Source organism: Thermococcus waiotapuensis (assembly GCF_055384795.1).
Genome location: NZ_AP042429.1, coordinates 1,533,929 through 1,588,870, shown reverse-complemented (window position 1 = coordinate 1,588,870; position 54,942 = coordinate 1,533,929). Strand labels below are relative to the sequence as shown.

Annotated in this window: 57 protein-coding genes, 2 tRNA genes, 1 other RNA gene and 2 pseudogenes (2 of these 62 only partly in view); 30 read left to right on the top strand and 32 right to left on the bottom strand. The window is 49.0% G+C overall.

The window, feature by feature from the left end; genetic code table 11:
- From ACZ47M_RS08760 to wecB, 3 genes are all read left to right on the top strand, one after another.
- Window positions 1-328, top strand: partial view of a metal-dependent hydrolase gene (locus ACZ47M_RS08760; RefSeq protein WP_315341779.1) — the final stretch only. It extends 350 nt beyond the left edge of the window; only the last 328 of its 678 coding nucleotides appear in the window; its start codon lies beyond the left edge, outside the window; the stop codon is at window positions 326-328.
- Window positions 329-497: 169 nt separating this feature from the next.
- On the top strand, window positions 498-677 hold the full coding sequence (locus ACZ47M_RS08755; protein WP_315342264.1) for an antitoxin family protein: 180 nt from the start codon (window positions 498-500) through the stop codon (window positions 675-677).
- 556 nt (window positions 678-1,233) lie between these two features.
- Complete coding sequence (gene wecB / locus ACZ47M_RS08750) at window positions 1,234-2,367, top strand: non-hydrolyzing UDP-N-acetylglucosamine 2-epimerase (protein ID WP_315341782.1); 1,134 nt, start codon at window positions 1,234-1,236, stop codon at window positions 2,365-2,367.
- A 5-nt stretch (window positions 2,368-2,372) separates the two neighbouring features.
- Here the strand turns inward: wecB and ACZ47M_RS08745 are convergent, their stop codons facing one another.
- Together ACZ47M_RS08745 and ACZ47M_RS08740 are read right to left on the bottom strand one after the other, a co-directional pair.
- The gene (locus tag ACZ47M_RS08745; RefSeq protein ID WP_315341784.1) at window positions 2,373-3,128 is read right to left on the bottom strand and encodes a hypothetical protein; all 756 of its coding nucleotides are present in this window, start codon (window positions 3,126-3,128) and stop codon (window positions 2,373-2,375) included.
- 169 nt (window positions 3,129-3,297) lie between these two features.
- On the bottom strand, window positions 3,298-3,579 hold the full coding sequence (locus ACZ47M_RS08740) for an AbrB/MazE/SpoVT family DNA-binding domain-containing protein (RefSeq protein WP_315341786.1): 282 nt from the start codon (window positions 3,577-3,579) through the stop codon (window positions 3,298-3,300).
- A 111-nt stretch (window positions 3,580-3,690) separates the two neighbouring features.
- Between ACZ47M_RS08740 and ACZ47M_RS08735 the strand changes: the two genes are divergently transcribed.
- The 5 genes and pseudogenes from ACZ47M_RS08735 to ACZ47M_RS08715 all read left to right on the top strand — a co-directional run bounded on the left by ACZ47M_RS08735 (window position 3,691) and on the right by ACZ47M_RS08715 (window position 6,224).
- Entirely contained in the window at window positions 3,691-4,008 is a 318-nt protein-coding gene (locus tag ACZ47M_RS08735) for a hypothetical protein (protein WP_315341789.1), read from the top strand.
- Between the two features lie 56 nt (window positions 4,009-4,064).
- A pseudogene (locus ACZ47M_RS08730) lies at window positions 4,065-4,184 on the top strand (sugar phosphate nucleotidyltransferase); the annotation flags it as partial.
- A 92-nt stretch (window positions 4,185-4,276) separates the two neighbouring features.
- Window positions 4,277-4,822 carry a PIN domain-containing protein gene (locus ACZ47M_RS08725; protein ID WP_315341792.1) on the top strand — a complete coding sequence of 182 codons (546 nt, stop codon included), beginning with the start codon at window positions 4,277-4,279 and terminating at the stop codon, window positions 4,820-4,822.
- Between the two features lie 183 nt (window positions 4,823-5,005).
- Window positions 5,006-5,620: a lipopolysaccharide biosynthesis protein gene (locus tag ACZ47M_RS08720; RefSeq protein ID WP_315341795.1), complete on the top strand. Its 615-nt coding sequence runs from the start codon at window positions 5,006-5,008 to the stop codon at window positions 5,618-5,620.
- An 82-nt stretch (window positions 5,621-5,702) separates the two neighbouring features.
- Window positions 5,703-6,224: a lipopolysaccharide biosynthesis protein gene (locus ACZ47M_RS08715; RefSeq protein ID WP_315341797.1), complete on the top strand. Its 522-nt coding sequence runs from the start codon at window positions 5,703-5,705 to the stop codon at window positions 6,222-6,224.
- Here ACZ47M_RS08715 and ACZ47M_RS08710 read toward each other — a convergent pair.
- From ACZ47M_RS08710 to ACZ47M_RS08650, 13 genes are all read right to left on the bottom strand, one after another.
- A complete protein-coding gene (locus tag ACZ47M_RS08710) occupies window positions 6,198-7,295 on the bottom strand; it encodes a glycosyltransferase family 4 protein (protein ID WP_315341799.1) in 1,098 nt (365 codons plus the stop codon). The genes ACZ47M_RS08715 and ACZ47M_RS08710 overlap by 27 nt on opposite strands.
- Window positions 7,292-8,404 carry a glycosyltransferase family 4 protein gene (locus ACZ47M_RS08705; protein ID WP_315341802.1) on the bottom strand — a complete coding sequence of 371 codons (1,113 nt, stop codon included), beginning with the start codon at window positions 8,402-8,404 and terminating at the stop codon, window positions 7,292-7,294. The genes ACZ47M_RS08710 and ACZ47M_RS08705 overlap by 4 nt, the downstream gene beginning before the upstream one ends.
- Window positions 8,401-10,206 (bottom strand): hypothetical protein, encoded by a 1,806-nt coding sequence (locus ACZ47M_RS08700; RefSeq protein WP_315341805.1) that lies wholly within the window; start codon window positions 10,204-10,206, stop codon window positions 8,401-8,403. Before ACZ47M_RS08700 ends, ACZ47M_RS08705 begins: the two co-directional genes overlap by 4 nt.
- Complete coding sequence (locus tag ACZ47M_RS08695; RefSeq protein WP_315341807.1) at window positions 10,110-11,306, bottom strand: glycosyltransferase family 4 protein; 1,197 nt, start codon at window positions 11,304-11,306, stop codon at window positions 10,110-10,112. The genes ACZ47M_RS08700 and ACZ47M_RS08695 overlap by 97 nt, the downstream gene beginning before the upstream one ends.
- A gap of 14 nt (window positions 11,307-11,320) precedes the next feature.
- Window positions 11,321-12,364, bottom strand: a complete 1,044-nt coding sequence (locus ACZ47M_RS08690; RefSeq protein ID WP_315341810.1) for a DUF354 domain-containing protein — start codon at window positions 12,362-12,364, stop codon at window positions 11,321-11,323.
- Complete coding sequence (locus tag ACZ47M_RS08685; RefSeq protein WP_315341815.1) at window positions 12,361-13,158, bottom strand: polysaccharide deacetylase family protein; 798 nt, start codon at window positions 13,156-13,158, stop codon at window positions 12,361-12,363. The genes ACZ47M_RS08690 and ACZ47M_RS08685 overlap by 4 nt, the downstream gene beginning before the upstream one ends.
- Complete coding sequence (locus ACZ47M_RS08680; RefSeq protein ID WP_464883397.1) at window positions 13,139-14,098, bottom strand: glycosyltransferase family 2 protein; 960 nt, start codon at window positions 14,096-14,098, stop codon at window positions 13,139-13,141. Before ACZ47M_RS08680 ends, ACZ47M_RS08685 begins: the two co-directional genes overlap by 20 nt.
- A gap of 33 nt (window positions 14,099-14,131) precedes the next feature.
- Window positions 14,132-15,475, bottom strand: coding sequence for a nucleotide sugar dehydrogenase (locus ACZ47M_RS08675; protein WP_315341820.1), 1,344 nt, complete (start codon window positions 15,473-15,475; stop codon window positions 14,132-14,134).
- Window positions 15,472-16,422 (bottom strand): UDP-N-acetylglucosamine 3-dehydrogenase, encoded by a 951-nt coding sequence (locus ACZ47M_RS08670; RefSeq protein WP_315341823.1) that lies wholly within the window; start codon window positions 16,420-16,422, stop codon window positions 15,472-15,474. The genes ACZ47M_RS08675 and ACZ47M_RS08670 overlap by 4 nt, the downstream gene beginning before the upstream one ends.
- Before the next feature lies 1 nt (window position 16,423).
- Window positions 16,424-17,530 (bottom strand): DegT/DnrJ/EryC1/StrS family aminotransferase, encoded by a 1,107-nt coding sequence (locus ACZ47M_RS08665; protein ID WP_315341826.1) that lies wholly within the window; start codon window positions 17,528-17,530, stop codon window positions 16,424-16,426.
- Between the two features lie 2 nt (window positions 17,531-17,532).
- Complete coding sequence (locus ACZ47M_RS08660; protein ID WP_315341828.1) at window positions 17,533-18,153, bottom strand: acyltransferase; 621 nt, start codon at window positions 18,151-18,153, stop codon at window positions 17,533-17,535.
- Between the two features lie 115 nt (window positions 18,154-18,268).
- The gene (locus ACZ47M_RS08655; RefSeq protein WP_315342267.1) at window positions 18,269-18,469 is read right to left on the bottom strand and encodes a glycosyltransferase; all 201 of its coding nucleotides are present in this window, start codon (window positions 18,467-18,469) and stop codon (window positions 18,269-18,271) included.
- Window positions 18,470-18,727: 258 nt separating this feature from the next.
- Window positions 18,728-19,681: an NAD-dependent epimerase/dehydratase family protein gene (locus ACZ47M_RS08650; protein ID WP_315342270.1), complete on the bottom strand. Its 954-nt coding sequence runs from the start codon at window positions 19,679-19,681 to the stop codon at window positions 18,728-18,730.
- 84 nt (window positions 19,682-19,765) lie between these two features.
- On the opposite strand from ACZ47M_RS08650, the gene ACZ47M_RS08645 reads away from it, so the two are divergent.
- The 9 genes from ACZ47M_RS08645 to cca all read left to right on the top strand — a co-directional run bounded on the left by ACZ47M_RS08645 (window position 19,766) and on the right by cca (window position 29,697).
- Complete coding sequence (locus ACZ47M_RS08645) at window positions 19,766-20,194, top strand: nucleotidyltransferase domain-containing protein (RefSeq protein WP_315341830.1); 429 nt, start codon at window positions 19,766-19,768, stop codon at window positions 20,192-20,194.
- Between the two features lie 39 nt (window positions 20,195-20,233).
- Entirely contained in the window at window positions 20,234-21,229 is a 996-nt protein-coding gene (locus tag ACZ47M_RS08640; protein WP_315341832.1) for an NDP-sugar synthase, read from the top strand.
- A 142-nt stretch (window positions 21,230-21,371) separates the two neighbouring features.
- Window positions 21,372-22,196, top strand: coding sequence for an HAD-IIA family hydrolase (locus ACZ47M_RS08635; protein WP_315342273.1), 825 nt, complete (start codon window positions 21,372-21,374; stop codon window positions 22,194-22,196).
- Entirely contained in the window at window positions 22,174-22,608 is a 435-nt protein-coding gene (locus tag ACZ47M_RS08630) for a ferritin family protein (protein ID WP_315341835.1), read from the top strand. Before ACZ47M_RS08635 ends, ACZ47M_RS08630 begins: the two co-directional genes overlap by 23 nt.
- Window positions 22,609-22,807: 199 nt before the next feature.
- Window positions 22,808-25,534, top strand: a complete 2,727-nt coding sequence (locus tag ACZ47M_RS08625) for an adenosylcobalamin-dependent ribonucleoside-diphosphate reductase (protein WP_315341838.1) — start codon at window positions 22,808-22,810, stop codon at window positions 25,532-25,534.
- 121 nt (window positions 25,535-25,655) lie between these two features.
- Window positions 25,656-26,120, top strand: a complete 465-nt coding sequence (locus tag ACZ47M_RS08620; protein WP_315341841.1) for a phosphoribosyltransferase — start codon at window positions 25,656-25,658, stop codon at window positions 26,118-26,120.
- A gap of 208 nt (window positions 26,121-26,328) precedes the next feature.
- Window positions 26,329-27,708, top strand: a complete 1,380-nt coding sequence (locus ACZ47M_RS08615; RefSeq protein ID WP_315341843.1) for a hypothetical protein — start codon at window positions 26,329-26,331, stop codon at window positions 27,706-27,708.
- A gap of 60 nt (window positions 27,709-27,768) precedes the next feature.
- Complete coding sequence (thpR, locus tag ACZ47M_RS08610; RefSeq protein ID WP_315341845.1) at window positions 27,769-28,323, top strand: RNA 2',3'-cyclic phosphodiesterase; 555 nt, start codon at window positions 27,769-27,771, stop codon at window positions 28,321-28,323.
- Between the two features lie 9 nt (window positions 28,324-28,332).
- Window positions 28,333-29,697, top strand: coding sequence for a CCA tRNA nucleotidyltransferase (cca, locus tag ACZ47M_RS08605; protein ID WP_315341848.1), 1,365 nt, complete (start codon window positions 28,333-28,335; stop codon window positions 29,695-29,697).
- On the opposite strand, the gene ACZ47M_RS08600 is transcribed toward cca, so the two are convergent.
- Entirely contained in the window at window positions 29,694-31,487 is a 1,794-nt protein-coding gene (locus ACZ47M_RS08600) for a glycoside hydrolase (RefSeq protein ID WP_315342275.1), read from the bottom strand. The two genes, cca and ACZ47M_RS08600, sit on opposite strands and share 4 nt — an antisense overlap.
- A 117-nt stretch (window positions 31,488-31,604) precedes the next feature.
- Between ACZ47M_RS08600 and ACZ47M_RS08595 the strand changes: the two genes are divergently transcribed.
- The 5 genes from ACZ47M_RS08595 to ACZ47M_RS08575 are packed head-to-tail and all read left to right on the top strand — an operon-like array spanning window position 31,605 to window position 33,908.
- On the top strand, window positions 31,605-31,913 hold the full coding sequence (locus tag ACZ47M_RS08595; protein ID WP_315341851.1) for a hypothetical protein: 309 nt from the start codon (window positions 31,605-31,607) through the stop codon (window positions 31,911-31,913).
- A gap of 30 nt (window positions 31,914-31,943) precedes the next feature.
- Complete coding sequence (locus ACZ47M_RS08590; RefSeq protein ID WP_315341853.1) at window positions 31,944-32,795, top strand: DMT family transporter; 852 nt, start codon at window positions 31,944-31,946, stop codon at window positions 32,793-32,795.
- Window positions 32,796-32,828: 33 nt separating this feature from the next.
- Complete coding sequence (locus ACZ47M_RS08585) at window positions 32,829-33,293, top strand: hypothetical protein (RefSeq protein ID WP_315341856.1); 465 nt, start codon at window positions 32,829-32,831, stop codon at window positions 33,291-33,293.
- Window positions 33,283-33,642 (top strand): hypothetical protein, encoded by a 360-nt coding sequence (locus ACZ47M_RS08580; protein ID WP_315341859.1) that lies wholly within the window; start codon window positions 33,283-33,285, stop codon window positions 33,640-33,642. Before ACZ47M_RS08585 ends, ACZ47M_RS08580 begins: the two co-directional genes overlap by 11 nt.
- Before the next feature lie 56 nt (window positions 33,643-33,698).
- Window positions 33,699-33,908, top strand: a complete 210-nt coding sequence (locus ACZ47M_RS08575; protein ID WP_315342277.1) for a C2H2-type zinc finger protein — start codon at window positions 33,699-33,701, stop codon at window positions 33,906-33,908.
- A 134-nt stretch (window positions 33,909-34,042) separates the two neighbouring features.
- Here ACZ47M_RS08575 and ACZ47M_RS08570 read toward each other — a convergent pair whose 3' ends face one another.
- Window positions 34,043-36,562 (bottom strand): CGP-CTERM sorting domain-containing protein, encoded by a 2,520-nt coding sequence (locus tag ACZ47M_RS08570; protein ID WP_464883396.1) that lies wholly within the window; start codon window positions 36,560-36,562, stop codon window positions 34,043-34,045.
- 215 nt (window positions 36,563-36,777) lie between these two features.
- Window positions 36,778-37,131, bottom strand: a complete 354-nt coding sequence (locus ACZ47M_RS08565; RefSeq protein WP_315341864.1) for a hypothetical protein — start codon at window positions 37,129-37,131, stop codon at window positions 36,778-36,780.
- 104 nt (window positions 37,132-37,235) lie between these two features.
- Here ACZ47M_RS08565 and ACZ47M_RS08560 point away from each other — a divergent pair.
- Window positions 37,236-37,313: transfer RNA gene (locus ACZ47M_RS08560), tRNA-Glu, on the top strand.
- 13 nt (window positions 37,314-37,326) lie between these two features.
- Window positions 37,327-37,404 (top strand) — tRNA-Ile (locus tag ACZ47M_RS08555).
- 317 nt (window positions 37,405-37,721) lie between these two features.
- Here the strand turns inward: ACZ47M_RS08555 and ACZ47M_RS08550 are convergent.
- Both ACZ47M_RS08550 and gcvT read right to left on the bottom strand, forming a co-directional pair.
- Window positions 37,722-38,552: a DMT family transporter gene (locus ACZ47M_RS08550; protein ID WP_315341867.1), complete on the bottom strand. Its 831-nt coding sequence runs from the start codon at window positions 38,550-38,552 to the stop codon at window positions 37,722-37,724.
- A 30-nt stretch (window positions 38,553-38,582) separates the two neighbouring features.
- Entirely contained in the window at window positions 38,583-39,779 is a 1,197-nt protein-coding gene (gcvT, locus tag ACZ47M_RS08545; protein ID WP_315342279.1) for a glycine cleavage system aminomethyltransferase GcvT, read from the bottom strand.
- A 102-nt stretch (window positions 39,780-39,881) separates the two neighbouring features.
- On the opposite strand from gcvT, the gene ACZ47M_RS08540 reads away from it, so the two are divergent.
- Window positions 39,882-40,730: a universal stress protein gene (locus tag ACZ47M_RS08540; protein WP_315341870.1), complete on the top strand. Its 849-nt coding sequence runs from the start codon at window positions 39,882-39,884 to the stop codon at window positions 40,728-40,730.
- 93 nt (window positions 40,731-40,823) lie between these two features.
- On the opposite strand, the gene ACZ47M_RS08535 is transcribed toward ACZ47M_RS08540, so the two are convergent.
- Window positions 40,824-41,411 (bottom strand): endonuclease dU, encoded by a 588-nt coding sequence (locus ACZ47M_RS08535; RefSeq protein ID WP_315341873.1) that lies wholly within the window; start codon window positions 41,409-41,411, stop codon window positions 40,824-40,826.
- Window positions 41,408-41,722 (bottom strand): divalent-cation tolerance protein CutA, encoded by a 315-nt coding sequence (gene cutA, locus ACZ47M_RS08530; RefSeq protein ID WP_315341876.1) that lies wholly within the window; start codon window positions 41,720-41,722, stop codon window positions 41,408-41,410. The genes ACZ47M_RS08535 and cutA overlap by 4 nt, the downstream gene beginning before the upstream one ends.
- 68 nt (window positions 41,723-41,790) lie before the next feature.
- Between cutA and ACZ47M_RS08525 the strand changes: the two genes are divergently transcribed.
- Complete coding sequence (locus ACZ47M_RS08525) at window positions 41,791-42,066, top strand: acylphosphatase (protein WP_010479982.1); 276 nt, start codon at window positions 41,791-41,793, stop codon at window positions 42,064-42,066.
- On the opposite strand, the gene ACZ47M_RS08520 is transcribed toward ACZ47M_RS08525, so the two are convergent.
- The gene (locus ACZ47M_RS08520) at window positions 42,056-42,646 is read right to left on the bottom strand and encodes a regulator of amino acid metabolism, contains ACT domain protein (RefSeq protein WP_315341882.1); all 591 of its coding nucleotides are present in this window, start codon (window positions 42,644-42,646) and stop codon (window positions 42,056-42,058) included. The two genes, ACZ47M_RS08525 and ACZ47M_RS08520, sit on opposite strands and share 11 nt — an antisense overlap.
- A gap of 102 nt (window positions 42,647-42,748) precedes the next feature.
- On the opposite strand from ACZ47M_RS08520, the gene priL reads away from it, so the two are divergent.
- The 3 genes from priL to ACZ47M_RS08505 are packed head-to-tail and all read left to right on the top strand — an operon-like array spanning window position 42,749 to window position 45,813.
- On the top strand, window positions 42,749-43,942 hold the full coding sequence (gene priL / locus ACZ47M_RS08515) for a DNA primase large subunit PriL (RefSeq protein WP_315341885.1): 1,194 nt from the start codon (window positions 42,749-42,751) through the stop codon (window positions 43,940-43,942).
- Window positions 43,926-44,978: a DNA primase catalytic subunit PriS gene (gene priS / locus ACZ47M_RS08510; RefSeq protein ID WP_315341887.1), complete on the top strand. Its 1,053-nt coding sequence runs from the start codon at window positions 43,926-43,928 to the stop codon at window positions 44,976-44,978. The genes priL and priS overlap by 17 nt, the downstream gene beginning before the upstream one ends.
- Complete coding sequence (locus ACZ47M_RS08505; protein WP_315341890.1) at window positions 44,962-45,813, top strand: DMT family transporter; 852 nt, start codon at window positions 44,962-44,964, stop codon at window positions 45,811-45,813. Before priS ends, ACZ47M_RS08505 begins: the two co-directional genes overlap by 17 nt.
- 94 nt (window positions 45,814-45,907) lie before the next feature.
- Here the strand turns inward: ACZ47M_RS08505 and ACZ47M_RS08500 are convergent.
- The 7 genes and pseudogenes from ACZ47M_RS08500 to ACZ47M_RS08470 all read right to left on the bottom strand — a co-directional run bounded on the left by ACZ47M_RS08500 (window position 45,908) and on the right by ACZ47M_RS08470 (window position 52,053).
- Window positions 45,908-47,058 (bottom strand): annotated as a pseudogene (locus ACZ47M_RS08500) (RNA-guided endonuclease InsQ/TnpB family protein).
- A gap of 842 nt (window positions 47,059-47,900) precedes the next feature.
- Window positions 47,901-48,287, bottom strand: a complete 387-nt coding sequence (locus ACZ47M_RS08495; protein WP_315341893.1) for a hypothetical protein — start codon at window positions 48,285-48,287, stop codon at window positions 47,901-47,903.
- A gap of 378 nt (window positions 48,288-48,665) precedes the next feature.
- A complete protein-coding gene (locus ACZ47M_RS08490; protein WP_315341896.1) occupies window positions 48,666-49,307 on the bottom strand; it encodes a hypothetical protein in 642 nt (213 codons plus the stop codon).
- 6 nt (window positions 49,308-49,313) lie between these two features.
- The gene (locus tag ACZ47M_RS08485; RefSeq protein ID WP_315341898.1) at window positions 49,314-50,897 is read right to left on the bottom strand and encodes a hypothetical protein; all 1,584 of its coding nucleotides are present in this window, start codon (window positions 50,895-50,897) and stop codon (window positions 49,314-49,316) included.
- Between the two features lie 80 nt (window positions 50,898-50,977).
- Window positions 50,978-51,297: RNase P RNA component (gene rnpB, locus ACZ47M_RS08480), an RNA gene on the bottom strand.
- A 46-nt stretch (window positions 51,298-51,343) separates the two neighbouring features.
- On the bottom strand, window positions 51,344-51,643 hold the full coding sequence (locus tag ACZ47M_RS08475; protein ID WP_315342281.1) for a hypothetical protein: 300 nt from the start codon (window positions 51,641-51,643) through the stop codon (window positions 51,344-51,346).
- Entirely contained in the window at window positions 51,643-52,053 is a 411-nt protein-coding gene (locus ACZ47M_RS08470; RefSeq protein WP_315341901.1) for a DUF61 family protein, read from the bottom strand. The genes ACZ47M_RS08475 and ACZ47M_RS08470 overlap by 1 nt, the downstream gene beginning before the upstream one ends.
- Window positions 52,054-52,271: 218 nt before the next feature.
- On the opposite strand from ACZ47M_RS08470, the gene glnA reads away from it, so the two are divergent.
- On the top strand, window positions 52,272-53,594 hold the full coding sequence (gene glnA, locus ACZ47M_RS08465) for a type I glutamate--ammonia ligase (protein WP_315341904.1): 1,323 nt from the start codon (window positions 52,272-52,274) through the stop codon (window positions 53,592-53,594).
- On the opposite strand, the gene ACZ47M_RS08460 is transcribed toward glnA, so the two are convergent.
- Window positions 53,591-54,439 (bottom strand): EamA family transporter, encoded by an 849-nt coding sequence (locus ACZ47M_RS08460; protein ID WP_315341907.1) that lies wholly within the window; start codon window positions 54,437-54,439, stop codon window positions 53,591-53,593. The two genes, glnA and ACZ47M_RS08460, sit on opposite strands and share 4 nt — an antisense overlap.
- A gap of 9 nt (window positions 54,440-54,448) precedes the next feature.
- Window positions 54,449-54,942, bottom strand: the 3' portion of a protein-coding gene (locus ACZ47M_RS08455) for an NAD+ synthase (RefSeq protein WP_315341910.1). Its footprint extends 271 nt past the window's final position; only the last 494 of its 765 coding nucleotides appear in the window; its start codon lies beyond the right edge, outside the window; its stop codon occupies window positions 54,449-54,451.

Genomic DNA, 54,942 nt, shown 5'->3' with positions numbered 1-54,942 from the left:
CAGCGTAGGCAACGCCTCCGGGTTTATCGTCAGGCTCGACGGTAGGACGATCTACCACGCGGGGGACACCTTCGTGTTCTCGGACATGGCCCTGTTCAGCGAGCTCTACGGGCCGATCGACGTGGCTTTGCTCCCGATAGGCGGGCACTTCACGATGGGGCCGAGGGAAGCTGCAAAGGCCGTTGAGCTCCTTAAGCCAAGAAAGGTCGTGCCGATGCACTACAACACCTGGCCGCCGATTGCTCAGGATCCCGAGGAGTTCAAGAGGCTGGTAGGGAATAAGGCTGAAGTGGTCATCCTCGAGCCCGGCGAGGAGATTGAGGTTTGAAGAGGTTTCTTTTTTATTTTAAACTTGAAGTAGACAACCGTTTCATACCAAAGTCCCTCTACGACAATATAAGGGCCCGAAGTCTATGAGGTCGTCCGGAGCTTCAAGAATCCATTCGTGGAGTGAAAAGGTTATATCTTTCCTTTACCACCATATTTCGGTGGATAATATGGAGGAGATTGAGGTCGTTTACAAGAACGGAGTCTTTAAGCCCGTAAAAAATGTCCGATTCAAAGAAGGGATCCGTGGAAAAATTATCATTGAGATGGGAATAGCAGATATCATCGAGAACTTCAGCAGAAAAGTCGAGAAAGATGCCCTCAAAGAGTTCCTGGAGGAGCGGCGATGATAGTGATTGATACCTCAGTGTTCATCGACGTCCTGTTTTAATACGACAAAAAAGAACTGAACTTGCCAAAAATCTCTTTCGACTTATCCAGGAGCTGAAGATTCCAATAGCTGAACCGGATATTTTTAATAGAACTCATCGGCCAACTGGTCAGAGGGATACCCAGGGATGAGGCTATGAGCCTGTATGAGCTTCTCGTCGAGAAGATAGACACAGTTGATACCTGCAGACTCAGGGAGATTTCCTTCGAAATTGCCTTTCGAACTGGCTGTCGGGCAATAGACTCTTTTTACATACCGGAGGAGTGCCCTAGTCTCAAACGACAAATTCCAGGTCGAAAGTGCCAAAAACTACGGGGTTAATGCATTCTATCTTCTTGAGGAGTTTCAGGAACTGGAGGAATTCCTCAAAGATTCAACCGAGGAGTGAGTGAGACTTATACTATCTTATCTTTGTCCGTTTTGATTTCGCACGATGCTGTGGAACCCAGCAAGCCAGAACAAAAAGAGGACAGTAAACTTTTATACTTCCCCCCAATTTCTCTGGGGGGTAAGAGATGAAGCCTGCAATCGTTTTCGGGACTAGGCCTGAGATAATAAAGCTCCCACCAGTCGTAAGGGCCTTTGAGAAAGAAGGCATCAGGCCATTGCTAATCCACACCGGCCAGCACTACGATTATGAGATGAGCAACGTATTTTTGGAGGAGCTGGAACTTCAAAGGATAGATTACCATCTCGAAGTTGGCTCGGGAAGTCAGGCAGAACAAACCGGCAAGGCGATGATAAAAATAGAGAGGGTTTTAATGGACGAAAAACCGGATGTAACAATAGTTCAGGGCGACACGAATACTGTCCTTGCGGGTGCCCTGGCCAGCGTAAAGCTCAGGATCCCGGTAGCGCACGTTGAGGCTGGCCTGAGGAGCTTTGACCGGACAATGCCCGAGGAAATAAACAGAGTTTTAACCGACCACGCAAGTGACGTTCTCTTTCCCCCTACGGAAGAAGCAAGGAGAAATCTGGAGCGGGAAGGAATAACCGAGAACGTTTACGTAACCGGGAACACGATCGTGGATGCCGTCCTTCAGAACTCAGAAATAGCCGAGCAAAAGAGCCGGATTCTGGAGGAGCTCTCCCTGAAGCCAAAGGGGTATATATTAATAACCGCCCACAGGGCAGAGAACACCGACAGCAGGGAGAATCTTGAAAAACTGATCGGGATCTTCGAGTCCCTCTCCCTGCCGGCAGTCTATCCAATGCACCCAAGAACGGAGAACAGGCTGAAAGCCTTCGGGCTCTGGGAAAGGGTGGGGCAGATAAAAGATCTAATTGTGACCAAGCCCCTCGGCTACCTTGATTTTCTCAGGCTCCAGAAGAACGCGAAGATCGTGATGACGGATTCAGGGGGTGTTCAGGAGGAGTCAATAATCCTGAACGTGCCCTGCCTGACGTTAAGGTACAACACCGAAAGACCGGAAACCATCGAAGCAGGCGGAAACGTTCTCGTGGGATTGGAGAAAGAGAGAGTGCTGGAGTACGTGAACCGTCTTATAGAGGATGAAGAGTTCTACAAGCGGATGGCAAACGCCCCGAACCCCTTCGGCGATGGGAAGGCGGGAGAAAGAATCGCCTCAATCCTGCTGGGGATGTACGATGGAGGCAAACTGGTGGTCAGGAGCTCGCGGTTCATTTAGTCCCCTTATTCTTCACCCTTAGACCAGCCAAGAGTTTTGATGTTTTTAGACATTTCTAAAATCTCACTAAACGCCCCACTCTTGAATTTCATACACGCTTCAAGTTCCCTCTTAAGATAGTCTATCATCAAATCTTTCAGCTGTATTTCCTTTTCGAGGGGAAATACCTGCATCCCCAAGTAGAACATATTCATCCAGCAACTCGCCTCCCTCTCAAAGAGCTCCCTTTTTCTGGTGAATCGCCTAAACCCGGGAGAAGAAAATTTCTCCCTCAGCTCATTCTTGTAAAAATTCCATATGCCTCTGGCTTCGTAAGTGTCTGGGGCGGTCACCATGTTAAGTTTCATAATGCCAAACCTCATCTCCTCCAAGATTTCTTTGAGGTCATCAGCAGTGAGGGATGGAGAGGAATGTTTTTCTTCATCCTCCATAAGCTGTCTCAGGTAGCTCCACCCCTGCTTGTTTATGCTGTACATGTACTTGTAACCACAGTTGTATCTCTTTCCCTTCTCGTTTTCACACGTCCTTGGAACCTTCCGACGCCTGAGGAAGCCCATCATATATAACCTACGGAGATCGTTGGATATCAGCTTTGGTCTCACCCTCTCAATGAGCTTTATCAGGATCTTGGGATCATCGATTTCTTTGAAGAAATACTCTGATAAGCCCTCTGCAACAGTTCTAGTATCGAATTCATTCTCACCGTACAATTTGGCGAGGAGCTTGAGCAACTTCCTGAAATCTAACAGAACCTCCTCCACGACCTCATCACCTAATTAGATGTTAGATTTCATCATTTAAAAACCTAGCCAAAGGGAACGCGGAAAGTCGCGTGAAAAATTCACGCGGGCGACAGCGGTTTGAAAAGCAAATCAATGACGTGGCGGAAACATTGAGACAAATTTGACTAAAAAACATCGAGACCCAGACTCACTTTTGTGGTTTGTAATGCGATAACAGGAGAACCTCTATAACGTCTCCGGGTTTTATTTCCATAACTTCTCTTAAGGGCTTGGGGATGAATATAGAGCCCTGTTCACCAACACGGGCCGTAAAAGTGCCCTCCTTTGGTCTTTTATCACTATCATACTTCAGTATCTTAACCTCGACGAAATCACCGCGCTCTATGCCGTAGAACTTTCTCGTGCCAGCAGGGATTATTATCCTGCCGATTTTGTGGACAATCATGTGAAACTTCGCCAGAACTTCCATGTCAACCCCCTAACAACCTCCTCATTTTGTTTTTAATATTCTTTTGGGTGTCCAAAAACTTTAAATATCATTTTATGTGATTTTACATCAAAAAATGATGTGGTGATTGAAATGCTGAACCTTGACGGGGCTGAGGAAATCCTCGAAAAGATGAAGCTCAGGTTCCTCATCCAGGAGAAGGCCAAGATTGCTGGGGCCGAGGTGCTGGATTCAGTAGCTATTCTAAGAGATGACCACCTCTTAGTCCTCCTGCTCTTTGATAAGAGACCGAAGAAAATCTACCCTGTTAAGTTTTGTAACTATGATGTAGAACTCTGGCTCGTTTGGAAGAGGGGGAAGAAGGTATACGTTCAGGATGTGAAGGATCAAGAGATTATTCCCCTTGAGGCTGGAGAAATTGATGCATTCATAGACCTTATGCTTCAATGAGATCTGCCAAAATTCTTTTATAACTCCCGAGCAAGATGAAATCCTTGGTGTTAGTAATGAAGGCCCTTATACTCTCTGGTGGTCACGGCACCCGCTTGAGGCCTCTGACTTACTCCCAACAGAAGCAGCTCATTCCAGTGGCCAACAAGCCGGTGCTTTTCTATGCAATCGACGACCCGGAGATAGGCATAGACTGGCCGGTTGACGAGCCAGTGGTCTCTGGAAAGGACAGGAAGTGGCCGACACTGAGGGAAGCGGTTGAAAGGGGATGGGCCTTCTGAGAGGCCGCTATCGCAAAATATTTTTGAATGGTGACACAGAAGTATATGCCATTGAACTCAACGTCCCCGACGAGATACTGAAGACGATTGACCTTGACCGGTTGAAGCGGATCGTTGAGAAGGAGGTTATTGCAGAGTACAGCGCCCGGAAACTCCACGGAAAGTTCAGGGGCATGGATCTTAAAAAAACTCCTTGGAGAGGTCGAAGAAGAATGGGGCCTTTGACGGCTTTTGTGGATACCAACGTGATAATCGAGCATCTGGAGGGCAATGTTGACCTCCTCGATATAAGGGAGAGGCTCGACGCTTTGTATTCCAACAGCATAGTGTTCAGTGAGGCGCTTATGGTTTACCTGAGGGCATTAACAGGTGAACGCCCGTACACACTCAAACACAGCCCCGATATTATCAGAAACCTGAGTGAGGAACTCCTGGACTTCCTGGGACTTTTCGGGCTTTTCATTGAGCTGGAAATAAACAGGGCCGTCGAAACCCTAGGTTTTGCCGGGGGGCTCGGGTTTTGGACAGAGTAATGATTGCGAGGTACTCCTCGACTGCAGAGTATGGAGCGTAACTAGCTTTGACTGTTTTGGGCATCGCTCATCCCCTGCCAAGGCCTGGATTTCAGTTGCCTTTGAATGCAACTTTCTACAGAGAACTCCGTTGAGTGAAAGTTTTTAAACACCTCTCCGGAGTGAGACTAAAGGGTCAAGCGGATGCTCGGAACCATAAAACGGGAGCTCAAAAACCTCAGAAGCCCACTCTACAGGAATTCCATCTACATTTCACTCTCCTCGCTCACGACCGCGCTCGCAGGCTTCATCTTCTGGGCCATTGCCGCGAGACTTTATCCTGAGGGAGATGTAGGTGTAGCTTCAGCCGTCGTTTCAGCGCTGAATTTGACATTCCAGCTCTCCATGCTCGGCATGGGCTCCTCCCTTATCCGCTTCTACCCGGAATACCGCGAGAAGGCCATGGAGACTGCGCTGTTCGTTACCACCATCGCCAGTCTGGTTTTTTCCGTGGGGTACGGCCTGCTTATGATGGCCTCAGACTCTTTCAGCGGTCTGTCGCCTGTTACCTTCATGGGGACGTTCGTGCTCTTCTCCGTCGTGGGGACGGCTTACAATATTTTTTTCAACCTATGCCATAGCGAGAAGAAAGGCCGAGCACAGCTTCCTCCAGAGCCTCCTGTTCTCAGCCAGATTCATTTTTCTCTTCGTTTTTACAGCTCTTGGGGCGCTGGGAATAATTTTATCCTTCGGTCTGGGCCTTTTACTTGGTTTAATTTACGCCTTAATATTCATTGGGGAGGTTCTGCCGCGTCTTGACCGCGAGTTCCTCAAAGATGCGTTTAAGTTTTCTTTTGGGAATTACATAGCGGGAATAGCAAATTCTGCACCGAACTATCTAATGCCGACGATAGTTTTAGCAGTGCTCGGAAAGGAGGAGGCCGCTTATTTCTACATGGCATTCGCGGTTGGGAACTTAATCCTCTTCGTTCCCAACGCGATAAACACTTCATTCTTTGTTGAGGGGAGTCACGGACTGAAGGACATGAGGAGAACACTGAAGAAGGCGGTGGTCTTTAGCTACCTTTACCTGGCACTTGCAGTGGTCTTTGTCTGGCTCTTCGGCGGGTTAGTTTTGAGGTTCTTCGGGGAAGGGTACACTGGAGGATTAGGACTACTCAGACTGATGGTTCTTGGAGGATTCTTTGTCGTCCCGGTGAGCTTTTTGATAACAGTACTTAACATCCAGAAGAAGGTGAAGGAGGTTGTTGCGATTAACTTGCTTAGAGCAGTTCTGTTCCTCGGGCTGAGCTACCTTTTGATTCCGAGGTTCGGGATTGAGGGTGTTGGGTGGGGGTGGGTTGGGGGATACACGGTGGTTCTTGTGGTATCTTATCTATTTGCAAGAAAAAAAGGAGTTTAAGAGTCTTTCAGCTGTCTTTTCCCAGGAAAATCTCCTTTTCACCGCTTCCCTGGAAATTACTGACATTTTCTTTTGAAGTTTTGGGTTCTCAGTAAGGTGTTTCACCGCTGCGACTATTTGGTTAATCCCGTTTTCGACGAGAATGCCCTCCAGCGGGTGTCTTATCGCTTCGGGAATACCCCCAACGGAGCTCGCAACTATTGGCTTTCCAATATCCATAACTTCAAGAAGCGCTAAGGAAAGTCCCCCCTCACCATGAGTAATGTGAGTATAAATGTCTGCACACAGTGTAGCTACGTGCGGGTTTTCTAGGTCGCCAGTGAAGATGACCTTATCTTTAACTCCAAGCTTTTCTGCATATCCTTTTAATTCATCGGTGAATCTGCCCCTTCTAGTTAGAATAAGAGCCAAGTGCTTGTCCCTTGAATTCTTCAAGGTATGAATCAAAATTTTTGCACCTTCTTTCTTAACTTCTAATGCTGTTAATCCATGACCCAGCAGGTATATCCGATGTCTGTTAATTCTAAATTTTCTCTTAAATTCTTCTATCTCATCCTGCTGAGGGAATTTTGTATTTGGGGCTCCGTATAAAACCCCCCACTTACTCAAAATCTTAGTTCTGCTATTTGTCTCAACGTTTTCTTTAAGAGCTCTACTGACAAACAAAACTAAATCAAAGCGACTTAAGACGAACGTCATCAAGTATTTCTCAATGGTTCTTTTTATTTTGTCCTTAATAGTTTTGGGGCTGTCGTAGTGAGTGTGATATAGGTATATTATCCGCACATCCGGATGTTTACTCTTGTGGAGCATTGCAGGAATTGCGGCGAACCAGCCTCCTTGAGAGAGGACGAACTCCGGCTGGATTTCGTTTAACTTTTTAAGTGCTAAAGCGGTGTAGAGGAGCTTATTACGAGGGAGCTTTTGTTCGATCTCTGTCGGAATCCCTTCTCGGATTAGTAGTGTTACACTGAGTCTTTTTTGAAGAGTTTTGACCAAGTTTTGGGTATAGACTTTGACGCCTCCTCCATCGGAGTTAAGACCATAGTTTGAGATTATCACGAGTTTCATACTCCATCACCCCCAAGTAGTTTTAAATACAGGTCGAGGTGTTTTCTTGCGATTACTTCCGCCCTCCATCTTTTAAGAGCTTCTTTTTTAGCCCTCCTGCCGAGCCTCTTTCTCAGCGTCTCATCACCCAACAGCATGAGGAGCTTTTCTGCAATATCTCTCGGATCATACGGGTCAACTATAACTCCAGTTTCTCCATTTTTAACAGCGTAGGGTATTCCTCCAACATTTGAGCAAATTACGGGCGTTCCAGTAGCCAAGGACTCAAGAACGGCCATCGGTAGAGTCTCTTGAAAAGATGTTAGGGCAACCACGGATGCTTTTGAATAAAGTTCAATCACCTTATCATACGGAATCTTTCCAAGAAATTCAGCATTTATTCTGTTTTCTTTGACGAATTTCCTGAGCATTTTCTCATAATCCCGATCCCCAGAAGCTGTAAAGACAACCTTGTAATCTTTTAACTCTTCCTTTATGAGCGAAACCGCTTTCAGAAAACCTAACTGGTTCTTTCGGGGTATAAGAGTTGCCGGATAAAGAATTAAATCTTCTTCTCTCTTTTTAACATTGAAGAATTCTTCCGAAACCGGATTTTCAATGATAACAGTCTTTGACGTGTCAAAGTTCCGAGACTTTAACTCGTCGAGGACATACCACGATATAGCGACAAGCTTTGACAAACGCGGATAATAAAGCCGCAGCCTGTACTCTAAGAGTTTCAACCAAGGCTTGGCATAGCCTTTATTGAAGTTTTTCTCCTTCCAGAAAATTCCGTGTAGTGTAAATACTGTCGGGGTTCCTGATAGCAGGTAAGGCACGACTTCGTAAAGATTATGTGAGTGGACCAAATCGAAGCCGTCAATTTTCTTGAGGAGCGCCTGAATTTCTCCAGTGAATGTCCGGAGAGGAAATCTTTTAGTTCCGAGGACTTCAATGTTCCCAGTTATTTTCTTGCTCACGGCATCGCCTATGGATAGAAAAGTTATCTCAACATCGTTCCTGCTGAGCACTTCATCTATTTTGACAAATCCCTTTAATACGTTATTTGCAACTGTTGAGGGGCCACCATACGCGTTAAGGACTGATGGGGCGATTATCAGAGTTTTCATTTTGATCCCTCTAGTATCATTAGAACATTATTGTTACCGTAAATTACACTCCCCTGTTCAGATAATTCATCAATTAGGGGCGTTGAGTCTTTCAAAGGCAAATGTGGAGTTTGAGTCCATCTTCCACTAAGGTAAAAAAGCCTGTTCTCAAACCCCTCTTTTCTAAAAATAAATATGCAACCACAACTCTCAACTTCCTCGAAGGTTTTTGGTACAGCTCTATTTACCTCTTCCAGCTTCCCCGATGAATACAAGTATGTTTTCAGGTATTTAAGATTCCAGGAATAATCAAAATCGGAAGCTAAAGGAATTTCAGATTCCGCAGAAATGATGAACTTACCAGCGGTAATCTCTGAATCGTACCATCCCGTTCTCTGGGAATAGTAAGGAACCAGTGGGTTATCATCGTTAGCAACGTTTGCTTTCATCATTAAGAAACTTAAAAGAAAAATTAAAATTACTGCAAAAACAAAAGTTATTTTTCGATTTTTTGCGCGGTTATCAACAAGCAACCAGCCTACAAAGGCTGAAGACAAAACTTCGCCATAGTACCAGAACCTGTGAGAAATGCCATTCAAGGCGGGAGTAATGAAACTCCCCACCCCAGCTACTATGCCTCCAGTTGCTACTATGTTACTTAGCATTAGTCTATCTCTAAACCTTTGTTTAAAAAGCCGAACAAATGTCCAAAGGAGTGCAACTCCTGCAATAGCGAAGTATAGAAACATGCCCAACCGTGCTATTAAGGCGTCTAAAAAGGTAGTTGGAAGCCTGGCCTCATAGCTCTCTGTATCAAATCCATAGATAAATAACTGCTTGAAAATAGTAATTAAATTTTCAAGATAAAACCCAGAGTATAATGCCCACTCAAAGATAGCCAGAACAATTAAAAGACCTAAAACTGATAGATAACCCTTAGCAGTATTTTCCCTAAAAATCAAGGACAAAGTTGAGATCACAAACACTTGCCAGATTAAGAAGCTAAAACTCACCGTATGCATCAAAACGAGAGATGTTGCAAGTATTATTGCGAGGAGCTTAATTTTGTTGTTATTGATATTTCCGAAGTATACAAGATAGAAGATCAAAAAGGTCAAGGCTACGCCAACACTATTCGGAATAACGCTCTTACCGACCATATCTAAAACGTTATCCGATATTGCTACGAGAAGAAGAGAGGCCAAACCAACTTGATGTCCAAAAAGTTTCTTTGAGTACAGGTATGCCACCAGCATTAACAAAATTAAGGTTGGCAGTCCGGCAGACAAAAACTGGGCCCATTTATACTGTAAGTCTGCTAAAATAATACCACTCGCAATTAACAGATGAAAATTTGGCATTTTAACGTAAGGCATTGGAATATCATTGTAAGGCGGAATGTATCCTCTTCTTACAATTTCTTCAGTTAAAATCCAGTGAAACCAAGGATCTCTACCTAAAACTGTTTTATAGAGAGCTTGTTGTGTTAGGACAAATGATAGGGCTATTAATAAGACCTCTGTAAAGAACACGAATCCGATCCACACGAAGTTTTCTCTAAAAAACAAAACCTGCGCAAATGTGATCGCTAAAGCTAATGATAGCAGATAAAAATAACTTTCTGGGCGGACATAAATCTGCTCTCTAAGATAAAAGAGAGAAGAAGATGCGACAAGCAGCAAAAAACAAACTATCGCCAATAAGTTGAACTTTCGAAGATCGCCATTCATTTCAACACCTCCTCGTAAACCCTTAATATTTGCTTCGCAATATTCTCCCATGTAAACTGCTCTGCATATCTCCTTATCTTCTCCCTGTCCCATTCCTTCTCAAGGCTTATTAAAATTTTCTCCGCTAAACACTCAGGATCAGCAGGAGGGCACAGTAACCCATAATCTTCAGAAGTTATTATCTCAGGAACTCCCCCAACAGCGGTTCCAACAAAAGGCAAGCCGACTCCAAGAGCTTCGAACATCACCGTTGGATTTCCCTCGCTCAAACTCGGCAGGACGAAAAGGTCAGCGGCGTTCATCCAGAGTGGTATCTCCTTATGAGGCTTTGCGCCAACAAACTTAACATACCTCTCCAAACCCAGCTTTTTAACCAAACCATCAAGCCTTGCACGCAAAGACCCATCACCAACAATCACAAGAAGAACGTCCCGCCTAACCTTCAAAACATCTCCCATTGCCTTAATCAAAAATTCATGACCCTTAACAGGCACAAGATTAGCAACATTAAGAAGTATCTTCTTATCTAAAGGAAGACCAAGCTTTTGCCTAACCTCAACCTTATCCATCGGATAAAAAAGACTGGAGTCAAAACCATTAGGAATCACAGAAACCTTCTCTTCGGCAACTCCAAGCCTCTCCACTAATATTTTCCTATTGCTATTGCTCACCGTTATCACATGATCAGCAGAATCTAGAGCAAACTTAATTTTCTCAAACCAATCACTATCTCGAAATGGAATATCGTAAACATCATGTCCATGAGCAGTAATTATCAATGGAACATTGAATTTTCTAGCAAGCTTGGCTGCAACATACCCCTGAGGCCAGATAAAATGAGCGTGGATTAAGTCAAAACTCAAATGCTTTTTTTGGATATATTTCATGTAAAGGCCAAAAAGTTTCTCTCCTAATCCCTTATTTTTGCCATCAGGAATTAGGTAATAGGTAGATACGAGGTATGCCTTGACATTTTCTGGCATATTGTACAAATCCAACAAAGTTTCTTTTGTATAATATTTCACCCAATTTAAATATGGAAAAGGAAGTTTCGAAAATAATGAAAGTTTTACCAGCTCTGCAATTCTATTATGGCGGACCAGGACATGTATCTCATCTACATACTTAGCTTGTACATCAACGAGATCTTTTACAAACCATCTGTAAAATGTCGTGATAACCAAAATTTTCATATCGCTCCCTCCATTTATTCTGCAAATTCTAGAATATTGTCGATTATCACCTTTGTCGTATCATCCCACTTGGTTTTTATAGTATTTTTGATCATTCTTTGGGTTTCTTTTTTGAGATCGTTCTCTATAACTTCTCTGATCTTTTGAAGTATCTGCCCCTTGTTAAAAGGGGAGACAGAAATTAAACATCCCATTTTTTCAAGCTCTCGATTAACAGACATTTTTCGTCCTCCTGTGTAAATGCAAGGTGTCCCGAGAAGACATGATTCTCTAGCCATGGTATCCCCGGATGAAAGCGTAAATAGTGCATATGCAAGCAGGGAGTGGATGTCTTTTACGGGTTCCTTTAGAATTATGCAATTTTCCTTTTCAAACATACTTCTCAGTCCCTTGTTCTCCAAAGACACTACAACGGTTAAATTCATATCATTTAAATAACCACAGAACTCACTTAGTTGCCCCTCAGATAGATGGCGATAATTCAGAGTTCCTTTGCTGACCTCTCGTAGAAATACGTATCTTAGAGGTTTTAACCCATATTCGTTTAGAACCTCTTTAGTGGGTGTAAAATATTTTGGATGTAAATACGCTAATTCTTTGAATCCGTTGAATTTTCGATATTTCTTGCCATTTACTGGAGTACTCTCTGGAACAACAATCCTGCTAGCAAAAAATTTAAATGAATAATGTGCCAGTTTATACTCTAGATCATCGTAAAAAATTACAGATGGCTTTCTAAGAAGGTACGCTGCTTGAGACGATCCAATGCCGCCAAACGCAGTTATTATATCCGCGTTAGTCTTGCTGAAGTACTTAAGTAAAGAGATAGTTCTTGTCACCAAGGACAGACTTTTTCCTAGAACAGATCGTCTGTTAGTACCAACTATAAAAAGGGGTATGTGCTCATTTTTGAACTCCTCTTTAGCAATTGGAAGAACCCCTTCTCGAGGGAGTATTACTAACTCTATTTCGATGCCAAATTTATTTTTTAATATCTTCACTGCATTCTTAAAAAAATTAACATCTGCCGGATGAACTATGTCCACTACAAGCTTCATTGGTATACCTCCTTCTCTTTTGACTCTTTTGAATCGTTAAGATCAGACAGGTGGCATTTTAAAACACATTTCCCAATGTTAAATATCAAATCTCGCGTCCATCCTCTAATCCAGTTAGCTGAGTTATATCCCCATCTCTCAGGATGGACAGTGAGATAAAGCTTTTTCGGTTTAAGCTCTTCTAAGACGTGAACTAAATGATCGGTATTCTCTATCTCCCGTTTTAGTGACTTCCAAACGAACTTATCCCGAATGTTGTTCCGATTGTTCCAATTTCTTCCTGTGTCAGTTAGATAATAAACCTCAGGGTCGTTAATAGACAGATAAGCCTCCCCGATGATATCAAATTGTCTAAAATCATAGTGCTCCCAGAGCTTCCGGTTATCATACTTTGAGAGCGGACTTCCATGCATGCAGATGGTCTTTACATCAGTTACTTTTCGGAACTCCTCAAGCTCACTCTTAAACATTTGGATTGCCTTCTCTGAGTCACCTCTTGCCTTACTGAGAACTTCATAGTGATATCCGATTTCGTGCCCCAATTCGGAGATCTTTTTAATCACCTCCTGCTTAAAAGTGTAGGGATAACGGAAATAATATGTTGACCTAACGCCCAGCTTAGCCTCCAGCTCTGCCATTTTCAGAGCATTCTTTGGTGAGCGATCAACATCATGACGGAGAATAACAAAGTTTCTTTCCGGTTTCTCAACTAGGTATCTCTTAACGGTGTATATCCCATAATTATTCTGAAGGAAGCTGAGGAGTTTTTCATATTTATCGAGTGTAAAATCCATTCCTCCTCTCCTCCTCCATGTCGAATAGCATAGCAAAGAGGAACATTACAAGCCCTATTGCGAACACAAGTAAAGATAGAGTCAGGTAGTAAAACAATACCGCATGGTGTAGCACGAACTTTTGATAAAATGCAAACAGCACCCCAAATCCGCCCACAAGGAGGAACACGATCCCAAAGATATAGAAGAACACCAGTGGGTGAAAGTTGTAGAGGAGGTACTTCTCCTTAAGACGCCAGAAGAAGTCCTTTAAGAGAAGCCATGAAACCTTCACCACATATTTGGTGTATTTAATCTTTGACTTCTCCTTTCCATATTTGGCGGGAATGGGGACGTCGAGGACTCTAAAACCGTAAACGTTGAGCTTGACTAAAAGATCATTGGGATAGCCGTACCAGTAATAAATCGAGTCCAAATCAATCCTCTCAAGGGCCCTTCTTGAGATGGCAGTGTAGCCGTTCTGTGGATCCATCAGATGCCAGTAGCCGGAGGCTATCTTCGTGAGAAACGTCAGTATCATGTTCCCGAGATACCGGAACTTCGGCATGTTCCTCACGTACTCAGGTCCCAGAAGGCGGTTGCCCTTTGTGTAGTCCGCCTTACCCTCAACTATCGGATCCAGAAGGTCAGGCAGATACTTTGGATCCATCTGGTTATCGCCTGCCATAACTGCAACGATGTCCATGCCCTCTTTGAGGGCAATCTTATAGCCGTCAATTATTGACTTGCCCACCCCCTCATTTTTCTCGTGCTGTATCAAAGTTATCCTCGGATCTTTCTTTATGAACTCCCTTACGATTTCTGACGTTCTATCCTTGGAACCATCATCAACAACGTAGATTCTGTCAACATAATCGGGAATGCCCGATAACGTCTCTCCTATTAGAGCCTCTTCATTATACGCCGGAACCACTACCCCTATTTTGTTCCTCTTGTACATGATATGCCCCCAAAAAAATTAAATTGAGTGGTATTAAACCAGTCCCACTCTCACATACACGAACCCCACTTTTTTAGCTTTTTGTGGGTCTATAACGTTCCTTCCATCAACTATTATCCTCGTGCGCATTTCCTCTGTGATCCTCTCCAGATCAAGCTCCTTAAACTCTTTATGGTCAGCAGTAATGATTACTGCATCGACGTCTTTAAAGTCCTCCTTCCACTCCGCTCCAAAGCGCTCCGCGTCTTCCCTTGTGCACAAGGGATCGTAAGCATAAACTTTAGCCCCCCACTCCTTGAGTTCCTCGATGATTGGCTTTGCCGCGGCCTTCATGAACTCCCTCACACCACCCCTGAAAGTCAGGCCGAGAACGAGAATGCTACTTCCCTTGAGCGGTTTGCCAACTGAATTCAAAGCCTTCACGGTGAGCTCAACAACATGGTGCGGCATCGAATCGTTTATCTCCCTTGCCGTCTTGGTGAGCCTCGGGTTTGTCTTCCTAGCCAGGTTTATTACGAACCACGGATACACGGGAATGCAGTGGCCACCCACCCCAGCTCCGGGCATATGAAGGTGGCAATAGGGCTGAGTGTTTGCAGCTTTGAACACCTCGAGTGCATCAAGCCCGTGCTCCTCGCACCACATGGCCAATTCGTTGGCAAGAGCAATATTGACATCACGATAGACCCCCTCGAAGACCTTAACAGCCTCCGCCGCCTTTATCGAGCTCATCGGGATGACGCCCTTCCTGTTGATGGTCTCGTAAATACCGATCACTGCTTCAAGCGTTTTCTCGTCGCTAGCGCCGACTATCTTTGGATACTGTCCCGTGATATCCCTGATAGCGGTTCCGGTCATTGTTCTCTCTGGGGCATGAGCCAAGCCAAATTCCCCCAGTTTAAGCCCAGACTTTTCTAGGATTGGAACCAAGCTCTCGGTGGTGCCAGGTGGCATCGTGGCCTCTGTTATTACTATATCCCCTTTCTCAAGGCCCCGGCTTATCTTCTCGGCAACATCGTAGACAGGCTCGAGCTTCATGTTGCCTCTCTCATCGGTAAGAGTTGGGACAAGAATCACCATAACATCAGCCCGTTTGGCCGCCCAGACGCCATCCGTGGTTGCCCTCAGCCTTCCAGCTTCAACGTTCCGCTTTACCAGCTCATCGAGACCTGGCTCCTCATTGATGTGGTTCTTACCCCTGTTGATGGCCTCAACGACCTTCTCATTTATATCAACGCCTATCACATTTGCACCATGGTCTGCAAAGACAGCCGCCAAGGGAAGGCCCATCTTGCCCATCCCATAAACCGCTATCGTGAACTCCCCATTCCTGAAGGCTTCTTTTACCTCCTCTCTACTCATGCCGATAAGCTTCATTCCTCCACCTCCAGAACCTTTCCAGTTCTGGCGCTCTTCTGAGCCAAGAGAGCGACCTTTAGGGCGTGCAAACCGGCTTCACCGTCAACAATGGGTCTCTTTCCAGTCTCAACGCACTCTATGAAGTGCTCGATCTCGTTTCTAAGGGGCTCTTTCTTCTCAATCTTGGCTTCTTTTATCCACTCTTGGTTATAGAGTTTGAGGCTTTGTTCTATGTAGTCGAGGTAGGCTATTCCGGCGGTTCCAACAACATTAAGGGTTCTCGTTTTGTGAGGCGTGAGCCAGTTAGTCTCCACTATCCCCGTTCCGTCTTTAAAGCCCAGCGTTATTAGAGCGTGATCCTCAACTCCGGCAGGATGAAGCACGTTTCCCGCTCTTGCATAGACGGTTCTAACTCTCTGACCAAATAAATAGCTTATGACGTCTATGTCATGGACGCCAAGGTCGATTATAATACCAACGTCTCTTATCCTCTCTGCCATCGGACCAACACGCTTCGCGCTTATGGTGACAACTTTGCCAAGCTCTCCTCTGTCTATAAGCTCCCTGAGCTTTAAAACCGCTGGATTGAAACGCTCTATGTGTCCGACCATAAGGGTGACGCCTTTCTCCTCAGCGGCCTCAATAATAGCTTCCGCGTTTTCTACCGTCTCTGCTATGGGCTTCTCGATCAGAACACTGGTTCCATGGTTTATGAATTCAAGGGCAACATCTTTGTGAAGCGATGTTGGCACAGCTATGTCCACGGCATCTAGGCCCTCCCTCGCAAGCTCACTGTAATCTCCATAGGGAACTGTCCCGTACTTTTTGGCCAGCTCCTTTGCCCTCTCGAGGTCTGCATCGGCGATCCCAACGAGCTCCACTTTCCTCTCCTTGGCCAGCTCTGAGTAAACCCTTACGTGGTGCTGGCCCATCATTCCGACACCGACGACTCCAACGCGGAGCATTTCACTCACCGGCGAGCTCTCTAAGGGTCTGAATTATGTATTCTATATCTTCCTCGTTAACTCCGGGATGAACTGGGAGGCTGAGAACCCTCTTGCTCGCTTCTACCGAGTTGGGACAGCAGTCCTGCTCGTAACCAAGCTCCTTTAAGAGCGGCTGGCGGTGAAGTGGAAGCGGGTAGTAGATTCCCGTTCCGATACCTCTCTCCCCGAGCTTCTGGGCAAGCTCATCCCTGCTCAGAGGGAACTCTTCCTCAACCCTTATCGTGTACTGGTGGTAGACGTGCTTGACGTTGGGAGCAACATAAGGTGGGGTCAGCCCGGTTATTTTTGATATTCCCTCACTAAGCTTCTTGGCGTTTTTTCTCCTCGCTTCGTTCCATTCGTCCAGCTTCCTCAGCTGAACCCTACCAAGTGCCCCAGCCATGTTCGTCATCCTGAGGTTGTAACCAAGGGTAACGTGGTAGTAGCGCTCCCTCTGGCCGTGGTTCCGTATCAACCTGGCCCTTTCGGCTAATTCGTCATCGTTGGTAACCACCATTCCGCCTTCGCCAGTCGTCATGTTCTTAGTCGGATAGAAGCTGAACGCCGCTATATCCCCGAAGGTTCCCACCTTCTGGCCGTTGTATTCTGCGCCATGAGCCTGGGCACAGTCCTCGATGAGGTATAGCCCGTGATCCTCGGCTATCTCCTTGAAGGTCCCCATCTCAGCCGGCTGGCCATAGAGGTGAACGACGAGAATAGCTTTTGTTTTGTCAGTTATCTTTTCGAGAACGTCGTTTGGATCGAGATTGAAAGTTTTAGGATCAATGTCCGCAAAAACTGGCTTCGCCCTCTGGAAGAGGATCGAGCTGGCGGTAGCAACGAACGTAAATGGAGTGGTTATTACCTCATCCCCATCCTTTATTCCGAGAGCCTTTAGAGCAACATCGAGGGCAGCTGTTCCGTTGGCAACTGCTACTCCATGTTTTGCCCCTAGATAATCAGCGAACTCCCTCTCAAAGGTCTCAACGATCTTTCCGTGAGCGAGCATTCCGCTCTTAAGAACCTCAACGACTGCTTCTATCTCTTCATCCCCTATGAGAGGCTTGGCTATGGGTATGTTCCTCATTTTCAGCACCTCTTATCCTTTTCCTTCAAATAGCGCTCGTAATCTTCCTTCCTTATTTTAACTTCCCTCCCACAGTGGGAGCACTTGAAGATTATGTGTTCCTCGTCTTCACCTGTTTTGTCTTTTTCTTCAAGTTTCCTACCACAGTAACAGACGAAACCCTTTAATCTGGCGGGATTGCCGTAGACGAGGCCGAAGGGTGGCACATCTTTGGTGACGACTGAACCCGCACCAACCATCGCGTACTCGCCTATGGTAACGCCACAGACTATCGTTGCGTGTGCCCCTATGCTTGCTCCTCTCTTGACGAGGGTAGGAACAACCTTCCAGTCTTGGTTGAATGCCCTTGGATAGAGGTCGTTGGTGAACGTCATGTGTGGGCCCAGAAAAACGTCGTCCTCAACTTTAACACCATGATAAACGCTGACACCGTTCTGAATCTTAACGTTGTTTCCAATCTCAACATCAACATCGATGTAAACGTCTTTTCCTATGTTGCAGTTTCTGCCTATCTTGGCGCCCTTTCTGATGTGGGCGAAGTGCCATATTCTCGTTCCTTCTCCGATTTTGACATCTTCCTCAACAACTGCAAGGGGATGGACGAAATATTTCTTTTCATCCATTCACGAACCCTCCAAATTTTTGATCTGAAATAATGGAACCTTCTCCAGACCCATACTGTCTTTGTAATCAGCATCTATCGTCACGGCGAAGTCATATCCGTTGTAGAACGCGTATTCAAACCCCCGTCCTCAGGGCCTTTCCCTTGCCCCCGTTAACTTCATGCCTCACAACCACCGCCCCGCTCTCCCTGGCAATCTCAGAAGTTCTATCGATAGAACCATCGTCAACAACTAAAACATCCCCGTACTTCCTCGATAAAGCCACAACCGAGCCGATCGTCAGTTCTTCATTGTAGGCGGGGATTATTACCAGCATCTTCAATTTAGCTTCCCCCAGATCGCTGTAATTTGAGGGAGAGTTTCCAATAGCAGATATTACCAAACTGACAACTTCCAGGGCACTTATAAACCTTTCGCCACTCCCAAGTATCGGATCCCAAGCTCTCACCCATAATATAACTGAAACACGACAGGAACAAAGGTATCTCACATTTAAAGAAGTAAAAAGCCGGGTCACTGTCCCACCCCGACGTTCAGCTTCAGGCTCTGCCAATAAAATAGCCAGGGAGAAAACTCAAACTGTCACAAGGAGCTCCCTAACGGTTCTTCTCACGGCTTCATAGCTGTTCATCTTCGGCCTCCAGCCGGTTTTCTTGGCCTTCTCTATGCTCAGGCGCATGAGCTTGACGTCACCCTTCCACCCGCGGCCTCCATCTACGCCGCCCGTGAAAACGAACCTCGGCCTGAGGCCCATCTTCTCACTCACTATCTCCGCTATCTCCTTCACCGTTATCCAGTCGTCGTTGCCGATGTTGTAGAAGTCAACCGTTTTGCTTTCCTTCCTGAAGTGTTCGAAGATGTGAAGCATGCCCTCAACAGTGTCGCTCACGTGGAGATAGCTCTTCTTCTGCGTTCCATCGCCGAGTATTTCAAGCTCTTCCGGGTTCTTTTTCAGCTTGTTGATGAAATCGTAGATGACGCCGTGGTTGGAGCGCTCGCCTATGATATTGGCAAGGCGGAAGACTAAGGCCTTAAAGCCAAAGGTATGAGCATAGCCGCTGATTAAAGCCTCGGCCGCGAGCTTTGCCCCGCCGTAGACGCTTATTGGCTCCAGCGGGGCGTAATCTTCCGGGGTTGGAATTACTTCCGCATCGCCGTAAACCGTTGAGGAGCTCGTGAAGACGAGGTACCTAACGTTTGAGTCCCTCATCGCGTTGAGCAGGTTGTAGGTTATGAGGACGTTCGTCTCGTAGAGCAGCTCCGGGCTCTGAGCACCGATTCTAACCTCAGGGTTTGCCGCGAGGTGGAAGACGACGTCAACTCCCTCAACGGCCTTTTTGACGATCCCGGGGTCCCTCATGTCCCCCTTTATGAACTCAAAGCGCTCGTTTTCAAGCCAGCGCTTGACGTTGTCGAGGCTTCCGGCGCTCAGGTCGTCGAGAACCCTGACTTTGCTCCCCGATTCCATAAGCCTGTCCACCAAATGTGAGCCTATAAAGCCCGCACCGCCCGTTACAAGTGCTTTCATACGTACCACCAGAGCCTTATACGTACTCTGTTATTATTAATTTTTTGGGAAAAGCTTTTTATCTCCTGCATAGGAGTTTGAATCATGATGAGAATCTTCACGCTCCCGAAGAGGGAGAAGGAGGAAATAATCAAAGAACTCCGGGAAGCTTTGATTAAAAAGGGGGAAATCTTATTCGCTTACCTTCACGATTCGTTCCTCGAGGAGGGACCGTTCAGGGATATCGATGTGGGGATTTACATAAGGGGAACCGCTGACAGGTTCTATGAAATGGAACTGGAGGAAGAGCTTAGCAGGCTTGTGAAATTCCCCGTCGATGTAAGGATTTTAAACGACGCTCCGGTAGCGTTTAGGTTCCGGGCCATAGGTGGCAAACTCCTTTTCTCGAGGGATGAAAGGGCAAGGTGCAGATTTGAGGAGATAACAATGGCGGAGTACCATGACTATTCTTATCACCTTGAACTTTACAGGAGGGAGGCCCTTGGAATTCCTCAGGAAGACCCGCAATCATGATTTGTATCACTTCCGTAAAAATCTCGGAGGAGTGATTGAATGAAAGTCCTCATAATGGCGGGTGGTTACGCAACGAGGCTCTGGCCCATAACGAAGGACAACCCAAAGGCCCTGCTTCCGGTTGGAGAGAAGACGATACTCGATTACATCATGGAGAAGGTAAACGAGCTGGGCTTGGAGGCTTACATCTCGACCAACAGGTTCTTCGAGGCCCACTTCAAATCCTACGCGGAGAAGTACGGGGTTGGATTAATCGTGGAAGACACCCTCCATGAAGAAGAGAAGCTCGGCACCATAGGGGCGATGAAAAAAGCCCTCGATGAGCTCGGCCTCGACGACTACCTCGTCATAGCGGGCGACAACCTCTTCTCCTTCTCGCTCTCGGACTTTCTGAGGGCTTACGACGGCAAAACATTAATAGCGGTCTACGATGTAGGCGACCTTGAGCTGGCAAAGCGCTACGGCGTGGTTGTTCTTGAAGGGGACAGGGTTGTTTCCTTCCAGGAGAAGCCAGCCCAACCACAGTTCACGCTCATAAGCACCGGCGTTTACGTGTTCCCGGAGAGAGTCATGGAGCGCATAGATGAGTACCTCTCCAATGGCAACAGGGATTCGCCCGGCTATTTCCTCCAGTGGCTTCTGGAGAAGGGGGAGCCTATAAAGGCCTACCGCTTCTCTGATTACTGGTACGACATAGGCTCAGCGGACAGCTATCTCGAAGCCCTGAAGACTCTCCTCAAGGAGAGCCACATCGAGGAGATCCAGATAAGCCCGTACTCCAAGATAATCCCGCCGGTGGTTATAAAGAGGGGCACCAAAATCCTCGGACGCTCAATAATCGGACCCTACGCCTACATAGGTGAGGAGTGCGTCATCGAGAACTCCGATGTAAGCGATTCAATAATCTTCAGAAGGACGGTAATACGGGGCTCGACGATATGGCGCTCCATCATCGATGAAAAGTGCGAGATAAGGAACCTTGAGCTGAGGAAAAGCCTCGTCGGCGGGCATGCAAAGATACAGAGAGGGGAATGAGGGAAAGGAGAGACGGACACCGTGCTGAAAAAGCGGAAGTGAAAAGCCCCTGATATGGGAAGTTTTCAGGGCCAAGGAAGTCAAAACTTCATGGCCAGTGAGCTTTTAAAACCCGGCTTCCTTCCATCTCCCGGTGCTGAAGATGATCGGGCTGATGTTTGACATGGACGGTGTGATCTACCGCGGGAACAAACCCGTTGAAGGGGCGAAAGAGCTGATAGATTTCCTGAAGAGGAGGGGGATTCCATTCATATTCCTCACCAACAACTCAACCAAAGACCCGGCCATGTACAGGGAAAAGCTCCTCTCGATGGGAATTGATGTCCCCGAAGACAGAATTGTAACATCGGGCCTCGCGGCCAGGCTCTACATGGAGAAACACTTCAGGCCTGGAAAGGTCTTCGTCATCGGTGGAGAAGGCCTGCTGAGGGAGATGGAGCGCCTCGGCTGGGGAGTTATCGACGTTGAAAAAGCCAGAAAAGGGGAATGGAAAGAAATAGAATACGTCGTCGTCGGCCTTGATCCCTCTTTAACCTACGAGAAGCTCAAGTACTCCACGCTAGCCATAAGGAACGGGGCGAAGTTTATAGGCACGAACCCGGATACTACCTATCCGGCCGAAGAGGGCCTCTACCCCGGCGCGGGAGCGATAATAGCCGCAATTAAGGCCGCAACTGACACGGAGCCCCTGATAATAGGCAAGCCCAACGGGCCGGTTTATGAAGTCGCCAGAGAAAAGCTCGGGGAAGTTGAGGAAATCTGGATGGTGGGGGACAGGTTAGACACGGACATAGCCTTCGCGAAGCGCTTCGGCATGAAGGCCGTGATGGTTCTCACCGGGGTGAGCACGCTGGATGAGATCGAGAGGAGTGGTATAAAGCCCGACCTGGTCCTCCCGGGCGTCGGGGAACTGATTAAATACCTTGAGGTAGTGGAGGGGGAGAATGAAGCTGGAGGAACTGCTTAAGGGAGTGATCCGGCAGGAAAACGAGGCCTACAACCTCTACAAACTCGGGGAAGCGTTCGCAACCTACGAGAGGCCCGAGCTCGTTGAAGTCTTCAGGATTTTAGCTGAGGAAGAACTGAGGCACAGAAAAACCTTCGAAGGTTTGCTAAAAGAGAAAAGCCTGGAGGGGACACGGGTAATTGACTACCTGGAAGCCCTCTCCCTGGAGCCGATGCTCGAAGACGAAAGGCCAGAGCCTTCTTCCCTGGAGGAACTCGTCGAAGACGCCATAATACGGGAGAAACACGCCTACGAGTTTTATTTAAAGCTCTCGGAGATCCTCGGGGGCTCACTGGCCCAGATAATGAGGATGATGGCCGGGGAAGAGCTCAAGCACGCCTACAGGATGAGGCTTGTATACGAGGGGCTCTGAGAGAGCAGGATTTTTTATCCAATTATTGAACCCGGCCTTTTTAATCCAGTGGCTCAATCTACAAAACATAAAGACTCTTTTTGTCACCATGGCAAAGCTGAGCAGGGCAAGGTATATTTACCCCAGTCCATAACTACCGGGTGCTATTCCTTTTACCAAAAAACCTGAAAATGGGCAACAATAAGCCAGGGGTGTTTATATGGCAGTTGAAAAAGTGATGAAAAGGGACGGTAGAATCGTACCATTTGATGAGGAGCGTATAAGGTGGGCTATACAGAGGGCAATGCTCGAGGTCGGAATCCACGACGAGGATCTCCTCAACAAAGTCGTCAGAAGGGTTGTCAGGAGGATAAACCAGCTCTACGATGGCCAAATCCCAAACATAGAGAACATCCAGGACATAGTTGAGCTCGAGCTCATGAGAGCAGGCCTCTTCGACGTGGCAAAAGCCTACATCCTCTACCGCAAGAAGAAGGCTGAGATAAGGGAGGAGAAGAAGAAAATCCTGAACAAGGACAAGCTGGATGAAATAGACAAGCGCTTCTCGCTCAACGCCCTCCGCGTTTTGGCGTCTCGCTACTTCATGAGGAACGAGAAGGGTGAAATCGTTGAAAGCCCAAAGGAACTCTTCGAGCGCGTTTCTGTCCTGGCCGTTATTCCAGATATCCTCTACGATGAGAGGGTCTTCGATAAAAACGGGGGACACGAGCAGGACCCAAAGGCCATCGAGAAGTACCTTTCGAAGCTTGACGAATACGACGGGAAGCTCTCAATAGGCCGCTTTAAGCTGAACAAGTACCACTTCGAGAGGCTCCTGAACCTTTACCGCGAGCTCGCTGAAAAGGGCCAGATGAAGGTTTCAATCGATGAAATCGTCACGATGCTCGAAAACGGCGCCTTTGAGGGCTACGAGGATGAGGTAGAGGAGTACTTCAGGCTGATGACGGGTCAGGTTTTCATGCCGAACACGCCGGCCCTAATAAACTCGGGAAGGCCGCTCGGAATGCTCTCGGCGTGCTTCGTTGTCCCGATAGAGGATGATATGGAGAGCATTATGAAAGCGGCGCATGATGTTGCCATGATACAAAAAATGGGTGGTGGCACCGGCCTTAATTTCTCAAAGCTCCGCCCTGAGGGCGATTTCGTCGGATCCACTGCCGGAGCTGCCTCAGGACCAGTATCGTTCATGCACCTCATCGATGCCGTCAGCGACGTGATAAAGCAGGGAGGTGTCAGAAGGGGCGCAAACATGGGTATCCTCGAAGTCTGGCATCCAGATATAGAGAAGTTCATCCACGCCAAGGAGAGGAACACTGGAACCAACGTGCTCAGCAACTTCAACATAAGCGTCGGCATCTGGGAGGACTTCTGGGAAGCACTAAAGGAAGGCAAGCGTTACCCGCTCGTAAACCCGCGCACAGGTGAGAAGGTCAAAGAAGTCGACCCCAAGAGCCTCTTCGAGGAGTTAGCTTACATGGCCTGGGCGAAGGCTGACCCGGGGGTTGTTTTCTTCGACGTGATTAACAGGAGGAACGTGTTACAAAGTGCTAAGAATGAGCCAATTCGTGCTACTAACCCATGCGGGGAAGAGCCCCTCTACGACTACGAATCCTGCAACCTGACCAGCATAAACCTGGCAAAGTTCGTCAAGTATGACGATGAAGGAAAGCCCTACTTCGACTGGGACGAGTACGCCTACGTGATCCAGAAGGTGGCCAAGTACCTCGACAACGCCATCGACGTCAACCGCTTCCCGCTGCCCGAGATAGACCGCAACACGAAGCTCACCAGGAGGATAGGCGTTGGCATGATGGGCCTGGCGGACGCGCTCTTCAAGCTCGGAATCCCCTACAACAGCAAGGAGGGCTTTGAGTTCATGCGCAAGGCCACGGAGTACCTGACCTTCTACGCCTACAGGCAGAGCGTTGAAACTGCCAAAAAGCGTGGCCCGTTCCCGCTCTACGAGAAGACAAAGTACAAAGACGGTGAATTACCGGTGGAGGGCTTCTATCACCGCGAAATATGGAACCTGCCATGGGATGAGCTTGCTGAAGATATCAAGCGCCACGGTGTTAGAAACGCCATGGTCACGACCTGCCCGCCGACGGGAAGCGTTTCAATGATAGCCGACACCTCAAGCGGAATCGAGCCGATATTTGCCCTCGTTTACAAGAAGAGCGTCACCGTCGGCGAGTTCTACTACGTTGACCCCGTCTTTGAGACGGAGCTCAAGAAACGTGGCCTCTACAGCGACGAGATACTGAAGAAGATAAGCGACAACTACGGCTCAGTCCAGGGCCTCGAGGAGATTCCGGAGGAAGTGCAGAAGGTCTTTGTGACCGCCATGGACATCCACTGGCTCGACCACCTATTAGCTCAAGCCAACATCCAGCTCTGGCTCACCGACAGCGCAAGCAAAACCATAAACATGCCCAACGATGCAACGGTTGAGGACGTCAAGGCCGCCTATCTGCTCGCCTACAAGCTCGGCTGCAAGGGAGTAACGGTTTACCGCGACGGCTCGCTCTCGGTTCAGGTGTACAGTGTGGAGGGAGAGAAGAAGCAGCGCGTCAAGGCAAAACCGAGCAAATACGCAGTTGAGAAGCTTAAGGCGGTTGTTGAGGCCGAGCCGTGGCTTGCGCGCTTCATCAATGTCAATGCAATCCTCAACGGCACCAACGGGAAGAAGGGTACTGACCAGCCGGCGGGACTGACCTTCTCCCTTTCTCCCGCCCCGGCCCCCAAACCGGCCCACGAGAGCGTCAAGGAGAAGCCCGATATTCCGGAGGATAAGATAAAGGAGCTCTTGGGTGTTGCCTACTGTCCCGTCTGCTACGAGAAGGACGGCGAGCTTGTGGAGCTCAGAATGGAGAGCGGCTGTGCAACCTGCCCGCGCTGTGGCTGGAGCAAGTGCGTCATCAGCTAACCTCTTTTCTTCCCCCATTGACATTTTTCTGTTAAAGCATCCTTTTTAAGGGGCACGTTTTAACTTCCGACACTCAGAAGAGAGCTCGGGTGAGCCAGCTCAGCCGTTTGGGGGTGTTGACATGGACAAGGTCTATCTCACCTGGTGGCAGGTTGACAGGGCGATATTCGCACTGGCCGAGGAACTGAGGAAAAATTTCATGCCAGACGTGATAGTCGGAGTTGCCCGGGGTGGACTTATCCCAGCCGTGAGGCTCAGCCACATCTTAGGGGATGCCGAGGTCAAGGTCATCGATGTCAAGTTTTACAAGGGGATTGACGAGAGGATGGAGAAGCCCGTGGTAACGATTCCGCTTCACGGCTCACTGGAAGGCAAGAGGGTTGTTATAGTGGACGACGTCAGCGACACGGGGAAGACACTTGAGGTGGTCATCGAAGAGGTCAAAAAAGCCGGGGCGAGCGAGGTTAAGGTCGCATGTCTCAGCATGAAGCCATGGACGAAGGTCGTTCCGGACTTCTACGTCTTCAGGACTGACAAGTGGATAGTCTTCCCCTGGGAGGAGTTCCCCGTTGTGGTGAGGGAGTGAGGTTTTTGTTTCCGCACTTTTTTGCACCACTTATAATTCCCTTACTCTTGCTTCTTTTGACTGATTCCACGAGGAAAACATGGCTCAGAATAAATTTTTACTCAATAGAAAAGGGGGGGGGGATGGAAACTTACTAAAAGTAAGAGGAAAAATTTATAAGGAAGAGCTGCATAGTTAGTATTGCACGGCCATTGCGGAGGTGAACCCCGTGAAGTTGAAGCCGGCAGTGGTCATCGGGGTGTTGATTCTTCTTGGGTTTGGATACGTCCAAACCTCCCCCCTCGGTGGTGCCAGGGTTTCCCTCCTCGACGAGAATGGAAAACCCCTTACAGACCACGGGAAAGTTTATTACTCGGTATGGACCTTTGATGAGAACGGGAGCATTAAAACCCTCCAGAGGGGAACACTGAGCGGAGGCATTCTCAAGAATTTAATCCAGCAGGGGAACGTGATAAAACTCAACCTCGACGCGCCGAAGGGCATTGCAAAGAAAATAGGCTCAAAAACCGCCTTCATCGGAGTCGATGTGTGGGTAGAAAAGGATGGAGAGGTCTACACGCTACCGCCAGAGAGCTTTGAAACCGAATTAACTAACACCCTACTCCCGGAAAACATTGAACTCAAATTCAACCTTGGGGAAGCCAGAAAAACAGAGATTGCAGAAGTTAAAAAGAAGGCCGAGGTACAGCCTCAGGGCTACCTGAATCCACCGTGGCTCGAGTGGAGAACGAGCGAGCAGAAGTATTATGAAAACGTGGAAATACCCATCCTCATCGTCCACAACAACGTTTGGAGCGACATCTTCGGCACGGCCGACCTCGGGGCAACGGTTCAGAAGTACTGGGGGCCGGACGTGACAGTTGCACTCGGAGAGAAGATATCGGAGAAAGTTGAGTTTGATCCGGGCTCCATAAAGGTTAAAGCCCTTGGAAGATCAATAACAGACTACTATGCCGGAGGGGCCCACATTACAGTGCCCAAAGAACACCGGTGGGGCTATGTGTGGATCAGGGGAACCGTTCGCTATATTTACCAGAAGGAGTACATTTGCGAGCGCGATTCCAACAACAACGTTTTCTGTTCTCCGACAGACAATGAGAGATACTTTGCAAAGATAGACAGCTTTACCGTAGACCGGGTTAGTGGAAATATCAAACACATAGCAAGCGGTTCAACGCTGGGGAAGCCACCGTATAACTTTCCAAGCAGCTGGATGAAGAGATCGGATGGAATATCCTCGGGAGTAAACAGCCCAATATCGATTTCCGAGTTCTACGGAAAAATCTACATAGGAAGTGACGGCCACAGTTTTGGCGTGGGCGTGCCAATTGGGGCAATCTTGTACTCCCTATCACGTGGTACTATCCCGCCATGGTTTGCAACCGTAACCGTCGGCTTCAGTGTCGGTGATTACTCCAGCTATGTCATGCTTGGCCACTTAGAAAACGAAGGCCCTGAAAGCCAGGTGACTTTCTACGCCATGGAAAGCAATTACAAGGTAGAAATCCCAGTGAATCACTGGTTCTGGACATCATACGAGGACGTGAACGTTCCAGTAGGTCTTTACGTGGAAGTTGAACACAGTTGAGAACATCCCCCTTTCCAAAACCTCTTTAACCCCCTTTCTCCAACTTTTCTCGGTGGTGCTATGAGGGCGTTCATAGCGGTGGAGGTCAGCGAAGAGGTTAGGGACAACCTCGTGAAAGCCCAGGAGAGGATAGGGAGCAAAACGGCCAAGATAAAGTTCGTTGAGCGTGAGAACTTCCACGTGACGCTCAAGTTCCTCGGCGAAATAGACGAGGCAACCGCTGAGGAAGTCAAGAAGGCTTTAGCAGGAATAGCCAGAAGGCACAAAAAGCACCGCGTTAGAGTTAAGGGCGTCGGCGTTTTCCCGAACCTCAACTACGTGAGGGTAATCTGGGCGGGCATAGAGAACGACGAGGGACTTAAGGCGATGGCGGCCGATGTTGAGAGGGAAATGGGAAAACTCGGCTTTAAGAAGGAAAACGACTTCGTTGCCCACATAACCATCGGCAGGGTAAATTTCGTGAAGGATAAGCTTGAGCTTGCGATGGCGTTAAAAGACCTCGCCAGCGAGGACTTTGGTGAGTTCGAGGTTAACGCGATAGAGCTGAAGAAGAGCACGCTGACGCCGAAGGGGCCAATCTACGAGACAGTCGCTAGGTTCGAGCTGGCGGATTGAGGTGTGAGCATGGACATCTCCGTCATCGAGAACGTCCTCAAGAAAATACGCCCAACGGAGGAAGAGAGGGCCTTCGTTAACGGTCTGATGATGGAACTTGGGGAGATAGCAGAGGAGACCGTTGAGGAGCTCGGCCTTGAGGTTAAGCCCTACTTCGTCGGCTCCCTCGCGAAGGACACTTATTTAGCTGGAGATCACGACGTTGACCTCTTCTTGGCTTTCCCCCTCGAAACTCCCCCCGAAGAGCTCAGGGAAAAAGGCCTGGAGCTCGGAAAGGCCATTGCTGAGAAGCTCGATTCCCATGAGGTCGCCTACGCGGAGCACCCCTACGTGAGGGCAAGCTATAAAGGGGTGAGCGTTGATCTTGTACCCTGTTACAACGTTAATAGCTGGAGAGACGTGAAGACGGCCGTCGACCGCTCGATTCTCCACACGCGCTGGGTAAACGAGAGCATCAAAGGCAAAAACGATGAAGTCCGCCTCCTCAAGCGCTTTTTGAAGGGCATCAACACTTACGGTAGCGAAATTTATGTGCGCGGTTTCTCGGGTTACCTCGCAGAGATTCTGGTCATAAAGTACGGCTCGTTCCTTGACGTTCTTAAGAAGGCGGATTTCATGCTAAGGCAGAAGATAATTGACCCGGAAAACTGGCTGAGAAAAGAGCCCGAGATAGCGATGAGAACCGTGAAGAGGGAAGTTGAGTTGGACAGGCCTTTGATAGTCCTCGACCCAGTGGATCCGAGAAGAAACGTTGCGGCGAACTTGAGCTGGGAGCGCTATGGGGTTTTCTATTTCAACGCCATGGAGTTTCTCGAGGAGCCCTCGACGAAGTTCTTCTTCCCTGAGAAAGCGGAAGCTGGTGACTACCTGGATGAGCTCAGGAGGAAGGGAACCCACCTGGTGACGCTGATTTTTGGAAAGCCTGACTTAATAGATGACCTCCTCCTTCCCCAGCTCGAAAAGAGCGCACGGGGTTTGGAGAGGGCCCTGGAAAGGGAAGGGTTCGGAGTCTTAGGCTGGAACTGCGGTTATTCAGGCGATAAAGCCTTCATAATGCTTGAGGTGGAGAGAGTTGAGCGGCCGGCTGTGAAAATACACCCTGGCCCTGAGTTCTTCACCGAGAGGGGCAGGGACTTCTACAGGAAAAACGAGAGGGTCTGGCTGAGGGGCAAGATGCTCTACGCGGAGAAGAGGGTGAAAGAGAACATCCTCGATGTTATCTCCGAGCTCCTGGAGAAGAACCAGGCCTCCCTCGGGAAGAACCTGAGAGAAGCGGTAAAAGATGCAGATTTCCTCGTTGACTACGTCCCGAGCGAGTTGGAGGGGGAAGCCTATCTCTTCCTGAGCAGAAAGAAGGAGGGCCTGAAGGTTTAGGCCCTGTGCTCGCACCACTCCTTTTTCTCCCAATGCCCGTGCAACTCGCCCGGTATGTGGCCGGTGTCAGCAACGGCCCCATTGAAGTCATAGAGCACTTCAAGGGCTCCCCTTATCTCATTCGGAAGTGCTTCTTTACCCGTGTAGAGCGCCGCCCTCGTTACGACGTTGTAGGGGCTGTTGGGGACCTCGCTCTCAAGGGACTCAAACCAGGCTTTTTCGGTCGTCTCCCACCCCTCAAGGCCGGGTAGCTTGTAGAGGTCGTAGTCGTAGTAGAGCTGCGGGAAAGCCAGGAGCTTCATGTATTCCAGGAGAAGGAAGTTGGCCCTCTCCCCGAGACCCTCCTTCATGTAAACTTCCATGAGCTCTATGAGGGCCTTGCTTATCGCGGAGACATTTCCGAAGGTGACCCTGGTGTCGATGTTCTCCCAGAAGCGGGGGCAGGAGTGGTTCGCGAGAAGCATTATGTAGTACACCCTCCCGAGTTTCATCGCGAGCGTCGGATCAACGCCCTCTATGGGCTCCATTATGTAATCAACGCCCGTCTCCATGTCGAAATATTCGTAGTGCTCCCTGAAAAAGGCCCTGGAATAACGCACCAGAAACTCCTTGACGGACTCCCTGCTGGCCTTCTCAGAGTGCCTTAGGATCATGTCGATGACTCCAAAACGAATGGCCCTGTTGAGCTCCCGGAACAGCTCCGTGAAGGCATACTTCCACAGCTGGGAAACTTTTTTGCCCTTATACATGCGGTTAATCACCTTACCGTCTTCCCTCCTCATCCCGAGCCATCTCGTGTCCCCCGTCCTGCCGTCCAGGCTCAAATCATAGTAATCACTCCAGCTCGAGTAGTCCTTGACGTCTATCCTGAAGTGCTCGCTACACTCCCCATCGAGGCACCCGTACACCCCTTTTCTCTTTCTTCTCACGAACTCCACAGCGTTTACCCCTTCCACGCCCCTTTCATCGAGACCCTTCATCCACCCCAGGAACCTGTCAAGTTGCTTTGGATTGGCGAGCAGTGCCTCAAGATCACTCGCCAGGTGAACCAGGTATGGGATGCCGGCTTTCTCCTTGAAGACGTCAACCCTGCCCTCTGCAACAGCCCTGATCAGTCCCTCGACGTCGAGGGTGTTGAAGGCGAAGGCATCACTGAGCTGGTGGTCCCTGCCAAAAACGTAGGCCAGCTTTCCATCGCACCGATAGATGTTGCACGAGAACTTTGCCTGGGGCGGATTAAGGCCAATGAACTGCCTCTCATCAAGAAGGAAAACAACGTTAGCTGAAGTTGCATTTGCAACTATTCCCGCGGTTTCCCTGGTTATAACGCCCTCCGGCAGCCAGTAACCCACGGTGTCCTGCCCCTTGATGAAAGGCTCGTAAAAGTCAAAGGAAACCCTCGCAAGAACCTCCTGGTCAAACCGTCCCAGATGGGGCATTATGGGATGGAAAGGTGTTGTAGGAACCGCCTCCACTTGTTCGCCGAGGAGCTCAACTATCTCCCCGTATATGCGGGGCTTGTAGCTGAGTATCATGTAGAGGGTGAAAGGCTCAAAGTCGACGCTGACGCTCTTCTTAGGCAGCCTCCCGAGGACGTCGTTTGTGTATTCGTAGGCCTTTATAACCGCCCGGGTCCAGTTCCACCCTTTGACCTCGATGTCCCTTATCACAAGAGACACGGGGCTGAGCCTCTCGGAGTACTTTATGGGATCCCACCCCGAGCCGTCGTGGATGTAGATTATATCCCCCGGCTGGTAGGCGTGGAAATGATAGGAACGCTTCATCTGCATAAACCTCACCGAGTTTGATAGAGAAATTAGCTTTATGGCTCTTTCTACGGTCCATTGCTACCCAGATATGGCCGATAATCTAATAAACATGGATATCCACAAGAGCATGGTGGGAGAATGGAGCGAGAGTTCAGGCGAATCCTGGGCGAGGATCTGGCCAACTACCTTGAGCTTCTGAGGGCAAAGTTGGCCTTTGCGGAGGAGATATACGGCGTCAGAATGAACTACGTCCCTCTGATTACCGAAGAGCCCGTAGTGGTCCTGGACAAAAGAGATGGAAAGATAAAATGGCTCAAAAACAAAGAAGAGCTGGCAGAAGAAGAACTTCAGAGACTCTCCGAAAAGATAAAAAGAAACCTGGAATCAGGTTTCGTTGAGGCACTTCTTGCCATGAACATGTCCTGCATCGATGGTCCGGGCGAATAAATTTTTAAAACTAGAAAACCGCCTTATTTCATGAAGCGTGCTGAGCTGATACTCCTACTTGTAACCGTGTTCTGGGGTTTAACGTTTCCCGTGATGAAGATAAGTATATCATATATGCCCCCTCTTCTCTTCCTGGCATATAGGTTTGGTGTAGCCTCTGCATTTATGCTTCTTATTTTTAGATCGAAGGCCATAAAAAAGGAAACGGTATTTGAGGGGTTTATACTCGGCATAACACTCTTCTTGGGACATGCCTTCCAGACAATCGGCCTTGAATATACAACCCCCTCAAACTCAGCTTTCATCACATCACTTTACGTTGTATTCACCCCCTTCATTGCCTATTTCCTTCTGGGAGATAAAATAAAGAAAAATGATGGAGTCTCCCTACTCATAGCCATTGCTGGCCTGTACCTGATATCGGGTGCTGGAAAAAAAGTGAACCACGGAGATATCCTCACAGTACTCTGCGCCATCAGCTTTGCATTTCAGATAGTGCTGGTCCAAAAGTTTCAGGGATCAGATTACATCAGCCTCTCGTTCTGGCAGATTTTCTGGAACTTCCTATTCTCTCTCACTAGCTCGAAACTGCTGGAAACACCCATTTTGCCTACTAACCCAGCTTCTTGGCTTGGTATTCTCTACACCTCACTCTTCGCCACGGTAATTGCATTCACGGCTCAGGTAAAGTACCAAGGGGAGACTACGGCGTACAGGGCAGCCCTTATATACTCCACAGAACCGCTGTTCGGAACCTTGGGAACCGTAATTATAATGAGGGCAATTCCATCGGTACGGGAGCTCATAGGTGCCGGATTGATAATGATGGCCGTATGGATAGCCATTAAAGAAGAGGATGCAGAGGCGCCGCTTTCCTTCTGACCTCAAAAATTGTACATATTAGGGAGATGCCAGATGAAGTTCGAAGTCGTTGATAAAGATACCATGAACGAGCTCTCTCGAGAACTCAGCAGAGCAGGGATCATGAACAGAAAATACGAATCAGTCGACTATGACATCGATCACTACTTGGTAATAAGAGATAAGTATTCGGAGCTCCTCAAAAAATCCGGTGAGATTGACATCATAGAGGACACGCTTTCAAATCTCAGGCAGCTCTACGATGGGCTCATCGAGAAAGTTCGAAATACAATGGAACTGAGCATTGAAGAATTCCTCGGAGATGGAGAATCCGAGAGGTTAATCCTTCTAACAGCCCTAATAGAGAACAAAACTGCAGAAGAAAGAGATGGAAAAATTGTTCTTAACAAAATTGTCCCATTGGAGGATCTGACGATTGAACTCAGGTTTCCGTTAGATGAAGTCGAAGAATGGCTTGAAGAAATAGAAAAAAAGGTTCAAGACAACTATGACAACTGAGGTCTCTATAGTCAAGCGCTACTACGTTGAAGTCATTGAAGTTGACAGAGGGCTGATAGATTTGGCCCTGAAGACAGCAGAGGAATATTCAACCGAAGAGAGCTATTTAAAAGCCATGTTCACAGGCATAGCAAGGGCCATGCTTGCAGATACGGTGCTTCAAAAAGCGGAAAAAGTCCAGAAAGAAGATAAGCTTATAGAGACCCTCCTGGAGGGAGAACCGATAGTCCTGGAGAACGAAGACGAGAAGATCTATGTTTATTTCGACGAAGAGTCACTGGAGAGCTTTTTAAAAGAGCTGCAGACCCTTGGATATCTCAAGATCAAAGGGAACAGGATATGGGTATGAAGCGAAGAAAATTTTTAAAAATTCAAAAAAGAGTGATTGCCGGAGGTGAAGAAGCGATGGTAGGGCTTAAGGCGATAGTCTTCTTTGACAGAGAGGGAGAATCCTACTATCGCTGTCCAAAATGCGGAATGGTCTTCAGGAAGAGCAAGGATTACATAAGGCATGTCAACAAGTCCCATGGATGGAGGTTTGGCAGGGGTAAAGTAAGGGGCAAAAGACTCCTCAAAAAGATAATGAACCGGAATGAGGAGAAGCCAGAACTCTGAATTGTGATGAGCGGCAGGGCTTTCTGACCGTAAAATCTTTTTATTTTTGTTCTCTTCTAGAAATTTCTGAAAGCCTTAAAATAGAGTTCTTGAACAAAAGTGAAACTCAAGGGAGAAAAGGGAGGGAAAAAGGTTCACTTCCTCCTCTTGAGGAGGAGTGGGACCACTGCCAGGCCGATTATGGCCGCTGGGCCGCAGATTCCTCCACCACCGCTGGTAGTTGTTGTGGTGGTAGTGGTTGGCTGGCTGGTCGTAGTGGTTGTTGTAGTGGTTGGCTTTGTAACGGTTACCTGCCCCAGGCTGAGGTCTCCAACAGCAACGCTGTAAGTTCCAGGCTTGACAAAGGTGTACTGGAACTCAACCTTCTGGCTCTGGCCACCGCTGAGTTCAACGTCAGTCCACTGGACGGTGTTGCCATTGACCTTTAACTCAACCCTGTACTTGCCACTCATCTCTCCAGTGTTCTTAACGACAGCACTGACGGTTACACTGAGCGGAGCCTCACCGCTTGTTGTATCAACGCTGAGGCTGCTGAGCTCGAACTTGGCGGGCATCTTACCGACAACCTTGACATCTGCAGTTGCAGTGGTGCCTATCGGGATTGAGAAGTTCCAGCTGTAGCCCTCGGCACCGTCCTTCGTGGCGTAGACCCTGAAGAGCTCACTTTCGGTTGTCGGAACGTCATCGAAGGCATAGTGTCCGTCGTCAGCGGAGGTAACTTCAAGCGGCCTGCCGCATATGTCCTTTGCCTCAACCCACTTCCCGGTAGTGTTGTCCCAGAGCTGGAGGATCACAGTGGCACCTGCAAGCTGTTCGCCAGAGTGGTCGGTTACATCACCGGAAACGTAGCCGACGCCGACGAACTTCAGGAGAGTGTAGTTGCTCAGGGAGTACTCGATCTTCTGGAGCCTCTGTCCGGGGTTTATCTTAATTGTGTCAGTTAGGGGTATCTCCTCGGTAGTCTTGCCGGTGTAGTTATAGATGTAAACCACGGCATCGCTTGGAGCGTTGATGTGCCAGTATTCAGGAACCTTAGCCGTAGGTTCAGGCTCAACTTCGCTGGCGAAGTTAACTTTGACGTTAAAGACGCTTGAGACGTTAGCGATTCCGATGTTTATGTGCTTGGCAACCTCTCCCGCTGGGACTGTCGACCAGACCTTGATCTTGGCAACCCCGGTGTCCGGATCGATTGGGGCCATTACAGTGCTTCCATTCATTGAGCCAACATCAAGGATTCCGAGGTTCGGGTCGTCGATTGTTGCAACAACGTATTCTGACTCGAACTGTATGCCCTCCTCCTCAGCCTTGGCGAAGTTGTAGGGGTTGCCCTGGTCGTCGGTGATAGTAACTTCGATGTCGAACCACTTTCCGTTGGCAGCGGGGAGCATCGGAGTGCTGTTGAGATCGTGGGCAGCGTTCTGCTGGACAAGCTGACCATCGCACGGGCTTATGTAGGAAACCTTGTCGACCTTGACGTATGGAAGGGTGACGTTGATTTCTCTAACAGTCGTAAGGATAGCCGGAGCGTTGGCCTGGACGCTGGTTGTACCCGGCACTATTTCCACGTGTCCCGGAAGGTACCCGTAGTAGGACTCGATGTTCTCGCTCGGAACAGCGTACTTCTGCTTCTCAGCTATCTTAACATAAGTTCCGTCTTGAACAACTGTGGTGCTCTCTGCACCCGGTTTGTAGGCTACTATATAAACGTGGTATTTGGTCTGGCCGTCACCGGCTACTGCCAGGTTGAAGGTGTACTCGCCTGGGAAGCCTGAGTCTGCGCTTGAGTTGCCAACGTAGATGTACTTTTCAGTAATAGGCGTGAGAACGGTCCCGTTTTCAACCGGGTTCTCGGCAACAATCTTTACAAATATCTCGGCGTTGGGTACCCTCTCAAGAGTTCCCTCAAAGTACGGCTCTCCATTGGCGTTGTAGTACTGAATGAACTTACGAACCCATCCATAGATCTGAACCTGCTGCTCCGCTGGAGCCGGGAGGACAGTAATGCTCTTCTTGACTTCGAATCCGCGGACGTTAACAGTAACTTCAAGGGTGTCAAGAGTTGGTGTCCAAAGGTTTATGGTTGCAATGCCATTCTCGCCAGTTGTGGCAGTGTAATAGTAGGGCTTGAGTTCTCCATTCTCGTCTATGTACTTCAGAGTCTTGGAGGTTATGGATACCCCAGCCCCGGAAAATGGGGTTCCATTAACGGTAACGTTTATGACGACGGGAGTAACCTGGCCCTGGTAGATCTCTGCAGGAGTAATTGCGACGTTGATCGCATCCTGGGAGAGAACCTTTAGGGTTAGGCCCGTGTTCTCCCCGTTCACGAAGACGTAGAGGATCCCAGTTTTTGTTGGCTTCAGGTTATCAAAAGTAGCGAAACCGTTAACTGTTGTAGTCCAGGCAAGAACATCGCTGTTGTTACTGTCCCAAGCAAGGGTGACGTTGGCACCATCGGCAACTGGTGCACCGTTCTCTACTACACTGAGAACTACTGTGTAGGCTCCATTCACGACTAGCATTCCATCATTCGGATCAATCAGATAGGCGGCATAAACCGACTGGGCCTTAGCAGGGAGTAGGAACCCTGGGGTCACTGATGCCAGTAGCATTAGTATAAGGCCCACGACTTTTATCTTATTTTGCCAGCCCATATTCTTTCACCTACCTTCCTTTTTGTTTGCTACCCTTCGAGGCCGGCCTCATGGAAGGCCAATAGAATATAGTTGGCCAACCAAATATAAACCTTTCGCAGAATTATCGGGGATTATTCAATAAATTAAAGCATTGGGCCACAAAAATTAAAAAAAGAGGATGTTCAGTCGGTTCTGTTTCCACCGATAGAGATTTCTACGTCCGTCGTAATGTTTCAACCCAGATAGGCCTGAATTGCCTTCAGCGTATCGATAAGCTGGTCTATCAAGGAGTCCAATCCTAGCTGTTTGAGGGTAAGTTTCACTGTATAATCCGTGGAGATGGAAACTTCCAGAGTACCATCGGTTACTCCAAGAATCTCGTCAAGCCTGACCTCAAAAAAGCCCTGGACAGGGACATCTATAGTATCATCAAAGCAGGTTGTCGTACTTATGTCGATGGAAACCGTTATGGTTGTGTCTATTGGAACATCTACCCAGGTATCCAGGGGAACCGTTAACGTAATCCGATTTCCGTTCTCATCGTATCCAGTTGCTTTTATGCCCTGCACGACGTGAACCCTTGTCACAACGTTAACGGGTACGGAGACCTTATAATCATGTCATAATAACATAGCGGGCAGGAAACAACCAAAAACTTTTTAAACCCTCCATACTCCCTAACTCTGGACACGCCCCGGTGGTGTAGCCCGGTCAAACATGCGGGACTCTCGATCCCGCGCCCCGGGTTCAAATCCCGGCCGGGGCACCAGAACCTTTCTCGAGGGCCCGTGGCTCAGCCTGGTCAGAGCGCCCGCCTGATAAGCGGGAGGTCCGGGGTTCGAACCCCCGCGGGCCCACCACAACAGCCTTTTGCTTCGCAAAGCACTGGCGGAAAACGGAATGCTTGTTTTATAACGGTCACGACACTCTCAAACCCCCGGAGTGGGAGCTTCGCCCTTTTCAAGTGCTGTGATCCTGGAGGCTTTCCTCTTAAGCAGATTTTTCGGGGTCTACTTTTAATAGGCGCCCGAAGGGCACGAAGGAGGTAACCCAACGGACATCGGCCACTCTACCCAAGAAAGCCACCAAAAGTTCTCCACATAATGAAACACGCACGAACTACTCCAAGGCGGTCAAACAGAGTTAAAGTTCCGTGCCGCTTTCGCTGTCGTTCAACTCAACCTCTCTTCCCAGCTATTATACCGCCGACTATCATCGCCAGCCCAAGAACTGTCGCGGGCGCTATGCTCTCACCTACAATAACCGAGATGAAGAAAAGGCTCAGGAAGGGCACGAGGTAGGCCAAATTTGACGCGAATTCTATCTCGTCCTCTATGGCTTTGTACCACAGGAAAAAAGTAACTCCCATCTCGAAGAGGCCGACGTAAACAGCTCCAGCAAGGCCTCCAAGGGGCGGAATGGCGGGCCCGCCCGAGAGAGCTAGAGCGGTGAAAACGTAAGCGAGCCCGAAGAGGAAGTTCCAGAACATCTTCTCGATAGGTGGTCTATCATCCCTGAGGTTCAGAAGCCAGTACATGGCCCATATCACCGCACTCCCGAGGCCAAGAGCGACACCGGTTGAGTCTGAGAAGTTCAGGCTCGTTATGTTCCCCTTTGTGGCCACGAGCAGCGCCCCAAAGAAGCCGATCGAAAGTCCCAGAACAGCCCTTTTTTGGGGCTTCTTTCCGAGGAGGGGAGCAGAGAGGAGAACGAGCATGAGCGGCCAGGTGTAGTTCAAAGCCTGCGCCTCCTGCGCTGGGAGTCTGTCATAGGCCGAGAAGAGGACTATGTAATAGAGGAACGGGTTCATTAACCCGAGATAGGTGGAGCGGAGGTGCTTCTTCCTCAGCGAGAATTCGCGCGAGTAGAGAAAGCCAAAGATGACAAGGGAAGTCAGAGAGGCGTAGAAAAGCAACTGAAGTGGTGTCAAATACCTCAGCGAGAGCTTGAAGGCACTTGCCACCGTGGACCAGAGCAGTACCGCGAGGAAAGCGTGCTTTTTTGGCATGAAAAAAGAAGGGAGCGAGGATTTAAAAACTCACTCCTCTCTGAAGGCCCCGTACTTCTTGGGGTCGTAGAAGGGCGGTGCAACTGTGAGGGCCTTCTTGAGGTCGCCCCTTATATCTACCTCGATTTCCACGCCCGGTCTGGCATATTCAGGCTTTACAAAGGCTATGCCGATTCCTATGCCAAGTAAAGGTGAGAGCGTTCCGCTCGTTACTTCGCCTATTAGCTGTCCGTTCGCGTAAACCTTGTAGCCCTCCCTCGGAATGCCCTTGTCAACCATCTTGAAGTGGACCATCTTGCTCGGCAACCCGTGCTCCCTCTGCTTAAGCAGGGCTTCCTTCCCTATGAACTCCTTGTCCCAGAAGAGGGCAAATTCGAGGTTGGCCTGGAGGGGTGTCACTTCGTCGATGTCCGTGCTGAGGAGCTGCTTCTCCTTCGTCTCGTTTCCGTAGAGGGTGTAGCCCGCTTCAAGGCGGAGCGTGTCCCTCGCGCCCAATCCAGCGGGCCTTATGCCGTACTGCTCCCCGGCCTCAAGGATGGTTTTCCAGACGTAGAGTGCCTTCTCCGGCTCGCCTCTCTTTGAGGGGTCTGGATGATACGGGTTGGCGTCCTCGAAGTAGACCTCAAAGCCGTTTTCGCTGGTGTAGCCGCTCCTCGAGAGGAGCATCCTGATGCCGTCAAGCTCAACTTCCTTGGCCTGGAACCACCAGAGGTTGTTTATGTCTATGCCGAAGAGGTCTTTGGCGAGGTCTCTAGCTTTAGGCCCCTGTATCGAGAACATAGCCATGTCGTAGGTCTTGTTCTCTATCTCAAGGTCTATATCGTCGAACTTCTCGATTCCACGCTTTATCGCGTTGAACCAGGCGTCGAGCTTTTCAAACGCATCGCTGTCGCAGACCATCATGTAGGTGTCGTTCCCCATGTTGAAGACAAGCGTTTCGTCCTTAACGGCCCCCCTCTCGTTGAGGACAAGGGTGTAAGTCCCGCTTATTGCCGGGGGCCTGCTTATATCGTTTGTCGTTACGTACTGGAGGAACTCTAAAGCGTCTTTGCCGCGGAAGAATATCTCCCCCATGTGGGAGACGTCGAAGATTCCGACGCCGTTCCTAACGGCCAAGTGCTCCTCCTTTATGCTCGAATACCAGATGGGCATCTCCCAGCCGGCAAATTCCTCAACCTTTTTCGCGTGCTCCCTGTGCCAGTCGAAGATGTGAACCCTCTTGACCATGGCTATCACCGCTGAAGCTTCGATCGAAGCGTTATAACCCTTTCCAATACATGGGCAACTTTAATAAGCATTGAAGTACAAATAAATACCGAGGTGACCAGAATGTTTGAGAAGGTTTTGTACCCTACTGACTTCTCGGAGGTCTCACTCCATGCCCTCAGGAACTGCATACCCGAGATTGTCCGCCTTGGGGTCGAAGAACTCCACATAATTCACGTCCTCGACATAGCAACACTGGAGTTCGAGGCCTTCTCGCTTCAGGAAGCATACAGAGCGAAGATCTCCGAGCTGGCCGGGGAACTCAGAAAAGCAACGGGCGAAAGAACTGGAATAATCACCGACGTCCTTGTGGGAATTCCCTCGGTGGAGATCGCGGAGTACGCCAGCAGGGAGAACATTGATCTGATAATAATCCCGAACGCTGGAGAAAACGTCTGGAGAAGGATGTTCGTTGGCAGTACCGCCTCAAACCTCGTGAGAACTTCAAAAAAGCCCGTCCTGATCCTCAAGTACGAGGGAAAAGATAAAAAGTTCGAGCCGACCTTTGGATCCTGCTTGGAAATCTTCAAAAAGCCTCTGCTGGCCCTTGACTTTTCAAAATGCTCCCAGGGGGTTCTTCAGGCCACTAAAAAGTTCGAAGAGCTAATGGAAAGCGGGATACTCCTCCATTCCGTCGACTATGGAAAGGTTGAGGAGCTGGAGCACAACATTGAGATCGCAAAGGCAAACCTGGAGAAAGCCACGGAGGCGTTCTCAAAGCCAATGGAAAAAGAAGTAACCGTCGGAGTGGCAAGCCAGGCCATAATAGGGATGGCACTTGCGAAGAAGGCGAGCATGATAGTAATGGGCAAGAAGGGAAGGAGCTTCCTCAAGGACCTGATTCTGGGGAGCACTGCCGAGAGGGTTATGAGGGACGCAAAGATACCGGTACTGCTCGTACCGTGCGAATGAGACCTCAGACTGGAACGGCTTCCACATCAGGATTCGGTAGCTACCCTGTTGCCATCATCGGTCGCTTTCTTCTTTTCCAGCAGGCTTATAAACCTACTCCCTCGTGCTCTCGCCCGTCATGACAGCACTGGCAATCATGTGGGCTAGTCTAAGGGGTTCGGGAATGAGGCCAGTTTTTGTTGTAGCGCGGACTATCTCCTTAGCGGTTTCCTCCTCAACGCCGACCGCCTGGATGTAGAGCTTTTCAGGAATGAGTTCGAGGAGTGGCGGGGCTCTCCTGAGGAGCTCAATGCGCTCTTCGGCGTCTGGAAAATGATTTCTTAAAGCGTTCTCCATGGCAGCAATGTCCGGCTTTTTTCTCACCACGACCACAACGGGAAGGCCCGTCTCCCCGTGGAGCCTTTCAAGATCAACAACGTTGAAGCCAGCGTAGGTTATCCCTTTGAGGAGGATGACGCGCAGGTCTTTAAAGCGGGAGCTCAGGATAGACTCAATCATGGCATCGGTGGCATCCCTTCCATCGACGGTTATCCAGCGCGAGAGAACGCCTACTACTTCCTGGGAACCTTTCATGACGACACCTATAAGGAGGGTCCTCTCGCGGTTAAGTTTGGAGGAGAAGGAAAACGTCCCATCATCGAAACCAACAACACGGATCTGGGGCTTTACTTTCCGTATCATCCGAAGAGCACCCTGCCCATCCACTCGGAGTACTCCCTGTTCAGTTTATCGAGGTCTATCCTGGCTATGAGGGGTACTTCATAGGGATGAAGCTCCTTGAGGGTATCCCTGAGTTCCTTCCACTTGCTCACCTCCGTCTTGTAGATGGCACCGACCTCCTTACTCTCTTCAATCTTCCCCTCCCACCAGTACATTGCCTCGTGCTCGCGGAGGTTGGCACAGACTATGAGCTTCATTTCCAGCAGTTTTCTCGTGATCTCCTTTGCAGTGTCCCAATCGGGAAAAGTCGTATAAACCATAATCATCTCCATGGTTCCACCGGAGGCTTTTGGACGAATAAGCTTAAATCGGTTACGGGGTAATTCAGAAGGGATGGCTCATGGAAAGGGTTAGAGCCCACCTCAGGATTTATGGAAGGGTCCAGGGAGTCGGCTTCAGGTGGAGCATGAGCAGAGAAGCCAGAAAGCTCGGCTTAGCAGGATGGGTAAGAAACCTGCCAGATGGAAGCGTTGAAGCAGTTGTAGAGGGGGAAGCGGAGAGGGTTGAGGCTCTAATCGGTTGGGCCCACCAGGGACCTCCTATGGCAAGGGTAACAAGGGTGGAGGTAAAATGGGAAGAACCAGAGGGGCTGGAAGGATTCAAGGTCACTGGATAGTCATGCGCTCGAGGAGGACTCTCTTTGGACAGTACTTGACTTCACAGTAGTTGCACACGAACTTCTCCTTATCCCTTTCTGGGGTGTGAATTATGAGCTTTCTGAAACCCTGGATGTCCTTGATTTTCACGAAAACCTCGACCGGGATGGTGCCATCGATAACTATGTAGAGTTTGGCCGGCTCTTCCCTCAGATTTCTGCTGAAGACTTCTATGACCGGTATATTGTTTTCGTGAAGAAGTCTGAATACCTCCGAGGACGCCTTAAGATGGGCATCCTTTTCCAGCTCTATCTCCAGAACCTCCCAGCCCATGAGGGGGGCCACCTCGGTGAGGCTGGGGAGGGGATTAAGCCTCTCGAAGATGAGCCTGAGCGGGTAGGTATTCTCGATGTACTCAATAGTGTGGTAGATTATCTTTCTGTTGACACCTATGACCCGGGCAAGTTCACTTACTGGAATTTCGACGTTTCGGAGGTAAATTTTACCGTTTTTCACGCTGAGCCCGTTCTCGAAAAGGAATTCCGCAACCTTCCTTCTCGCGGGGTAGTCCTTAAAGTACTCCTCCAGTATCAGCATCATTTTTGTTCACCTCTTGCCCATATGTGAGTAGAAGTGAATATTTAAGCTTTTCCCCGAAAGGGTTTTATCCGAGCAAGTCCCATCCACTACCGGTGCAATCACATGCTTGACCCATTTGGTCAAGAGGCCAGGAGAATAATCCAGGACTTTGGGGGGATCGAAGAGTTTCTGGAAAAGATTCCACGTTACGTTGAAATAGGCGATGTCATGAGCAGGGTTACATGGGAGGGGGATATCCCCAATGAGCTGGTTTCAATGGAGGGCTGGAAGGACTTGATGGGATTTTACGCCCTTTTAGGGGCTCTCGCTCACTCACCCTACGGCTTCGAGATGGAGCTCGTAAAGGAGAAGAACATGGCCATATACCTGAAAAGGATTGAGAAAAGTCAGAGCCTGGAAAAACTCTCCCTCCCGGTAAGGGCAGTTGGAGAGGGTGAAATCCCAGAAAAAGACCGCCTAATCCTGGAAAAGCTCCGGCACAGGGAAATAGCTGAGGAAGAAAGGAAAAAGCTGAGGATAGAGTACAAAATATGGCTGAGGCACTTCCTCCCGTTGTGGAATGAAAGCCTGAAGAACGTTTACATACGGAACAGCTGGGTGTACCTGAAAAGGGACGACGTTATGGAACTGTGGAAGAAGCACTTCGAGAGAAACCTCGAAAGGGCCGTTAACTTGCTCTATGAAATAAGGGAAGACATCCCCGAGTTCTACACCGAAGTGTACGAAAAGCTGAGGGAACTTGCCCAGGAAAGATTCAAGGAAAGAATCGAGAAAATGGGCCCGGTTGGAGCCCAGCTACTGCGCTTTGACTTCTTCCCACCTTGTATCAAAAAGGCTCTCTCCGGAGTGGGAAGTGGAATGAGAAACTACGCCATAACAGTCCTGCTAACGAGCTTCCTTAGCTACGCCCGGCTCTGCCCAAACCCCCCGAGGAGAGACGTCAGGATCAAAGACTGCGTGAAGGACATAGGGATTATAGAGAAAGACATACTGCCTACCATAATAGAGGCGGGGAATCGCTGCAAGCCACCCCTGTTTGAGGATCAACCGAACGAGATAAAGAACATCTGGTACCATCTCGGCTTCGGCTACACCGACACTCCCTCCCTGGAGGACAGCGGCAACTCCCCCTGGTACTTCCCGCCGAACTGCGACAAGATCCGGGCAAACGCTCCGGAACTCTGCAAACCGGACAGATACTGCCGGGGGATAAAGAATCCGCTGACCTATTACCTGAAGAGACTTTACCACGAGAGGAAAAAGGAAGAAGGTGAGGAAGGTGAGCGAGCTCTTTAGGGAAGCAACGCCCGAGGAGAGAAGGGAGTACTACACAAAAGAATGGAGCGCGAAGAAACTGCCAGACTTTATTGTGGAGACCCTGGAGAGGAGAGAATTCGGTTTTGATCACACCGGCGAGGGGCCGAGCGACAGGAAAAACACCTTTTCAGACATAAGGGATCTGGAGGATTACGTCAAAGCAACGTCCCCCTACGCGATTTTCTCCAGCGTCGCCCTGTACGAGGATCCGCGGGAAATGGGGGGCTGGATTGGGGCGGAGTTGGTGTTTGACATAGATGCAAAAGACCTCCCCCTGAGGAGGTGCCTGCAGGTTCACCCCTCGGGCCAGGTTTGTCCGGTGTGCCTCGAAGACGCCAAAGAACTGGCAAAGGACACGCTGGTAATTCTGAAGGAGGACTTTGGGCTCGAGGAAGTTCATGTCGTCTACTCCGGGAGGGGATATCACATCCGCATTCTGGACGACTGGGCCCTGAACCTGGACCACAAGGCAAGGGAGAAAATTCTTGCGTACGTTAGCGCCGCCGAAGAGATAACCTTTGAGGATCTTCAAAGCAGGAGAATAATGCTCTCAAGCGGCTATTTTAGGGTGTTCCGACTGAGGTTTGGGTATTTCATAAGAAGGATAAACGAAAACCACCTGAGAAACATCGGCTTCAGAAAAAACCAAGTTGAAAGCCTTCTCGAAAAAAGAGAAGAATTGTATGAGGGATTCGTTAGAAATGCCCTTCTCACGGCTTTTCCGCAGGGGATAGGCCAGAGGGGGATTCTAAAACTCTTCGCGTTGTCAAGCACCTTTTCCAGGGCATACTTTGATGGAAAGGTCACAATAGACGTAAAGAGAATTCTAAGGGTGCCATCCAGTCTTCACTCAAAAGTCGGCTTCGTGGCAACCTACATAGGCCAAGGGGAGAGCAAACTGGAAAAGTTCGACCCGTTTAAAGATGCCGTCCCCGGGTTCCGGCGGGAGGAAGTGAGGGAAGCCTACCGGCAATGGGCAGAAGAACAGGGGATGGGCTATGAATGGGAGGGTTAAGATAGCAGCTTCCATGCTGATCTGGGGTAGCGTTGGTGTATTCGCGCGTTTTTCGACCCTCGACGGGCTCAGCCTGGCCTTCATGAGGGTGCTTATGGGGAGCGCTATCTTCCTCGTCGGCTACTCCCTGAAGGAGCGCGGATGGCTGGGCAAAGCGTTTTCAAGCGTAAGGCCAAAACTTGGTCTCGTGTTTCTCCTCGGGCTGGCACTGGCCCTGAACTGGGCTTTCTTCTTCTCGGCGGTAATGCACACCACGATAGCCAAGGCTACCCTGATATACTACCTCGCTCCCATCATCGTCGTCCTCCTCGCGGGCATCTTCCTCGGTGAGGACATTAAGGGGAGGCTCCCCTACGTGGGGATGGCCTTCCTCGGCGCCCTCATGATAGGTCTCCAGGAGAAGCCCTCGCCCTCCAGCGGGGACTTCATCGGAATACTCTTCGCCCTCGCTGGGGCCTTCTTCTACGCCCTGGTCACTCTCCTGGGCAGGTATCTGAGGGATGTTGAAAGCGCCGCCCTGACCTTTTTCCAGCTCCTCTTCGCCACCCTCCTGCTTGCCCCGCTGGTGGCATTGAGGGGCCTCTCGCTAACTCCCCGCACACTCGGAGTTGTTGGCATAATAGCACTGGTGCACACCTTCCTGGCCCTCCTCCTCTACATGGAAGGGCTGAAGGAAGTCGAGGCCGGGGAAGCGGCACTGCTCAGCTACCTCGACCCTATGAGCGCCGTCATTTATGCCTTCCTCATCTTCGGGGAGGTTCCAGGGGTAACAACGGCAATAGGGGGTGCGCTGATACTCCTAGCCTCGGCCCTCGACATTATGGGAAAGGGGTGAAATCCTGAATAAAGGTTACCCATATCTCTTCTTATACAGCTCCTCCACTTCATGATAAAACTCCCACAGCTGACCTCCTCCCCGCCGTGAGGGGTTAACCCCTCGCCAAGTGCGGGAAGGTTTGAGGGGTCCTCATCAGAACTTAGGTTCTTCGAACCCCTCTGGCCGGGCCTTCGACCAATTACCCCTACCACCCGCCAAAGCGGGAAGGCTCAGGGTTATAGCTCCTACCACCTTCTTCAAAATATTGAAACCACCAACCAAGTCAGCGTTAAACACAAGCCCCGTCACGGGACACTTAAACAAACCCCTAACAAACCTTGCCCCCTCATGAGGCCTCCCACAAACGGGGCAAGTCTTCGAAGTGAAAGCCTCATCAACAACCACAACACTAATACCATACTCTTCCGAAACTTCCTTAAGACGCTGAATTACCGTATTGAAACGCCAGACGTGAGAGAGGAGAAAATTCTGCCTCCCGCCCTTATCCGAGCTCCTGGTAATCCCCTTCGGATAGCCAACGACGATTCTGTTAACGCCCAAGTAGTATAACTTCTCAACAGTCTGCCTTACAGTAGTGTTAATGTAGTGTTTGGCTTGAAGTTTGGCCTTAGCGTGCATTCTCTTGAGTTTTCTGCTCGTTCTCGCTCCCGATTTATTGAGTTTAGACTGATACTCGGCAATTCCCTTTTGCCAGTAGAAGTCAATGCTCTTCAATGGCCTCCCATTGACTAAGAAACTCTCGCCATTCTCAACATAGACAGCCATTAAATTGTTCACTCCAAGGTCTATTCCTGCCGAAAGGTTGCCCAAGGGCTGTCCTGGAACTTCAACCCACTCACCATTGATTAACTTCTTCTCCACCGTAAAGCTAACGTGAGCGTACCACTTCCGCTTAACTTCATCGTAGGTTATTTCCAAACGCCCCTGCTTGCCTTTCAAGTGTATTCTGCCTTTAAACTGGACTTCCAAGCGTTTGAATTTTCCAAGGCCTTTGAGGATTAGCCTGTTGCCTTCAATCTCGTACTGGTCGTTCCTGAGGATGATTACGCCGGCCTCCTTCAAGTAGTTCGGTGGTTTCGGTTTAAGCCAGCTGGACAGTTCCCCGTTCCTCTTGCTTCTAAGGAGTGAGAAGAATGAGCGCCAAGCTTCGGCATTCTTTCTCGCTATTGTTTGGACTGTTGCGGGGCCAATTTCCGTCTTGAACTCTCCATAGGCTATTTTCTGTGTTTTTAGAAAGTCCACAGGTTTGCCCTCAAAGAATTATGATCTTCTCGATGAGCGGAGCATACCCCTCTAAAAATTCCCCTCTGATTTTCAAAACGTCCTCAACGAACTCTTTAAGGGGAAGCTCAACAACACCCTTGTGCTTGCCCTTATATTCGGGACAGTCCGTGAATTCAAGAAGCTCGTTGTGATAGTAAATCCTCGTAAGATCTTTTGTAGAGCAGAAGTAGTATATCCCGGCGCCTCTGAAATAAGCGTTGTTCTGTACACTACGGGCTCGTTTCCCAGCCGAAACTTATCCCACTCAGCGAGTTTTCTCTCAGACTGAGAGTACTTCTGAACTCTCGGATCATCCAACCTTAACATATGACTGCCAGCCATCAACGACTCCTGGAAAAACCCATAAACGTCCACATTGGCTCCCTCAAACCCCCCATCCTAGCAGGCTCCTAAGAGTAAGTGCTCGTTTATTGTAAAAATCAAAAAGAGAAAGGATAAGGAGTATCAACATACCTCTTGAGATCCATTTTCACTCTCAAATGCTTTTTCTTCATTGTGTCCCACATGCCTCAATCCTCCACAACCAACCCACGCTCGTATCTGCTAAATAAACCTATACGACCACACGGCACTACTCTTCTCAGGATAAGCAGTCCTCAAGACAAACGCCCCCCTCAAACTTGAACTCCAGTCTAACCATGTCAATCCCCCCCAACGTTAATCCTAAGCTTCTTAAGATTCACTGGAATACCAAAACCCTTACCCTCACTAGCATGTTCAAGAAACTCCCCTTGTATTCTGGATGCTCACTCACTCTTTCAACGACTTCCCTCAGGAACCCCGCCAGTCCTCCAAATCCTCTAAATACTGTTCCATGTATAAGTCATAAATGTCCATTCTGTCGTACTTGTAAGCTTCCAGCCTGACTTCTTCAACACGCTTGTGATATTCCTCCAAGTACTCACCAAAACCCTCAAAACATCATCCCCAAACTCAACCAAGGGAACTTCAATACTACCTTTATACCTTCTCTTGTACTCTGGACAAGCAGTCCCTTCCAAGAGGCCATTATAATAATGAATCCTCACCACATCGCCCAAACCCTCAAAGAAAACCCTCGATTGGATTGCAAGCAAAGCATAAAATATTGAACTATCATCAGCAACATCAAAACCCCTCTTCCTAGCCAGCTCCCTCGACCTGCTACAACCATACTCCGACACTCCCGGCGTTGTAACTTCCTCCAAACCATCAAGCAGCCCCTCAAGCACTGTCAGAGGATCTGTGTAAGTGCCCTGAAGTTTCCGCCGGTTCTAGTCCAGCATTTCCCAACCAAAACATGACCCTCAAAAAGCAAAATAACTGGAAAGAGAGAGTAACGTTCCCCAGCCACTAAAAAATAGGAAAACGGCCAGGAAATGGGTCTGTTCAAAGGATTCCAAATCTATTTCAACCTTAGCTTGGTTGTATGAGAACTGAAATTCTACCGCATCTACCTGTCTATATGCATCCCAAGCTCATCTAAGTTTACACTTAACTTCACGAAGCTCTGCCTCCAGCTTCTGTGTAGTACTTTAGCAAGTCTCGCCCTTCAGAGCAGGAATGAAGTCATAAACATCCAAAAATTATGATTCTCTTCGGAACTTTTCCTTGTACAGTTCTATAACCTCCCGATAGAGCTTCCACAAATAACCATAATCCCTGGGTTCTTTCCAATATTCAAGCAAGATTTCTTCAACAACTGGTATGTGCCTCTCTAGAAATTCTCCACTAATCTTCAAAACATCCTCAACGAACTCTGGCAAGGGAATTGATACTGTCCCCTTATGTTTTCCTCTGAATTCCGGGCAGTTAGTATCCTTCAGGGGAATGTTATGGTAGTGAACGTTTATGGTATCCTCCCCAAGTTCAAAAATATACTCGCCCATGTATATTACCAAGCTGGTATAGTATAACTTTGTGTACTCCTTAACGGGCAAGTCAAGTTTCCGTGCATATTTTCTTAGGTTCCCGATAAAACCGCCCGCCTCAAGTTCCTTGCCCTTCATTAGGAAATCACAGCAGTAAAGTAGCTCCTGGATGATCCCCGCAGGGTCTCCCTGAATTGGATATAACTTTTTATTCCCCTTCTCGTCAATCCAGCAAACTCCAGTAGTTAGATTTCCATCAATAAAAAGAAGTACTGGAAAGGGGAAAACTAAATCTAAAGCTTTTTGGAAGTGTATTTTCAACAGGATGTGCTTCCCCCGAATGGTTACTTCCTTCATATCCTTTCACCCCACTGGTTCTATAGTCTTTTTCCATGCTTTATATGCCCAGACGTTGTATCCTGTTTTTGGATACACAGTTTTCAGATAGTACACACCGTTTTTGTATTCAAATGCGAACTCAATTGATGTTATACCTTGCTTGTAAACACCAACCTCTGAAAGTTCGACAGTCAAAGTGACACTACCCTCTTTGAACTTTCCCGCGTACTTGGGATCGTTAAGTGCCTTTTCCAATACTCCATCAAGGAACCCTCTGAGTTCGCGCTCATCCCTAAAGACTTTGGGGAGCTGAACAACCCTTCCAGTTTTAGGCTCAACGATTTTCTGCCACATCGGCCAGAAGGTCGTTATTCCAGAGTCCTCCATTTCGTATCCTCTAACATGCCTGATGTAGGCGTGGATTAAACCCCACTTTTCGTTTCCCTTTTCCAGGACGACCTTATAACCCATTCCAGGTATATCTATCGGCGCCTCTAGAATAGAGTCCAAAAACATCTCAAGCCCCTGTGTGAGTGCACTTGCAGAAGCTCCATGTTCCGCCGCTTCAGCTATAACATATCCAGCCTCCTCCTTTGAGACACCCATCTCGATAAGGTTGTTTGCGTAGTCCTTTAGAGCCGCTATTGTGATTCCATGTTCCGCTTCGTACTCAATGACCCTCCCAAGCCTCCCCTCATCAAGTCCGAGACTGAGGAGACACTTGACGTTCTCAAGGATCTCCTTAAGGGTGGCGCCGTGCTTGATCTCATTGTTGATGATCTCCACTGGAATGCCCATCTCTTTTAGCTCATGAAGCACCTTTGCAACATCGTCGCCGTGCTTAATGATGTCATCAATTACGGGCTTGAACCTTTCAATGGATTTCCAGCCATCCTCCGAGACTTCAACCAGTTTGAGGTCCTTCAGAATTTCAAAGGTTCTCTTGGAAACTGCAACAACTTCCCCGGCATGACGTATAATCTTTATTCCATCGCCTATCTTGCCCACTGGAGTTATATCAATAACCGCCCAAGAGACCTTGGCTTTACACTTCCTTGAGAAACCTTCATGAGTGCAGGTTGTGTACGCTTCCTTTACGTCATACGAAGTGGTGGCAACTGTCAGAATTATTAGAATGGCTTCCCCCAAAGCGGGAAGAAATCTGGGATAGATCTCCTTGTGTCCCGGAATAGGAGCAGGCCCCAAAGATTCATCCTGAAGAACATATTCTCCCTTGTAGATCCCACAGCTCGTTTTAACAACAACGGTGATCCACCAAGGTCTGCCATCGGAATCTCGCCTCGGAGTCAGAGTTACCAGCAGGTGGTGTGGAAACTCCGCATGACCAAGGCTTACTGTATTATCCACCGTGTCGCCCGTTTTGCTGAACCATACTTCAACGTCACCGGAGGTGCATGAGCCCGGAACTTCCCAGGAGAGTGCCACAACGTTATCCACCACCTGTATTTCCCTCAAAAAGAGTTCCTTTGTACTGTCTGCGGCTTTTGCATCGCTTTTTCCAATGACTGTTGCAGCCGAGAGCGGCAATGCAACCAATAAGTAGACAACAAATCCAACAATAAGATGTTTTATTCCCATTGGAATCACCAAAAATCATCACATGAGAAATTTAAAAACATTACGTTTTGTAAAAGGAAATATAAACGTTAAGATGGAAACCAAATTGGGCGAGGGGGCCGTAGCCCGCCTTCTGTATCAAGGGGGCATTCGACTGAGCGGCCTACCACGGGGCTCACACCGGAACTCATCGCCCCCCTTTGGCCTTGCACCCCGCGGGACGGCCGTTTCACCGCATCCTCCGGGATAGTCTGCGGGTTAGCTCGGGCGCCGTCGCCGGGCCCTTCGCACGCGTCATCCACATTCCCCGGAGGCCGTGTCGTTTCTGCGCCGTTGCCCGGCCTCTCGGCCGGTGCCTTGCGGCACCGCGGCCCCGGTGGGGTGGGCGGAACTTCCTCGGGAGTGCCCCGAGAGCCCCCGACCCCCTCGCCAGAGGGAGCTAACTCAAAGCCCGATAAAAACCTTTGGTTCACCCCTCAGCCTGGAGAAAACAGGTTAATACCCAAGGCAACCAGGTAAATCCCTGCCAGCAAAAGAACAACTGAAAAAGCCAAGCCAAAACGATACAGGGGGTTGGACTTGAAGTGGGAATAAACAACCAGATGAATTACGGTGAGCATAACCCCGTAGATTACGGAGAAGAGTCCGAGGACTAACTCCACTTTTAGCCTGAGGATGAAAAGTATTCCCAGAATTGCACCGGCGAATACCGAAACCTGGGGTATCGTGAACACGTAGTAATCCCGGAGCACCCTTTTCTCGTCCGCCATACGCATCACGGCTCCACTATAAAGGCGTAGGTTGTTGTGGTGGGGAGGACTTTCCTTATTTTCGGGAGAAGGTAGCGGGGATACCTTACTTCAGTTTTCTCCTCCATGGGATTAAACTGACCCAAAACAACCTCGATGACCTTCACTTCAACCCTCCCCCTGACCCGGAAGTAGCCCCTGTCCACCGTGTTGATCTCGAGGATTATCGGGAGCTGGAGGGACATTTTTTCCTTCTCATCCAGCATACTGGAGAGATACTGCAGCTCGGATGCTCTGAAGTAGTGTTTACTCCCGTCCCTCAACACAATGTGGTCAATGCCCCTTTCCAGGAGGTCGTAGAGGCTCACCCTGCGCCTCGGAAGGTGGAGGTTTATCTCCATTATTTCTCTCTCCAACAGGTCTTCTGCGGTTGACATGTTTGAACCTAAGGGAACCATCTGAAAAATGTTGGTAGGCAAGTTTATGTCAATTTCATTAAAAGATGCCAGGCTATTTTACATTTTTGACTAGATCCCTTCCACTCAGCCGTCCCTTTAGTCATTTTGACAAAAAAATAATAGAAAAGGTTAAATATGAAAATTCGTGCATTGAACATCGTCAATATTGAACTAATATGAAAATAGGTGATGAAAAAATGAACGAGAGTGCAAAGCTCGTCGGAGTTGAAACGAAAGGCCTCAGATTCCTCCAGCTCATATTCGTGGATATAAACGGCACTCCAAAGGGGATGGAGGTTCCAATAGTGAGGTATGAAGAGGCCGTTGAAGAGGGGATTTCCTTTGATGGCTCTTCAATATCGGGTTTCCAGGGGATAGAGGACAGCGACCTCATTTTCAAAGCCGATCCAAGCACTTACGCAGAGGTCCCCTGGGAAGGAGTAGCAAGGGTCTACGGCTACATCTACAAGGACGGAAAACCCTACTGGGCTGACCCAAGAGGGATTTTAAAGAAAACCCTTGAGAAACTTGAAAAGGAGGGCTTTAAGGCTTACATAGGGCCCGAGCCAGAGTTTTACCTTTTCAAGAAAAACGGAACCTGGGAGCTCCACCTCCCTGACAGCGGTGGCTACTTCGACATAGTTACGCTCGACAGGGCCAGGGAATTGAGAAGGGAGATAGCACTTTACATGCCCTCTCTCGGCCTCGTTCCAGAAGTGCTCCACCACGAGGTGGGGAGAGCCCAGCACGAGATTGACTTCCGCTATGATGAGGCCCTTAGGACGGCTGACAATGTGGTGAGCTTTAAGTACATCGTCAAGTCCATAGCGGAGATGCATGGGTTACACGCCACCTTTATGCCAAAGCCCCTCTACGGATTTCCAGGCAACGGGATGCACCTTCATATAAGCCTCTGGAAAGACGGGAAGAACGCTTTCATCGGGGAAGACGGGCTCAGCGAGACGGCACTGCACTTCATGGCTGGGATCCTGAAACATGCGAAGGCTTTAACGGCGCTCACAAACCCGACTGTGAACAGCTACAAGCGCCTGGTTCCAGGTTATGAGGCACCGGTTTACATAAGCTGGGGCTACAGGAACAGGAGTGCGCTGATTCGCATCCCGGCTTTCCGTGGCGATGGAGCGAGAATAGAGTACCGCTGTCCTGACCCGGGCGCCAATCCATACCTGGCGTTCTCTGTGATACTCCTAGCTGGACTGGACGGCATTAAGAAGAAGCTGGAGCCGGAAGCATACGTAGAAACCAACGTCTACAAAATGAACGAGGAAGCTAGGGCAAAGCTCGGCATCGAGACCCTCCCCGGAAGCCTCGGGGAAGCACTGGAAGAGCTGAAGAAAGACAAAGTCGTCAGAACTGCCCTAGGAGACGCCTATGAAAACTTTGTCACATACAAGACAGGGGAATGGGACGAGTACGTTTCATACCTCGAGGCAAACAAGCTTCCACTGGAGACCAAAAAGGTGACTGAATGGGAACTCGAGAGGTATTTCTACATCTAACTCCCCTTTTCTTCCCGCATATGGACTATTATAGAGGCTCCAACTATCAATACTCCGCCCATGAGCTGAAGTGGAGTTAAAGACTCACCGAAGAGGAGGTAAGCGAGAACGATGGCAACTACGGGCTCAACCGTTGCTACTATGCTTGCCCTGCTGACTTCCACCTGTTTGAGGGCGTGATTGTAAAGGGTGTACCCCAAGAAGGTGGGGAAAAACGCCAGGCCCAGGAGATATGGCAAAGCACCCAGAGGAACTGAGAACTTTGAAAACGGGGCGAGGAATACAAGACCGAAAAGCAGGGTCATGAAGAGAACCCTCTCAGGCTTCTCCTTTCTGACCCCGACTTTAGCAAGGACTCCGTAGAGGGCATAGGTAAAGCCCGTCCCTATGCCCGTAATCAGGGCCAGATTACTTACGTTGAGATCGACATTACCCCCAACGAGAATAACCCCAAAAAGCACCATTGCCAGAGCGAGGGCTTTCTCCCCGGTTATGGGCTCTCCAAAGACCAGTTTACCGAGCAGAACCGAAAAAGCAGGGGCAGTATAAACCAGCAGGACTGCAAAGCCAACGGAAGATATTTTTACCGTGTAAAAATAGAGGGTATAGAACGCAAAGACACCAACAAGGCCGTAGAGGGTATAAAACCACAGTCTCCTGGTGGTGAAAGGGCTTTCCCGGAGGAACAGAACTATATACGTCCCGAGGATTACCAGCGCAAGGAGAACACGCCAGAAGACAATCGTGAAGGAATCCACGCCGTAACGGTAGATATATTTGGCGAATATTCCGAGGGTTCCCCACATGCCTGCGGCCAGAACAACAAAAAGGTAACCGCGCCTCATAGACTCACCTCAGAAGGTCGGCCCCTGAGGCAGGTGGCGTTTGTGCTCGCTCGATTTAACGAGCCGTTCAACGTGTTCAACTCTCTCGATGCTTATTCCAAGCTCTTCCGCGATTTCATCCTTTGGCATCTTGAGATCAACAAGACGCCAGAGTATCTCATCCAGCAGGCGGTAGCTTATTCCCATCTCGTCCTCGTCGGTCTGGCCTTCCCAGAGACCAGCGGTTGGCTTCTTCTCGATTATCCTCCGGGGAACGCCCAAGAGCTTTGCGATCTCCCACACTTCGGTCTTGTAGAGGTTTATAAGCGGCGCGTAGTCGCTGGCACCGTCACCCCACTTTGTGAAGTAACCGGTTAAGAACTCACTCCTGTTGCTCGTGCCCAAAACTAGACAGTTCATTTGGTTGGCGTGAGCATAGAGCAAAACCATCCTCGTTCTCGACATTATGTTGCCCATACTCTTCCTGTCGGGCTCGAAGCCGAGGCCCAGGATGAAGGAATCGA

What these genes read in the sequence shown, in the direction of transcription:
- ACZ47M_RS08755 (WP_315342264.1), top strand. Translation starts at nt 498, where the DNA reads ATGGAGGAGATTGAGGTCGTTTACAAGAACGGAGTCTTTAAGCCCGTA.
- wecB (WP_315341782.1), top strand. Translation starts at nt 1,234, where the DNA reads ATGAAGCCTGCAATCGTTTTCGGGACTAGGCCTGAGATAATAAAGCTC.
- ACZ47M_RS08740 (WP_315341786.1), bottom strand. Translation starts at nt 3,579, where the DNA reads ATGGAAGTTCTGGCGAAGTTTCACATGATTGTCCACAAAATCGGCAGG.
- ACZ47M_RS08735 (WP_315341789.1), top strand. Translation starts at nt 3,691, where the DNA reads ATGCTGAACCTTGACGGGGCTGAGGAAATCCTCGAAAAGATGAAGCTC.
- ACZ47M_RS08725 (WP_315341792.1), top strand. Translation starts at nt 4,277, where the DNA reads ATGGGCCTTCTGAGAGGCCGCTATCGCAAAATATTTTTGAATGGTGAC.
- ACZ47M_RS08720 (WP_315341795.1), top strand. Translation starts at nt 5,006, where the DNA reads ATGCTCGGAACCATAAAACGGGAGCTCAAAAACCTCAGAAGCCCACTC.
- ACZ47M_RS08715 (WP_315341797.1), top strand. Translation starts at nt 5,703, where the DNA reads ATGCCGACGATAGTTTTAGCAGTGCTCGGAAAGGAGGAGGCCGCTTAT.
- ACZ47M_RS08710 (WP_315341799.1), bottom strand. Translation starts at nt 7,295, where the DNA reads ATGAAACTCGTGATAATCTCAAACTATGGTCTTAACTCCGATGGAGGA.
- ACZ47M_RS08705 (WP_315341802.1), bottom strand. Translation starts at nt 8,404, where the DNA reads ATGAAAACTCTGATAATCGCCCCATCAGTCCTTAACGCGTATGGTGGC.
- ACZ47M_RS08700 (WP_315341805.1), bottom strand. Translation starts at nt 10,206, where the DNA reads ATGGGACAGGGAGAAGATAAGGAGATATGCAGAGCAGTTTACATGGGA.
- ACZ47M_RS08695 (WP_315341807.1), bottom strand. Translation starts at nt 11,306, where the DNA reads ATGAAAATTTTGGTTATCACGACATTTTACAGATGGTTTGTAAAAGAT.
- ACZ47M_RS08690 (WP_315341810.1), bottom strand. Translation starts at nt 12,364, where the DNA reads ATGAAGCTTGTAGTGGACATAGTTCATCCGGCAGATGTTAATTTTTTT.
- ACZ47M_RS08685 (WP_315341815.1), bottom strand. Translation starts at nt 13,158, where the DNA reads ATGGATTTTACACTCGATAAATATGAAAAACTCCTCAGCTTCCTTCAG.
- ACZ47M_RS08680 (WP_464883397.1), bottom strand. Translation starts at nt 14,098, where the DNA reads ATGTACAAGAGGAACAAAATAGGGGTAGTGGTTCCGGCGTATAATGAA.
- ACZ47M_RS08675 (WP_315341820.1), bottom strand. Translation starts at nt 15,475, where the DNA reads ATGAAGCTTATCGGCATGAGTAGAGAGGAGGTAAAAGAAGCCTTCAGG.
- ACZ47M_RS08670 (WP_315341823.1), bottom strand. Translation starts at nt 16,422, where the DNA reads ATGCTCCGCGTTGGAGTCGTCGGTGTCGGAATGATGGGCCAGCACCAC.
- ACZ47M_RS08665 (WP_315341826.1), bottom strand. Translation starts at nt 17,530, where the DNA reads ATGAGGAACATACCCATAGCCAAGCCTCTCATAGGGGATGAAGAGATA.
- ACZ47M_RS08660 (WP_315341828.1), bottom strand. Translation starts at nt 18,153, where the DNA reads ATGGATGAAAAGAAATATTTCGTCCATCCCCTTGCAGTTGTTGAGGAA.
- ACZ47M_RS08655 (WP_315342267.1), bottom strand. Translation starts at nt 18,469, where the DNA reads ATGCTGGTAATAATCCCCGCCTACAATGAAGAACTGACGATCGGCTCG.
- ACZ47M_RS08650 (WP_315342270.1), bottom strand. Translation starts at nt 19,681, where the DNA reads ATGAAAGCACTTGTAACGGGCGGTGCGGGCTTTATAGGCTCACATTTG.
- ACZ47M_RS08645 (WP_315341830.1), top strand. Translation starts at nt 19,766, where the DNA reads ATGATGAGAATCTTCACGCTCCCGAAGAGGGAGAAGGAGGAAATAATC.
- ACZ47M_RS08640 (WP_315341832.1), top strand. Translation starts at nt 20,234, where the DNA reads ATGAAAGTCCTCATAATGGCGGGTGGTTACGCAACGAGGCTCTGGCCC.
- ACZ47M_RS08635 (WP_315342273.1), top strand. Translation starts at nt 21,372, where the DNA reads ATGATCGGGCTGATGTTTGACATGGACGGTGTGATCTACCGCGGGAAC.
- ACZ47M_RS08630 (WP_315341835.1), top strand. Translation starts at nt 22,174, where the DNA reads ATGAAGCTGGAGGAACTGCTTAAGGGAGTGATCCGGCAGGAAAACGAG.
- ACZ47M_RS08625 (WP_315341838.1), top strand. Translation starts at nt 22,808, where the DNA reads ATGGCAGTTGAAAAAGTGATGAAAAGGGACGGTAGAATCGTACCATTT.
- ACZ47M_RS08620 (WP_315341841.1), top strand. Translation starts at nt 25,656, where the DNA reads ATGGACAAGGTCTATCTCACCTGGTGGCAGGTTGACAGGGCGATATTC.
- thpR (WP_315341845.1), top strand. Translation starts at nt 27,769, where the DNA reads ATGAGGGCGTTCATAGCGGTGGAGGTCAGCGAAGAGGTTAGGGACAAC.
- cca (WP_315341848.1), top strand. Translation starts at nt 28,333, where the DNA reads ATGGACATCTCCGTCATCGAGAACGTCCTCAAGAAAATACGCCCAACG.
- ACZ47M_RS08600 (WP_315342275.1), bottom strand. Translation starts at nt 31,487, where the DNA reads ATGCAGATGAAGCGTTCCTATCATTTCCACGCCTACCAGCCGGGGGAT.
- ACZ47M_RS08595 (WP_315341851.1), top strand. Translation starts at nt 31,605, where the DNA reads ATGGAGCGAGAGTTCAGGCGAATCCTGGGCGAGGATCTGGCCAACTAC.
- ACZ47M_RS08590 (WP_315341853.1), top strand. Translation starts at nt 31,944, where the DNA reads ATGAAGCGTGCTGAGCTGATACTCCTACTTGTAACCGTGTTCTGGGGT.
- ACZ47M_RS08585 (WP_315341856.1), top strand. Translation starts at nt 32,829, where the DNA reads ATGAAGTTCGAAGTCGTTGATAAAGATACCATGAACGAGCTCTCTCGA.
- ACZ47M_RS08580 (WP_315341859.1), top strand. Translation starts at nt 33,283, where the DNA reads ATGACAACTGAGGTCTCTATAGTCAAGCGCTACTACGTTGAAGTCATT.
- ACZ47M_RS08575 (WP_315342277.1), top strand. Translation starts at nt 33,699, where the DNA reads ATGGTAGGGCTTAAGGCGATAGTCTTCTTTGACAGAGAGGGAGAATCC.
- ACZ47M_RS08570 (WP_464883396.1), bottom strand. Translation starts at nt 36,562, where the DNA reads ATGGGCTGGCAAAATAAGATAAAAGTCGTGGGCCTTATACTAATGCTA.
- ACZ47M_RS08550 (WP_315341867.1), bottom strand. Translation starts at nt 38,552, where the DNA reads ATGCCAAAAAAGCACGCTTTCCTCGCGGTACTGCTCTGGTCCACGGTG.
- gcvT (WP_315342279.1), bottom strand. Translation starts at nt 39,779, where the DNA reads ATGGTCAAGAGGGTTCACATCTTCGACTGGCACAGGGAGCACGCGAAA.
- ACZ47M_RS08540 (WP_315341870.1), top strand. Translation starts at nt 39,882, where the DNA reads ATGTTTGAGAAGGTTTTGTACCCTACTGACTTCTCGGAGGTCTCACTC.
- ACZ47M_RS08535 (WP_315341873.1), bottom strand. Translation starts at nt 41,411, where the DNA reads ATGATACGGAAAGTAAAGCCCCAGATCCGTGTTGTTGGTTTCGATGAT.
- cutA (WP_315341876.1), bottom strand. Translation starts at nt 41,722, where the DNA reads ATGGAGATGATTATGGTTTATACGACTTTTCCCGATTGGGACACTGCA.
- ACZ47M_RS08525 (WP_010479982.1), top strand. Translation starts at nt 41,791, where the DNA reads ATGGAAAGGGTTAGAGCCCACCTCAGGATTTATGGAAGGGTCCAGGGA.
- ACZ47M_RS08520 (WP_315341882.1), bottom strand. Translation starts at nt 42,646, where the DNA reads ATGATGCTGATACTGGAGGAGTACTTTAAGGACTACCCCGCGAGAAGG.
- priL (WP_315341885.1), top strand. Translation starts at nt 42,749, where the DNA reads ATGCTTGACCCATTTGGTCAAGAGGCCAGGAGAATAATCCAGGACTTT.
- ACZ47M_RS08505 (WP_315341890.1), top strand. Translation starts at nt 44,962, where the DNA reads ATGAATGGGAGGGTTAAGATAGCAGCTTCCATGCTGATCTGGGGTAGC.
- ACZ47M_RS08490 (WP_315341896.1), bottom strand. Translation starts at nt 49,307, where the DNA reads ATGAAGGAAGTAACCATTCGGGGGAAGCACATCCTGTTGAAAATACAC.
- ACZ47M_RS08475 (WP_315342281.1), bottom strand. Translation starts at nt 51,643, where the DNA reads ATGCGTATGGCGGACGAGAAAAGGGTGCTCCGGGATTACTACGTGTTC.
- ACZ47M_RS08470 (WP_315341901.1), bottom strand. Translation starts at nt 52,053, where the DNA reads ATGTCAACCGCAGAAGACCTGTTGGAGAGAGAAATAATGGAGATAAAC.
- glnA (WP_315341904.1), top strand. Translation starts at nt 52,272, where the DNA reads ATGAACGAGAGTGCAAAGCTCGTCGGAGTTGAAACGAAAGGCCTCAGA.
- ACZ47M_RS08460 (WP_315341907.1), bottom strand. Translation starts at nt 54,439, where the DNA reads ATGAGGCGCGGTTACCTTTTTGTTGTTCTGGCCGCAGGCATGTGGGGA.